The organism is Bartonella sp. DB5-6, from assembly GCF_000278115.1.
GTDB lineage: Bacteria > Pseudomonadota > Alphaproteobacteria > Rhizobiales > Rhizobiaceae > Bartonella > Bartonella refiksaydamii.
In genome coordinates this window covers 1,272-50,808 of record NZ_JH725119.1, presented here as the reverse complement: position 1 = coordinate 50,808, position 49,537 = coordinate 1,272, and the positions used below count along the sequence as shown (strand labels likewise).

Sequence of the window (49,537 nt, the reverse complement as noted above, 5' to 3'; positions counted from 1 at the left end):
ACAACAACGCGCTTTTCTGGTATCTTCATTGCATATATCCTTGCGGTTTTCCCCCATTAAAAAAAGGCAAAAGACTAATGGAATAGCGAATGCGCTGGGATTGACCAGAGCGGGCGATAAAGTCGTGATCTTGACTGATGCTGGTGATCACCACGGGGCCATGGAGAATGGCACTATAGGTCGTATCATTGATCCAACGCAGCATCTGAACCGGCTTTGCGGCACGAATAGTTCTGGTGATGGCATCAATGGCTATACGATCACCAAATTCTTCTGGAAACAACACGCCATGAATGGTTTTGGGGTCATTGCCATAGCCGGTAAATTGCAAACTGGGTGCCTTGCCAAAACGCTCCATAGGAACCCATGAGGCAGAAAACTCTTCTTCAAAGGATTGGAAATTCAGCCAGTCCACATAAAATTGATGCGGACCTAACATCATCAAAGGATCTCTCATAGGCTCCCTCCCCTCATTCTGTTTCTGCCATTATTCACTCCCCGCTCTCATTCTGTTCCCCCATGCAGGGCATTGGCGCGTGCACGTTGCAAAGCGTGACTTACCGCACGACCGGTAGCAACGGGATCACGGGCACCATTGATATGCACTGTGACATTTTGATTGTGGGTGGTGGGAGAGCGGTCTTTCTCTCTTTGCTCTGGACCAGATGGATTTGCATGACCAGCACCCGCAAATTGTGCTATGGGTTGAATGGCTGTTTTGCCCCCAAGCCAACTGGGTAAATGAAACAGGTCGGATAAATCAACGCTGCCAATCCATTCTCTGATGCGGCTTGGCAAAGATTTAAAAAAATCACTCAACTTTGTGATGGGTGCCATAAAGCCATCGACAATCCAATTGGCCAAGTCCTCCCCTGCTTGTTCCATACCGGCTTTGGCATCATCAGAAAGTTTTTCTTGGGCAAAAAAAACTTCCCAACCAGCCCCAAAAGTTAGTGATACTGTGCTTAAAGCCCTCCCATACATTGCCAAACCATTGGGCAACAAACCCGAGACCCTGTTTGAACTTTTGCCAACGTTCAGAAAAGTCAAAAGCAGCAGTAATGGCGTTTTTCCATTTGGTGATGGTTACGGTATCAGCACCCCAAAAAATATACCGATCGTTATACACTCAACAAAAAATTTAACAAATATATTTCATTAAGTTTCAGAAATAGAACAACGTAATAACAACTCCACACTAAAAAAACTAAAAAGGACTACGCTTTCATTGACAACCATGAATAAAATATTCGCCATTTACCTTATGATAACTACTATATAAATAACAATAGAAAGACACTAAATCAAAATCAATGATATAAATTGCACGCATAATGATTTCAAAAATAAAAAAATTTAGAAACTATTTTTGAAAATTTCTAACTGATTTCTCCTTACCTTTTATGAAACTACATTACTGTATCTATTAAAATACGCTCTACACTACACCATCATGCCCAGAGCCAATGATTCAAGGACAACAAACATATTAAACGATCAAAAGACCTTTCCATGTTCTTTTATTGTCCCATAGAATAACATTCTCTCTAGGAAAGGAGGAAAGTGTAAACTTATCGACAAAAACATCCTTCAAGATGATCATTGACAATCCCAACGGACTGCATAAAAGCATAACAAATTGTAGGACCAACAAATGTCCAACCACGTTTCTTCAAGTCCTTCGAAAGACGAAGAGAAGCAGGTGTTATGGGATTAGCCAACAATGTTTGAAAATCTGTTTTTTCATAACGCTCTGATTGTGGTGGTTGAAACGACCAAAAATAGCGGGACAAACTCCCCCACTCTGTTATAATTTCCTGCGCTCTAAATGCATTATTAAGCACCGATTGAATTTTTCCTTGATGACGAACAATACCTTTATTCTGCATCAACATTTGCACCCTTACTTCATCATAATGCATAATTTTTTCAAAATCAAAATGATCAAACGCATTCCGAAAAGAAGAGATTTTTTTTAAAATTGTAAGCCAAGAAAGCCCTGCTTGAAAACCTTCAAGACAAATTTTTTCAAACAAATGGCGATCTTCAAAAACAGGTTTTCCCCATTCATTATCATGATAAGCACAATAAAGTGGATTCGTACCTGCCCATGAACAACGAATTTTTCCATCCGCCCCCATAAGAAGCCCTTCCTCGAGCACCACATTTATTATATTAAAAGAGCGTTCCTTGATCATCCTGCTTCGACTTGATCCGTTTAGATTTTAAAGAGCGATTGAGAACATGATCACGCGTTGAAAGACTAATTTCACCATCAAAAAAACGTAAATTTATTTGCCCCGTTTCAGGAAATTGCACCAACCGTTTAATGGGCTTATGATCCTGCCCCAAAGCCAAAACAAAACCACGTTCTAAAATATTCTGATACGAAGTGCTTTTTAAAAGCCTAAACGCGACCTCTAACTGAGCACGTTGTTTTTCCACATTGTGCACAAACGCACGATGAAGGCGTACAGTATAATCCTTTGTATTACGTTGCGCTTTTTCAGTATCCAGTAAACGCGGTGAAAAACGTATGGCAAGCGCACGAAAAGAAAAATGTTTTTTATCGCAGCTCACATGAAAAGCACGCAGCAATCGACTTGAAACTTCATCAAAACCACGCCGTGGTAGAGCAAAAAGTTGATCGACAGTCGGAAGCCCTCGTATAATAGCACGCAATTTTTGTTGATGAAAATCAAAATAACGCACCAATCCCTTGCGTAAACGAGCACCAAGAGATGCCACATACACTTCGAGATCAAGCTTAACAGGAACAGCCTTCTCTGCCGCTCCTGTGGGAGTTGGAGCGCGCCAATCAGCAACATAATCAATCAAAGTCCAATCCGTTTCATGCCCAACAGCAGAAATAACCGGAAGAGCAGACGCATAAACAGCACGAACAACAGCTTCGTCATTAAATCCCCATAAATCTTCTAAACTTCCCCCTCCCCGCGCAACAATAATAAGATCAGGTTTGGGAACAAGCCCTCCTAAAGGAAGAGCATTAAAACCTTCAACAGCAGCAGCCACTTCCTGACCACTTGTTTCCCCCTGAACACGAACGGGCCAAACCAAAATATGCAATGGAAAACGATCTGATATACGATGAATAATATCACGAATGACAGCGCCTGTTGGTGATGTCACAACGCCTATAATTCGCGGCATATAAGGCAAGGTTTTTTTCTTAGATTCATCAAATAAACCTTCATTTGCAAGCTTTTTCTTGCGCTTTTCTAGAAGTGTCATCAAAGCGCCAACCCCTGTTGGCTCAAGCGCTTCAATGACAATTTGATATTTTGATGACCCCAGATAAGTTGTTAGTTTGCCGACAGCGATCACTTCCATCCCTTCTTCGGGAGGAAATTTGAGCTTTTCCATAATGCCACGCCAAATAACAGCTTCCAATCGCGCCTTATCATCTTTTAAGGCAAAGTAAGCATGCCCAGAAGCATGAGCCCCGCGATAACCTGATATCTCTCCCCGCACCCGAACATAACCAAACTTCTCTTCAACAACGCGCTTTAAAGCCCCTGCTATTTCGGAAACAGTAAATTCTGCTGCATTCGTTGCACTTGCTTTTTCACCAAACAAATTTACCATTTTTCAATTCACAGAAGTTGCGATATCCAATCTTAACATTCACACAAACACATCTTTAAAGAGAATGAAATGCTTCTCTCAAAGAGAAAATCTTGAAATTATACTCTGTACACAACATTTCAATCCAGCACCGATATGCTTCAACGCATTGCAAAGTTTTTAAACCACATACAAAACGTTGAAGACATCATAATCATACTTTTTTGTATTTTATAAACTTAATACTCTCTATACCCTCTTATTTTTCAATTGCACTATAAAAAATATGTGGTGCGCTATTCCAAACCCATTTTTTGACATCCGGTGTCATAGCAACAATATTATATGTCTGATAGATAAAAGCATAGGGTCCTTTCTGCATAAATTCACGCTGCAAATCAGCATACATTTGCGCCCGTCTTTGTGGATCTTTTTCAAACAACGCATCCTGAACCTTTTGATTCATAGTTTTATCAAAATACCCATGGCACCAACTAGCATAACCTGTATTTTTTGCCTCATACCGATTATCAGGATTGTAAATAAGACGTGAAGCCATGGTATGGGGATCACCAGAGCCATTATTCCATCCGAAAAAAATCGTATCAAAACCCCGTGCATAAAATTTTGAAAATAACTGCGTACCTACAAAACGTTCAATTTTAAAACGCACCCCAATCTTTTTTGCATTGTCTTGAAGAGACTGAGCAATAGGCAAAGCAAAAGGATAAGGAGATGCACCTGCAAAAATCTTGGCCTCAAAACCATCCGGATATCCTGCCTCCGTTAAAAGCTGCTTTGCTTTTTGAAGATCAAGTTTAAAGGGTTGTCCTTCTTTTTCATCCAAAGCTCCCAAATTACCAAGAGGAATAAAACTTGCACGTGGAACACCAACATCTTTAAGAAGGGTCTTCCCGAGTCCTTCATAATCAATAAGATAGCGCATCGCCAAACGCACCTTTTCATTAGCAAAAATTGGATTTGTAGCATTAAAGCCCCATATGATCATGGAAGGCGCCAATACTCTTTCAACTTTAATATCTGTTGTTGCTTGGAGATCTGCTACATCCTCTGGCATCAAATTACGTGCAACATCGATATCGTGTTTTTGCAACAATAAACGTTGTGTTCCAGGCTCCGCGACATGGCGAATTAAAATCTTCTTCAATTTAGGCACCTCCCCCCAATAATTGGAGCTTGCATGCAACAAAAGAGCTTCTCCAGGACGCCAGCTACTTATCTGATAAGGACCAACACAAGCAGAATGGCTGGCCAAATACCGGTTTCCCATATCGCCATCTTGTTCGTGTTTTATGAGTGTCTCACGATCCAGCAAAGCAACAGTACGATTAGTAGAAATATTACTAAGAATAAGTTCTGCTGGATAAGGTTTATCAAATTTCATCACCACGGTTTGTTCATCCGGTGCTTGAAAAGCTTCATCAACATTCTGTTCTGTGATACCATATTCATTAAATGTCGCCGCATTGGACATCTTCAATTTAACAACTCGCCTCATGCTCCAAATAAGATCATTAGCGTTAGCAGGTCGACCATCATTAAACTTCAAACCATCGCGCAAATGAAAAGTAATAATCGTGCTTTGGTCGTCACTTAAAACATTCCAACTCTTTGCCAAAGAAGGAACCATTTTAGTTGCATCATCTTTAGCTGATTCAACTAAATTATCACAAACATTGACAACAATTTCAGTTCCATAACGGTCATTAAGTTGTGCAGGATCAAATGTACTTATTGCATCGAGATTCCAACCCATCACGAGAGTATCGGCAGGAGTTTTCGCTGAAACTTGTTGCACAAACATCCCCATGGAAATAAGAGCAGAAGCAAAAGATCTGCCACCTTTTAATATTTTCCTTTTCAAGTTCATAAACTTTTCCTTTTAAAGCTTACTCTATAAATTTCCCATGCAACAACGACAGACAAAAATAATAAGATCAGGTAAAAAACATACCTCTTAGAAATAAAATCCACCCCCCCCTCAAAAGCAGCGGCTACCTTGTAACCACTCTTTCCTCCTGATAAAGGTATAAGCTAAACCAAAAGATGCAACGAAACACGCTCTAATATCCAATGAATGATATCACGGCATGACAACACCTGTTGATGATGTCACAACACCTAAATTCAGGGCATATAAGGCAAAAGCTTCTTCTTTATTTCACCAAACAGAACTTCTGCTTCAAACCTCTTTTTGCGATTTTCTAAAAAGAGTCTTCAGAGCACCAACTTCGGTTGGTTTAAAAACCTTAATCATCCTTTGATATTTTGATGATCCTCATAAGCACAGTTGCTAACCATGGACATCCCTCTCCTTCCTCACAAGGCAATTTGAGCATTTCTATGAACTCACACCAAAGGACAATCCCCAGCATCTCATCATTTTTTAAGGAAAGACGATGTGATTTGAAGCATTAGCTCCACACTAAACCCATATTCCCCAAATTCACCTACATACAACAAAATTTTTTCTCAACAGCACATTTTAAGTCCCCCGCTTTTTCTAAAAAATACTAAATTCTGCTTAAATCTTAATATCTATGTGTACATGCATTTTACAAAAATGCATAGCCCTTCTCTAAAGAAGAATTTCTTGGAGTTACTCTGTAGAGAATATATCAATACATTTTATCAATAATCTTCGATATTTTGCAAAACTTTTAAATCCTATACAAAACACCGAAGATATCATGATAGTATTTTTTATATGTTACAACATTTAAGACATACTTATTTTTCAATGGCATTATAAAAAATACGTGGTGCACTATTCCACACCCATTTTTTTACATCAGGTGTCATAGTGATAATACTATACGTCTGATAGATAAAAGCATAAGGTCCCTTTTGCATAAAATCACGCTGCAAATCAACATACATTTGTGCCCGTTTCTGTGGATCTTTTTGAAACAGGGCATCCCTTACCTTCTTATTCATACCTTCATCAAAATAGCCATGGCACCAACTAGGATAGCCTGTGTTTTTAGCCTCAAATCGATTATCAGGATTATAAACAAGGCGTGAAGCCATTGTATAAGGATCTGCAGAATCGTTATTCCATCCCATAAAAATTGTATCAAAACCCCGTGCATAAAGTTTTGAAAACAACTGCGTACCTACAAAATGTTCAATCTTAAAGCGCACGCCTATTTTTTTTGCATTGTCCTGAATAGACTGAGCAATGGGCAAAGCAAAAGGATAAGGAGATTTTCCTGCAAAAATATTGGCCTCAAAACCATTCGGATAACCTGCTTCTGTCAAAAGCTGCTTAGCTTTTTTTAGATCAAGCTTAAAGGGTTGCCCTTCTTTTTCATCCAAAGCCCCAAGATTACCAATGGGAATAAAGCTTGCCCGTGGAATACCAACATCTTTAAGAAGAGTCTTGCCAAGACCTTCATAATCAATAAGATAACGCATCGCCAAACGCACCTTTTCATTGGCAAAAATTGGATTTGTCGTATTAAATCCCCACATTATCACAGATGGCGCCAACACTCTTTCAACTTTAATATCTGTTGTTGCTTGGAGATCTGCTACATCCTCTGGCATCAAATTACGTGCAACATCGATATCGTGTTTTTGCAACAATAAACGTTGTGTTCCAGGTTCTGCAATATGACGAATTAAAATCTGCTTCAATTTTGCTGCCTCTCCCCAATAATTGGAACTTGCACGCAACAAAATTGCTTCTCCAGAGCGCCAGCTCACTAATTGATAAGGACCAACACAAGCAGCATGACTTGCCAAATAGCGATTTCCCATATCACCATCTTGTTCGTGTTTCATAATTGTTTCACGATCAAGCAAAGAAGCAACACGAGTAGTAAGAATATGTCCAAGGATTATCTCTGCTGGATAAAGTTTGTCAAATTTCATCACCACAGTTTTTTCATCCGGTGCTTGAAGAGTAAAATCAACATTTTGTTCTGTAATTCCATATTCGTTAAATACTGCCGCTGCAGACAACTTCAATTTAACAATCCGTCTCATCCCCCAAACAAGATCATGAGCACCGGCAGACCGACCATCATTAAACTTCAAACCATCACGTAAATGAAAAGTAATTACTGTACCCCCACCCTCATTTGAAACATCCCAATTCTTTGCCAAAGAAGGTGCTATTTTAGCTGGATCATCTGTAGCGGAATCGATTAAGTTATCACAAATATTGGCAACAATTTCATTGCCATAACGTTCATTGATTTGCGCAGGATCAAAAGTCTCGATTGAATCGAGATTCAAGGCCATCACGAGGGTATCGGTAGGTGTTTTTGCTGCAACTTGTTGCACCAGTATTCCCAAAGCAATAACAGCAGAAGCAAAAGATCTGCTACCTTTTAATATTTTCCTTTTCAAGTTCATAGACTTTTCCTTTTAAAGCTTATTCTATAAATTTTCCGTGCAACAACGAAAAGCTTCTTCTTTATTTCATCAAACAGAACTTCTTCTTACGACTTTCTCAGGAGTGTCACCAAACCGCCAATTTCAGTTTGTTCAAAAACCTCCATAACAATTTGATATTTTAATAATCCTAGATAAGTTGTAAGCTGCCTAGAATAACCACATCCATCCTTTCTTCAGACGGAAGTTTGAGCTTTTCCATAACTCCACACCAAGAAACAACTCAAAACCTGTGTTTCACCATTTTTTAAGGAAAATGGTAGCGCGACTTAAAGCATGTGCAGCATAATAACCTGTTATTTTCCCATACACCTGCAGCTAATAATCAAACTTTTCTTCAACGATACATTTTAAAGCCCCCTGCTCTTGCAGAAACACTAAATTCTGCGTCCCTCGTTCCGCCTGCTTTTTCAACAACAAACTTACTATTTTTTCAATTCACGCAGATTAAAACATCCAGTCTTCACTATCTATGTAAACACAATTTTATCCGAATAAATAGTCTTTCTAAAATAGGATGTCTTGAAATTACAGCCTATACACAACATATAAGTCCATTATTAGGATCTTCGACGTACAGAAAATTTTCACCACCATGTAGAGCGTCGAAACATTATCAACATTCTCTCGCAAATTCTTAGAAAATAAAGAATATCCATCAAGTTAATGAAAGGAATGCTATGAAAATACCTCGAAAAATGCCAACAGAACACGAGCGCGTTTCAGAAACAAGTGCAGATGTTACACCAGTATTACAAGGTGGTGAACTCGAAAAAAAAGTAAGGAAAAACAAAAGAACCATTTCTTCTTTATGGCGATGATGCCATTGTGTCCCACAATGAAAGCGTAATATACGCGAAAGTATGTTAAAATGAACAAAAGGAAAAAGTTGTCTAATTCTCTTCACGCATTTCTTGGAGGAATATTAGGGCGTGTTACTTTAAAATTGCTCATCCTTTCATTCCTTGTTGGCATCATGATGAATTTTCTTGGATGGACTCCTCGAAGTCTCATGCAAAGAATAATAGAGTTTTTTAAATCTCTATGGGAAACAGGATTTATAACTCTTGCAAATTTTTTCCATATGTCCATGATGGGAGCTATTGTTGTTGTGCCTGTTTTTCTTTTTCTACGCATTTTTCATAAAAAATAAATGCTTTAATGTTTCCCCTTCTACTAATCTTTTCGAAAAATCAAACGACATACAAATCCTGTACTAACAGCTATAATCACCGCTACAATACCATATATAAAACTATGCTTGTGCGCTGCATGAAAAATTGTATAAGCAATATGCGCTTTAACAATTTCAAGAGTTGTGGTCGCACAATCAATAAATTCCCCATCGCGAAAAAGATAAGCACGAGCCTGATAATGTCCAACAGGAATATTTGCTGGCAAACGAAAATGCGCTGTAAACAGTGCACCGGAACCAAAACGAACACCACCCACTTCCTCGTGATAAAGATTTTTGGCTTTTTGCAATTTTATAAGTTCATCACGAAAAATTTGTATTTTTTCCTGATCTTGTTCATCCGTCTGCAGCAACAAATAGGGTAATCCTAGCCTCAAACGTTTATAATCTTCAACGCCAGTAATATCATCAATCTCACGCGTTGTGACCATAGAATAAAAGAGAGGAACATCTTTAAAAGTGAGGGAATCTGCGTTAACCCAAACTCCAGCATTACGTTTCTTTTCTCGCATAATCATAGGTCGAGCTTGTCCCTCCAAGCTCACAATAACATCATAACGGCTCTGTCGAGCATGTGACGAATTAATATTCTCTAAAACACCAGCAATATAAAGATCACGGCCATCAAAATGTGCATCAACTGTAATCGTATTCGTTGTTACGATAATTTGGATAGTCTCATGATCCACTTGGTCAATGAGTGCAGCTTTCGTGCCAACATGCCCCCACATAGAAGAAGAGACTATACAAAAGCAACCCGCAATGATGCATAAAGAAAATAATCTACCCATTTTTATCTCATCAGAATATCCAAAGAGAAAAGATTATCAGGGCGTACAAATAATTGGAAAGCAAGACGCATACATACAATCAACACCAAAAATGCAAGCGCCATGCGCAATTGTTCAGCCTTTAATTTTCTTCCAGTGCGTGTTCCATATTGTGCACCAATACTTCCGCCAAGCATCAACAAAAAAGCCAAAACAATATCGACTGACTGATTACTTACACTTTGTAAAACTGTAGTAAAAGAAGAGACAAATGTAATTTGAAAAAGTGAAGTTCCAATCACCACGCGGGTCGGGACACGCATAAGATAAATCAATGCTGGTATCATAAAGAACCCACCACCAATCCCCATAATAGAAGACAACAAGCCAACAATAAGACCAATTCCTAAAACTGGAATGATGCTGACATATATCATTGATGTCCGAAAACGCATCTTTAACGGCAAACGATGTATCCAATTATGTCTACCTGCAAGACGAATATTGACTTTTTGCGCTGTACGTTGGCGTATCATATCACGCCAACTTTCAATAATCATCAAACTTCCTACGCTCCCAAGAAGAATCACATAAAGAAGCGAAATCATAAGATCTAATTGCCCTATTTTTTTCAAAACAGAAAAAATCTGAATCCCGATTAAAGAGCCAATTCCCCCTCCAATCACTAAAAAAATACCAAGTTTTATATCAAGAGTACGTCTTCTAAAATGTGTAATCGCCCCAGTTACAGATGATGCAATCATCTGATTAGCCCCTGTTGCAACAGCAATAGCAGGAGGGATATTATAAAAAATCAATAAAGGCGTGATGAGAAAACCACCACCAATTCCAAAAAGTCCTGAAAAAAAACCAGCAACAACCCCCATACCAATCAAGATCAGCATGTTGAGCGACATTTCAGCAATTGGTAAATAAATACTCACTTACAGAACCTTCAAGATAATTTGAAGTTTTTTAGATAATCCGAGAGCCTCTCTCTAATTAATTCCCTTCTTCAATAATCTTTGTTTCATGTTGAAAAGAACAAGTTTAGATGCCATACACGTTTTTATAAAATTACGAATGTGCAATCTGCCTCACATCACTTAACCTAACATCATAAAATTAAAAAAATGAACTCCTTTTAAAAAAACATGAAAGCATAACGTTATCGCTGCCATAAATGCAATGATTAAAAAACAAAGAAGAAGTTTTTTAAAAGGATAACGCAAAAAAAAGGAAATTCCCAGAGACTCTGCTTTCAAGGAAGAATATTGATCATTTTCAATGTAATGACCAGATGTTTGAACAGTAGGATGCCTTTCTTCTATTATAGAATTCCCCACAAGTTCCTCAGCCTCTTTTGAACAAGGCTTCATACCCTCTATTGGTGAAGAGCTTCTATTCTCTTGTTGCAATGTGTTTTCAACATTTGTTTGGATTGAAGTTGTGCGATTTTGTTCCGAAAAATTTTGTGCCTTTTGGGGCGACGAGCATTCTAGGCTTTCTTCACATGCCATATGAGCAAGATGCTGCACAACAGAATCAAACGATTTTGAACGAGACATATGCCGTGTTACTGCTGCTTGTTCTAGGCTTTTCTTCTCTCTATGCAAACTCTGAACAAGCATTTTTATCTGCTCTAAATGCTCAAACAACTTTTTTTCTTTTTGGCGACGTATATAATGCTCTGCCAAAATCGCCCGACTAATATCATCCAAGTAAGATTTTAAACTCTCATCCACGGAACTTTGCAATGTCAAACGACGAGGTGAATGCTTCATCCGCATTTGTGCATGAACAGAGCGCAATTTTTTAGCGATATCCGACATCCTTACTTCAGTAGGCGTGCCCATCTTTTCCTTTTTCTCAACGACAAAAAAAGAAGGTTTTTCATGCTTAACTTGCTCTATAATATGACTCTTCGTATTCAAAAACGCTACCCCTCACTGTATTGCAAACGCTACGCCTCATTAATTCTTTGCAAAGAATCACATAAATGAATGGAAATTGTGCTTTATTTTAGTAAATAGAGCTTTAAGAATTTCCAAAACATTGCCAAAAATCTTTAAAAGAATGAATTTTGATTTTTCCGCTTTCAAGATTTAAATTGAAAAGCCATTCCCTATTTTTGCTTTTTTTACTTTTTTGCCATTACATAAAAGACCTCTATAAAGAAAGAATATCCTCATAACACACACTGATTTTTTACCTTTTTGTTCAAACGAAGAAGGCAATTATTGAAGTGCAAAAAAGCTAAATATAGATTGAACACAACGATAAGAGTACAAATAAATGTAAGAAAGCTTATATAATGAGAAAACCAATTATAAGTGAAGTTCTAAATAATTTGGTTTCTTATGATTATTAGGATAAACTTTTGATCATACAAACAAAGAGGATCATCATGAAAATAATTGTCGCTGTCAAACGTGTTGTTGATTATAATATCAAGATACGTGTCAAACCTGATGGCACGAGCGTTGATCTATCTCACGTAAAAATGTCTATGAACCCTTTTGACGAAATCGCCGTGGAAGAAGCAATTCGTCAGAAAGAATCTGGGAAAGTTTCAGAAGTTGTTCTTGTTTCAATTGGACCTGAAGCCGCACAGGAAACCTTACGAACAGGGCTTGCAATGGGTGCTGATCGCGCTCGCCTTGTAACAACAGAGCAAACACTTGAACCCTTAGCAGTTGCTAAAATTCTCAAGGTCATTGTTCATGATGAAAAACCCAATATGGTCTTTTTAGGGAAACAAGCCATTGATGATGATAGCAACCAAACCGGACAAATGTTAGCAGCGCTCCTTGGTTGGGGACAAGCAACTTTTGCTTCGCATCTAAAAATAGAAAATGGGCACGCAACTATTATCCGCGAAGTAGATAATGGCACACAAACTCTCTGTCTACCCCTCCCCATCGTAATGACTGCTGATCTACGGTTAAACGAACCACGTTATACTTCTCTGCCCAATATTATGAAGGCAAGAAAGAAGCACATTGAACAAAAAGCACTTGCTGACCTTGGCGTAGATACAAAAGCACGCTTAACAGTCCTTAGCGTTGAAGAGCCCAAAGCCCGCCAATCCGGTGTCAAAGTGGCTAATGTAGCAGAACTTGTCAATGCGCTAAAACAAACAAACCGCATTTAATATTCAATAACCTAGATCAAAACAACACTGTATAAAAGGACAAAAATTTATGGCGATTCTTTTATTAGCCGAACAAAATACAGAGGAAACCGCAAAAGCACTCACCGCAGCGCAAGCAATTAGTGATGATATTGATATTTTGGTTTGTGGAACAAAGGTTCAAGCAATTACCGAAAACACTGCCAAGCTCGCTGGTGTAAGACAAATTCTTGTCGCTGAAGCCGATTATTTAGCACATCAACTCGCTGAACCTATGGCAAATACAATTGTCAAATATGCGAATAATTATAATGTGATCATGGCTGCATCTACCAGTACTGGTAAAAATGTAATGCCACGCGTGGCTGCTCTTCTTGATCTTATGCAAATTTCAGACATTATCGCGGTTGTTGCCCCCGATACCTTTAAACGACCAATCTATGCAGGAAACGCACTTGAAACTGTACGCACCAATGATCCTCAAAAAGTTATTACAGTCCGTACAGCCTCTTTCACACCAGCTCCTTTCCAAAATAACATTGCTCCTATTAAAACGATAACGCCAGCTCCCAATCCAAACCTTTCTTCTTTCATAAAAGCAGAAACCAACAAAAGTGATCGCCCTGATCTTACCTCGGCACGTGTTATTATATCAGGCGGACGTGGTCTTGGCTCAAAAGAGCAATTTATGACACTCCTTCTCCCCCTTGCAAACAAACTAGAAGCTGCTTTAGGGGCCAGCCGCGCAGCAGTGGACGCAGGCTATGCCCCTAATGATTGGCAAATTGGACAAACAGGCAAAGTTGTTGCTCCCGAACTCTATATTGCTGTCGGTATTTCCGGTGCAATTCAACATTTAGCCGGCATAATGGATGCACAAGTTATCGTAGCTATTAACAAAGATGCTGAAGCCCCTATCATGCAAATTGCTGATTACGCCCTTGTAGGAGATCTTCATCAAATTATTCCTGAGTTGGAGAAAGCTTTATAAGCCATGAATGCATCTGTGCATCATCAACGTGAAACTATGGAATTTGACATAGTAATTGTTGGAGCTGGACCTGCAGGGCTTTCTGCAGCAATTCGTCTCAAACAGATTAACCCCGAACTTTCTGTCACAATCGTTGAAAAAGGCACTGAAGTTGGTGCACATATTCTGTCTGGAGCAGTTGTTGACCCCATTGGCATTGATACACTCTTGCCAGAATGGAGAAATGAAAACGATCATCCTTTTAAAACACCAGTCACCAGTGATCAGTTTTTTTTTCTAAAGCAAAAACACGCCACAATATTTCCCAATATTTTGCGCCCAAAAATCTTATCCAATGACGGATGCTATATCGTTTCACTCGGGAATGTTTGCCATTGGCTAAGCAAAAAAGCCGAAGCGCTCGGCGTCGAAATCTATCCTGGTTTTGCCATATCGGAAACCATTCAAAACGATAATGGGGCTATCATTGGTGTTCTCACAGGTGATATGGGTCTCGAAAAGAATGGAACCCTTGGGAAAAATTATATGCCGGGTATGGCCTTATTAGCAAAATATGTTCTAGTCGCAGAAGGCGCGCGTGGCTCCATTGCAAAACAACTAATACAGAAATTTGATCTTAGTAAAAACCGTGAACCACAAAAATTTGGTCTCGGTCTCAAAGAGCTTTGGGAAGTTGAACCACAAAAACACAAACTTGGTTTAGTTCAACATTTTACCGGTTGGCCCTTAGACAATCGTACCGGTGGTGGCGGTTTTCTTTATCACCAAGAAAACAACTTAATTTCTGCTGGTTTTGTTGTGCACTTAGATTATAAAAATCCTTATCTTTCTCCCTTCGAGGAATTTCAACGTTTTAAAACACATCCTCAACTTTATGAAATTTTCAAAGGTGCAAAGCGCCTTTCTTATGGTGCTCGCGTCATCAGTGAAGGTGGTTGGCAATCCGTACCAAAGCTTACCTTTCCCGGTGGAGCGCTTATTGGCTGTTCTGCTGGTTTTGTCAATGTCCCTCGTATCAAAGGCTCTCACAATGCCATTCTATCTGGTATATTAGCAGCCGATAAAATTGCTACAGCTCTTGCTCAAGGACGCGCCCATGACGAAGTCAAAGAAATCGAAGAACAATGGCGACAAGGTCCCATTGGCAAAGATCTTTATAAAGTACGCAACGCGAAACCACTATGGGCAAAATTCGGCACAAAATACGGGATTAAGCTTGCCGGCTTTGATCTGTGGTGGCAACAATTATTTGGATTTTCTTTATTTAGAACACTCTCTCACACAAAAGAAGATTATGAATGTCTCGAACCAGCAGAAAAATTTCAACCCATCGCTTATCCAAAACCAGATGGTATTGTAACCTTTGATCGTCTCTCCAGTGTCGCACTTTCTCATACGCATCATGAAGAAAACCAACCTTGCCATTTAAAAATAGCTTCATTAGAAAAACAAAAAGACTCCGAATATGCAATCTATGGAGGCCCCTCCACACGCTATTGCCCAGCAGCCGTCTACGAATGGCTAAACCATAATGATCAGAAAACTTATGTTATTAATGCTTCAAACTGCATACATTGTAAAACCTGCGATATCAAAGACCCCAACCAAAATATCAATTGGACTTGTCCGCAAGGCAGTGAGGGACCACTTTATCTCAATATGTAATCATTGTTCATTTTACTAAAATGAAAATCTGTAAAAACGTAACCAATAAGAGTGCTCCCTCTCAAAAATTAAAATCCCATCCACTACTTTTAAGGCACAAGTTCTTACACAATGTAGAATGTGTTCTATCACTACTCCCACAATAAAAGACTCTCTCACTACCGCATCACTTTTTTCATCAGAAATCTATAACATAGCTGCTATTAAAAACTTTTTATCTATCAATGACAAAACAATGACTAAGATATTGTGATCATTCTGCTCATAAAGGCGCAACTCATCACGCATCTTCATCATCTTTTTAATTCAACTCTCCGACCTTCAAAAACAGTCACAGCAATATCTTTTAAAGAATGAAGATTGCACAACACCACCCACCTTTGCTTTTCTCTGTTCTTTACTGGAGTCACGTCCCTCACAATGAACAACGCACCATTCCGCTACGCATTCGCACAACTGTTTCAAAGAAATATCTCTCATAACTCCCAAAACCCCATTTTTTCCCCTCCATGAACAGTATAATGTAAGGTCCATAGAGCACTATCATCTTCACATTTATGAAAACACAAACAGGCATCATCATTCTATTGACCAGATTAAAATGTTGCCTCTCTCCTGTATAAAATTTGTTTACAAAGGAGCATATTCACTCCCTTCTTAAATGATTTTTATCCATATATTGCTTCTTCCTATGACATATAAGCAAACGTTTTTTGATTCATGATAAGAAGAATTAAAAGAAGGAAAGCATGGCGTATTCAATTTTCTCATTCAAGTTGCATACTAATGTGAATATCTTTATAAATTAACTTGTTACTATAACAAAAGTTATGAATATTAATCTACCTTAGTTTTAAAATATGTATAGCAAACAATTTTGTAAATCTTTGTTCACGTAAGTCTAAACGAACACACCAATACCACTCTCATTAAGATCAGAAAAAATATTAATCCAGCATTTTTAATGTGTAAACGGAGCGTTTATTTTTTGCAAAGTGGTCTCAAGAGCCTTCATTAAAGCACTCTTTCCCCCTTGACGAGAAAAACAGTCTGACAACAGCTCATTTGTCCCCCCCTTCGTTGAAAACTCTTTCTCAAGCAGAGAAAAATCAAGAGGTTTTGAACAATCAGTTGCTATAGTTTTGCGCATTTCATCCGTAAGATTTCCAAACATCATAGAAAGAAAATCTGCTGATGGTTGTTTTTTCAACCCCTGTGTCACAAACCATTGGTGTGCTGTTTCTATAAAATTAAAATAAACCCCCATAAGTGAACCTGCCGTCATAAAAAGATTAAACTGCTCTTCTGCATCCAAGACCAATGTTCCCCCCAACGCATCAAACAAAGTGCGCAAAAATGGATGATCAGGATAAATGGGTGTCAAATTCTTACATTCTGCCACAAAAGGAAGTGGAACAGCACGATAAACCTTATGGTTTATCCACTCTTCAATTTCTGCTGCTTTTGCCATGGCAAGCACGGAAATAACAAGTTGTTCTGGATGAAAACGAAGAGAACGCAAAACTTCTTTTGCAATTTGGTTGGGCAAACAAAGAAAAACACAATCACTAACATCCAGCAATGCTTGATTATTTTCGGCAATAATAACCTTATCGTAATTGTGTGAAAGGCGCTCTGCACTTCGTGCATTGCGGGGAGAAACAATAATGGAAGAAACGTCAAAAGCGCTCATCATTAAGCCTTCGACCATTGAAGTACTGATTTTACCCGTTCCCAAAAAGCCAATTTTCATTTCTTCTTCTTATCCTCATAATTTCTAAAGAGAACGCAACCAGCGCTTCATGCATTTTAACTAACATAAACACTAATTGAGGAAGCAACACATAACATAGCAAGAATAATCAATCCCAAATAAACTTTGGGCTTATCAAAAATAACTGCAAAAGCAGAAAACCAACCAACGACAGCAGCCGCTAATGCGAATAAAAAACCTGGCTTATTCATGAGTACAATATGCATTGCCATCAAACCACCAATAATTAATACTCCAAAAACAATCAACAAACCCGTTGCAAACTTTTCATAATCATCCATATTTCACTCCTCATAGTGCTCAAACTGTTAAGCACTTTTTTACCCCATGTGTTCATAAAAACGAAATGTTTTCCATCTACCATGGTTAAAATGATATAGAAACTCTTATTTATCAGACGTAAAAAATGCTGGAATATGCTGCGGCCAACACCACGGTAAAATTGCAATCAAGTCAAAACGTACACATAAAAGCGCACGATCTTTTTGTCGTGCTAACCAAATATCTGCTGCGGCCTCAATGCGCCTCTCATTCACCCGAGAAACCGCTGCCATTGCTTCAGCTAATGTTGAGCGAGCTTTTACCTCAACAACTAATACAAGATTTCCACGCCGCGCAATTAAATCAATTTCACCGCATTTTGTTTTAAAACGAATTTCAGCAATGTGGAACCCTTTAAAACGTAACCACCAAGCAGCCCATTTTTCTGCACGAACACCTCGATAAAAAGATTTTTGCCTACGTTCTTTTTGTATGGTCTTCCCTATCATTTTATGCATCTTTTAAAAAATTCAACCGCTGAAAAAGTTCTTGCTTTTTTAAGCCTGTTTTCTTTGCTGCCAAAGCAGCCGCTTGAGCTGCAGAATGCGTACACGCCAATTCTAATAACATCTCATCAATTTCTTGATCACTCATTACGTCCAAAGAGGAAAGTGCTTCCCCAACAAGCACAACAATTTCTCCACGAATATGCGCTTGCTTACCGTATCTTTCAAATAAATGGCCTAAATTAGAAACATCTACTGTTTCAAACTTTTTTGTTAATTCACGACAAATTGCAGCTGGACGATCAGCCGAAAAAAAAGAGACCATATCCTGTAAAGTCTCGACGAGACGATGGGGTGATTCATAAAAAACTAACGTCGCAGGAATAGCTTTTAATTGTTCTAACCGCTTTTGACGCTGTACCTTTCGCGCACTCAAAAAACCAGCAAAGAAAAAACTATCTGTAGGGAGCCCTGTCGCAACAAGAGCAGCTAAAAGTGCTGATGCCCCAGGAATTGGAACGATTTTGTGACCAGCTTTGCGTGCCTCTTCTACCAATCGAAATCCAGGATCAGAAATAAGCGGTGTTCCAGCATCTGAGACGAGCGCTACAGTTTTATTTTCTGCTAAAGCTACTAATAATTTCGCCCCTGCTTTCTGTGCATTATGTTCATGATAAACAAATGATTTTTTCTGAATACCGTAGCGTTCCAACAAAATACGCGTCACCCGCGTATCCTCACACGCTAAAATATCAACACCTGCAAGTATTTGCAAAGCACGAAGAGTGATATCAGCAAGATTTCCAATAGGCGTTGCCACGAGATAAAGCCCTGGTTCTATGACGGGTGCAGAATAAGCATGAGAACCTATAAAATATGTTTTTTCACACATACCTTTCTTCCATAATCAAATATCCCCTCTCTAAAAGCTCTAAGCGAAAACCTTTATCCATGATCATCAACAAGTTCTGCACAATTTTCTTTGTCTCCGCCAAAAGATCAACTACTCGAATAATTGCTAGTAGCACAACAAGATAGCTTGCGCTAGCATCAACACTTTTCTTGGTATTATAACCCATTTTTGATCATTATTATTGCTTCCAATAGAATGAACTTCCAGCATTACTAATAACCACATCAGTCCCAATAATTTTCTACAAAACCTTTGCTCAAAAACCAAAACAAAATTCTATCCATTCCCACATTTCAAACGTCTTCAGTCTTTTAAAAGTTAAATTCTCTAGGTAACCTGCATTTTTAAAATCTATCCCATTTACTGATATTTAAATCCTCACCCCAAGCAAATATGAATCACTTGCGAGCAACAGCAACAACTACCTGTATCATTTTAAATAACATGGACCGTCAGCACTACAACATCTCATTTTGCAATATTTTCTACAACTTTTACAACGCTATGATCAATATTCAGCAACTTCATATAAAAGAACCGTGTTTTTTTCACACCCGAATGAGATCTTTAACCAATTCCATCCCACCAACAAAAAACAACTGAAAGCTTTTATACAAAAACAAAATTACCGCCCACTGCATGATTAGTTTTTTTACTCATTTCACTTCTAAAATATCTAACCCCAAAATGAGACACTCATGGACTACAATTCCCATAAAAACAGCTATTTATGTTTTTTTATATTGTATCCTAGCAAACCCTCTAAGAAAAACGTAAATTTAACAAAATTTGTCTTTCACTTGATCAACAATCGCACGATAAAGTTTGGCATGGTCCTCATCAGGATTAGAGACAAAGATAGGTATACCGCCATCCGAGGAAGATCGCAAAGCCGCATCAAGTGGTACTTCTGCCAAGAAAGGTACCCCTCGGCGTTCTGCTTCTGCACGCGCACCACCATGACCAAAAATATCGTAGCGTTTTTGCGTATCAGGAGCAATAAAATAACTCATATTTTCAATGAGTCCTAAAATAGGAACATCGACTTTCATAAACATTTCTATCGCTTTACGCGCATCAATTAAGGCAAGATCCTGCGGAGTAGAAACAATCAACGCACCCGTTAATTGCACTTGTTGAGCAAGTGTCAATTGTGCATCCCCTGTACCTGGTGGCATATCCACCACCAAAACATCAAGAGGTTCCCATAAAACATCTCTGAGCAATTGCGTCACAGCCGCCATTACCATGGGACCACGCCACACCACTGGCTTTTCCTCCTCAACCAAAAAACCCATTGACATCAATTTAAGTCCGAATTTTTCAAGAGGTTGGAGTTTTTTCTCGTCAATAAGCTGTGATTTTTGGTTAACAAGTCCTGTCAAACGTGGCAAAGATGGACCATAAATATCCGCATCCATCAAGCCCGTTTTGAAACCAGAATCCTGTAAAGCTAAAGCAATATTTATCGCCATTGTAGATTTGCCAACCCCTCCCTTTCCAGAAGCAACTGCAATCACATGCCGCACACCTTCTATCGGTGTTTTCACAGGTAATCCCTTTGCTTTATGTTTTGACGCAGGAAAATGAGAAGATACCTTCAATTTTTTTTCTGCTGTAAGTGTAACAACAACAGCTTTAACCCCATCCAAAGCACAAACCACTTCTTCAGCACCACGGCGCAACGATTCCCACTCTTGCACACGTCCATCCGGAACTGTAATGGAAAAGAAAACCTTGCCATGAGCAATCAATATTTCTGAAACAAGCCCCAATGATACAATATCACTTTCAAAATCCGGTCCTTTGACTTTATGTAATGCGTTGCGGATAACCTCACTTGTGATAAGATTCACTGTCTTTCCTCTCTATAAAAATACCCAAAAATATAGCAATTAAGGACTCAAAATACTTCAACTTCACCACCTAAAATTTCTTACTTTACTGAGAATTACAAAATGTAAATACATTACATTTTATCTCTTTAAAAACACGAAACCAATCTCAAATAAAAACCTCGAACGTAAAATCTGATATGAAATTCCATTAAACACGTTTGCCGTACAAACACTTTATGAATGTTTCTATAAAGGTCTTTAAAAGGCAAAACCAAGTACACTTTTTACGTTAAAAAATACACTTTACTACAATCATATACTAACGAGCGACGACTCTTTCTTTACCCCCCCCTCTGCCCCTTTACGTCTTGAGTATTCACTTGTCTTATAAAAAAGATAACTGTAAACTGCACCGTTACCAATTCGTGTTTTTCTTAACTTTTAAAGTGTTACGAATAAAATGTACCTCTATCGTAGAGTTTTTTGTTTTTTTAAGAGAGAGACAAATAATCTAAGATTGACTTTTTTTATATTTTTCCTTATGGATAAACGGCCGTATGATAGGGTAAGATTGTCCATCTAGCGCATAATTGCCTGTAAAATATAAGAAGGGCCGCACTCCGCGGTATTTAAATAAATGAAACGTACTTACCAACCCTCTAAACTTGTCCGTAAACGCCGCCATGGTTTTCGTGCACGTATGGCAACAGCTGGTGGCCGTAAAGTTATCGCCGCAAGGCGTGCTCGCGGACGTAAGCGGTTATCTGCTTAATCATTTAAATTTTCACAACAATTGAATATTATTTATCATTTCTGTTGTGAAGTTTTCGTTAGAAATTTTTTATGCCTGCTTTTGCGGGCATTTAGTGAAATTGCAAAACGCTCTTTATGAAGAAAAAACACCCCTGCCGTATTCGCAAAAGATCGGATTTTTTGGCTGTACGCACAGGAGAAAAACGACGTGGTCCTTTATTTTTGCTTGAAGTCAAATCCCATGAACAAACAGCAGAAATAAAATCTCCTCGTGTTGCGCGTGTAGGTTTCACGGTTACACGTAGAAACGGCAATGCTGTCAAACGCAACCGTATCAAAAGACGTTTGCGCGAAGCAGTAAGGGTTGGTTTAACAGATAACATGGAGGCAGGAACAGATTATGTCATTGTAGCACGTCCTGATGTGCTTCATGCACCTTTTTCATCTTTGATCAATGAATTAAACCGACGAATAAAATCAAAAACAAAGCATCAAAAACGGCAGCAGGGGTGTACGAATGGAATATAATCGCAATTTCTTTATCGCCATTGGATTGTCTTTTGGTGTACTTATAGCATGGCAGTTTCTTCATGTTATTCCCAAACAAGATGAATTACAGAAACAACAAATCATCGCACAGCAATTGTCAAAACAACAGTCTACACTTTCCACTCCTACTACAAGTTTTTCTGACACAGCACCAACGTACGGATCAGCATCCATAATTGATCACAAAATGACTCCTGAAATCCGGAATGCTATATTAGCCAAAACAAACCGTATTGCTATAAAAACCAATGAACTTGAAGGTTCCATTAATCTTGTTGGCGCACAGTTTGATGATCTTCTCCTCAAAAAATATCGCCTGACAGTAGAGAAAAAATCACCGGAAATTGCTTTACTAAACCCCAAAGGATTCACAACGACCTACCTTGCTGAATTTGGTTTTACTAGTCCTTCTTTGTCAAAAGAATCCTTGCCACAATCTGATACACAATGGCAAATAGAAGGAAACAACACGACACTGACTCCTTCAACACCAGTCACTTTAATTTATAATAACGGACAAGGACAAATCTTTCGTCGTGTTCTTTCTGTTGATGATCACTACATGTTTACCATTGAAGATTCTATCAGCAATGAAGGGAATAAGCCTATATATCTCTCATCCTATGCTCGCGTTGCACGCGCAGCTCCACCAGAACATACAAATGCGACCTACTTGCTTCATGAAGGCATGATAGGTATTGCAGGTGATTCACTTAAAACCGAGAAATACAAAAATTTAGCGGAGCTTGATCCAAATCCTGATAATGGGCAAAAAAGCATAGCGTTCTCTAAAGTGATAGGAGGCTGGATTGGTATTACCGATAAATATTGGGCTGTAGCGGTTATTCCCCCTCAAGATAAAGAATATACAAGCCGCTTTATTTATTTTGATCGCTTACAAACACATTATCAGTCTGATTTGCTCGGGTCACTTCTAACTATCGCTCCAAACGAAACAAAAACCGTTACAAATCGTCTTTTTGCTGGAGCAAAACAAGTTGAAATCATTAATCACTATCAAAATAACTTAAAAATTAAGAAATTTGCTCTTTTAATCGATTGGGGCTGGTTTGATTTCATCACCAAACCAATGTTTTCTCTTATTGACATTCTTTATAAGCAAACAGGCAATTTTGGTATCGCCATTCTTCTTGTCACAGTGCTCTTGAAAACACTGCTCTTCCCGCTAGCGAATAAGTCCTATAAATCTATGGCGCGTATGAAGCTTATACAACCGATGTTGTTGGAAATAAAAGAAAAATATCCAGATGATAGAACCAAACAACAACAAGCAATTATAGAACTGTATAAAACCCAAAAAATCAATCCTCTTGCGGGCTGTTGGCCAATGTTGGTTCAATTTCCAATATTTTTTGCTCTTTATAAAGTTCTGTATATTACCATCGAAATGCGGCATGCACCTTTCTTTGGTTGGATTCAAGATCTAGCAGCACCCGATCCAACTTCCCTTTTTAACCTGTTTGGCCTTTTACCGTACACGACCCCAACGTTTCTTATGCTTGGTGCATGGCCTTTGATCATGGGAATAACGATGTTTTTACAAATGCGTATGAACCCAGCTCCTCAAGATCAGACACAAGCTATGATCTTTGCGTGGATGCCGGTCATCTTTACTTTTATGCTCGCTTCCTTCCCTGTTGGTCTTGTCATCTACTGGGCATGGAACAATATACTGTCGATTATTCAGCAAGGTATCATGATGAAACGTCAAGGGGCTAAAATTGAGCTTTTTGATAATCTTAAAGCCTTGTGGCGAAGATCACCCAAAAAAGAAGTGCATGAATGACAAAATGTTCGTCTCTTTTGGGAATTTTTTTTCGCAAGTGGGTTTTTATTCGTGGTGTACCAGCAATACGCTTTCTCCCACCAGAAGGACCACCGGAAATCGCATTTGCGGGACGTTCGAATGTTGGAAAATCATCTTTGATCAACGCACTCGTCCAACAAAAAGGCTTGGCGCGTACCTCAAATACACCAGGGCGCACTCAAGAACTTAATTACTTTGTACCCGATGGTTTTAGTGGACAACTAGGAGATCTCCCTCCTATAGCGCTCGTAGATATGCCAGGTTATGGTTTTGCCGAAGCCCCTAAAAATCTGGTTGATGCGTGGACAGAGTTGATTTTTAACTATTTGCGGGGGCGTACAACATTAAAACGTGTTTATGTCTTGATTGATTCACGTCATGGAATCAAAAAAAATGATTCAGATGTTTTAGATCTTCTTGATAAAGCAGCTGTTTCTTATCAAATTGTTTTAACGAAAAGTGATAAAATAAAATCGAATGTCCTTGAAAAATTAATAATAACCACAAAAACACATCTGCTCAAACATCCAGCAGCTTATCCTGAACTTCTTGTGACATCTTCAGAAAAAGCATTAGGTTTGGAAGAATTGCGTACCGCCATTTTACAAGCAATCGCAGCATAGAACACATTCCTTTTATTAAAAGTTTATTAAACATAATTATGAGCTTTTACTAATAATCTTGTACTTCTAGTAAAGCACCTTTATAAAAATTCCTAATACTTGAAAAAATTCTCATCAACTCTATTTGATAGCGTAGATTATGCTGACACTTTTTCATTCTCCTCTATCTTCTGCCTCTCGATTTGTACGCCTCATTCTTGGAGAATATGGTGTAAGCACTCAATTGATTGAAGAACATGAATGGGCAAGAAGACACGAATTTCTTGCATTGAATCCAGCTGGTCATGTCCCTGTTCTTCTTGATGAATACGAAGTTCCATTATCAGGAGCTTTTGTTATCTACGAATATTTAGATGAAACACATGGAAATTTACGACAAGAGAATAAATTCTTTCCAGAAAATCCTTTAGACCGTGCCGAGGTGCGCCGCCTCAATGACTGGTTTTTAAATAAATTTGAAAATGAAGCTGCACGCCATATTGTACGAGAGCGAGTCTATAAACGTGAAATGCCGTTAGCCATTGGTGGTGGTGCTCCAAATTCACAAATTTTACGCAATGCGCGTGCAAACATTTTACCACATATGAACTATCTCAATTGGCTCTGCGCATCTCGTGACTGGTTAGTCGGCTCTGCATTATCTTATGCGGATCTAGCAGCCGCAGCTTCTGTTTCTGTGCTTGATTTTCTAGGGGAAATTGATTGGGATCAATCCCCTGCCGCCAAAGACTGGTATATGCGGATGAAATCACGACCTTCTTTTCGTTCACTTTTAACAGATCGTATCCGAGGAATCGTAGCGAGTCCTCATTATGCGGATCTTGACTTCTAAGCATCTCCCTTGACAAGTAGAAAGAGGTATTAACATTACCTCCGCACCAATAAAATTCCATGCATTTTTATGCACGGTGTAATAAAGCATCGACCTATAAAGCTAGTTCATTATTTTACAACTGGAATGCCACCCCAAATACAAGAATGTTTTCTTATTTTTGCCTCCATTTTATGATGAATTAACGAACGTTTTCTTGCACATTACAAGCAGAATTGGTGTGCAAATAAAAATCATTTCAGAAAGAATTTGAAATATCTTATGGATTGTTTAAATGCAAAAACTATAACAGTGTTGAGAACTAAACAATAAAATGGTGATACCATCTTGCAAGACCTCACGGCATATTACGTAACATTTATATTGTTTACTCTATAACGAAGACAAAAGCATTTTTTACATGGGCTTCTATAAACTGAGAATTCTTTCACATAACTAAAAAATGAAATTTGTCCCCACAGAGAAAAAGAACCGTTGGAAAGAGAGAGAATTTTCCTATACTTAAAAAGCAAAGTCATAAGGAGAAAGATATGCGCCTTACAGTTGTTGGTGCTAATGGAAAAATGGGGCGTGAGCTCATCACAGCTATCCAAAGCAGGAAAGACGTAGAGCTTTGTGCTGTGCTTGTGCGCAAAGGATCACCTTTTGTAAACAAAGATGCCAGCACATTGATTGATTCAAGCCCTCTTGGCATTCAGATCACGGATGATCCTGAAAATGCCTTTTCGCATACTGAAGGTATTTTAGATTTTTCACAGCCACAAGCCAGTATTCTCTATGCCAACTATGCTGCTCAAAAAAGCCTTGTCCATATTATCGGCACAACAGGATTTAGCAAAACAGAAGAAGAAAAGATTGCAGATTTTGCAAAATATACAACTATTGTCAAATCTGGAAATATGAGCCTTGGGATAAATTTGTTAGCAAACTTTGTAAAAAAAGCCGCCAAAGCATTAGAACCTGATGATTTTGATATTGAAATTTACGAAATGCATCACGCTGGCAAAGTTGATGCCCCTTCTGGAACAGCTCTTCTTCTTGGGCAAGCAGCAGCAGAAGGTCGTGATATTATGCTTAAAAACATGAGTATTAGTGAACGCAGTGGTCATATAGGTAAACGCAAAAAAGGCACAATAGGCTTTGCCTGTTCACGGGGTGGAACGGTTGTTGGCGACCATAGTGTCACTTTTGCCGGCCCAAATGAGCGTATCGTTTTTTCACACTCAGCGCAAGAACGCTCTGTTTTTGCCAACGGTGCATTAAAAGCAGCTTTATGGGCAAAGAACCACGAAAATGGCCTTTATTCAATGCTTGATGTTTTGGGATTGAACGATGAACTTTAAACAATCAATTGAATGTGGGAAATTCATAATGGGACGCACACTTGTACTAATCCGTCATGGACAAAGTGAATGGAATCTCAAAAACCTTTTTACTGGTTGGAAAGATCCAGATTTGACAGAAAAAGGTCATACTGAAGCAATAACAGCAGGAAAGAAACTTAAAGAAGCTGGTTTAAAATTTGATATTGCTTTTACATCTAACTTACAGCGCGCACAAAAAACAGCGCAACACATTTTAGAGCAGATGGAACAATCCAATTTGCAATTGATAAAAAATCCAGCATTGAATGAGAGAAATTATGGTGATCTTGCTGGTTTAAATAAAGATGAAGTCCGTCACCAATGGGGAGATGAGCAAGTGCAAATATGGCGCCGCTCCTATACGATTGCTCCTCCTAATGGAGAAAGCTTACGTGATACTGGCGCTCGCGTTTGGCCTTACTATCTTTACCATATCCAACCACATATTCTGCGCTCTAAAACTGTTTTGGTTGCAGCACACGGCAACACTCTTCGTGCTCTTATTATGGCACTTGAAGGTCTAAACGGTGAAGAAATTATCTCCAAAGAATTAGCAACCGGTATTCCTATTATTTATACATTTAATTCTGACTCAACGATTTTATCAAAGACGATCATTACACCTTAAATTTCTAAAATCGTAGTGGACATAAAGAGTTTAACTCAACAGTTTTGAACTGAAGAACAAATTTTATAATTTTATTGACAGAGCTGTTTCACAAGCTTAGATGAATTTTAAGCCCAGATGGCGGAATTGGTAGACGCGCAGGTTTCAGGTACCTGTGCCGCAAGGCGTGGAGGTTCGAGTCCATTCATGGTCGGCGCCGTGAAATGGGATTGGGTGCCTTGAGAGATGTCTCTTTAAAACAAGCCCGTGAATTGGCAACTGGGTGGCGTGCTATTTTACGTGAAGGGCGTGACCCCATTAAAGAACGCAATAAACAAAAGCGTGAGGCGATAAGCAATCTCCATTATTTAAAAGACATTGCTTTAGATGCTTTTGAAAGTCGTAAAGCTGAATTAAAAGATGATGGTAAAGATGGAACTTGGTTTTTACCATTACGCCTTCATATTTTGCCCAAATTAGGCTGTCTGCAGGTTTCAGAGATTACTCAAACAGAGATACGCAATACTCTTGCCCCTATTTGGCATACAGCATTGATGCGTCTTAATCTTTGTCTTAAACATGCTGCTGACTTAGGATTGGATGTTGATTTACAGGCAACAGAAAAAGCACAAGCTCTCTCAGGCAAACAACGCCATAAGATCACGAACAGACCAGCTATGGATTGGAGAGATGTTCCTGCCTTTTATCAGTTCCTCTGTAAAACACAAAACATAACACATCTGGCTTTGCGTTTGCTTATTCTTACAGCTGTTCGTTCTAACCCTTTACGTCATATTCGTGAAGATCAGATTGATAAGAATATCTGGACAATTCCTGCTGAAAATATGAAAGGAAGGCGTGTTGCTACAACAGAGTTTCACGTGCCTCTATCATCAGAGGCATTAGAAATTTTAAAATAAGCGCGCTCGCTTTCTCGCAATGATTTCTTTTTTTCTGCAACTGGTCGCGGTCCCCTTGCTGAACGCTGTATGTCACAATATATGCAACGTACTGGTCTTGAAGCTTTCCCCCATGGTTTTCGCTCTAGTTTACGCAATTTGGCTCGCTGAAACAACCGATGCCCCTTATGAGGTTGCTGAAACCATTCTAAGTCATACGGTCGAGGGGCAAGTAGAACGTGCCTATCGTCGTACTGATTATCTAGAACAGCGCCGTATCTATATGGATAAATGGGCGGCTTATGTCACGGGGCAATCTTAACAGATGGGGTGCATAACCCCATCATCTGTGGATAACTTTCTCTCTCTGTTCTCTCATATCATCTCAATAAGATTCATCACTTATCACATCAGAAAAACTATGATAAAATATTGTTTTTTATAGATTAAATACCTTTCAAATTCTTCCAAAATATGGTTAATAAATGCTTATGATTTGTTTTCATTTTTTGAGACTGAAAGGATTTTAGTATGACAGAAAATGATATTCTTTTGACAGACCGTGAAAGTGCAAAATTGCTTCATATGAGTGTTTCGACATTCCGCCGTCATGTAACCAATGGATCTTTGCCAAAACCTTTAAAGTTTGGTTTTTTATCGCGTTGGTTACAATGGGATCTTATCAATGTCATCGAGCAAGCGAAAGAGAAACGTTATAACGACGCGGCATAAAAAGAAAACCTTGTCACGTAAAGACGGACAAGGCTTTCTCAAGCTCATCACCCTAGAGATAGCAAAATCTGTCCTGTGATGCAACATCATAGAATAAAAATGTGCAATTATAGAAATGCACAAGGCATGACCGCTGTCTTGCCTTGTGAAGGTTTAGCTCATTTTCTGCTGTTATATTACTTCACAGATATTAGTGAGGTGGTAGATTGAGGAAAGAACCCCGCCATTCCAAGCTAACACAAAGATGGAAGATTGTTTCCATCACAAACAGCAAGATTTAAGGCTGGCATTCCGGTTGATCTTTATTCTCCTTACAATAAGGGCTATTTAAGCGTATCTCAACACTTCGCTGAGGAATAACAGCATCAGGTTGACAAATGGAAAGATTATAAGCTTTATACTTCTCACTCTCACACCAGCTCGACTCTCCAAATTTATTACGAAATCCTGCTTGAGCCATGCAAGCATCAACGGATGCCTGCTCATTGAGTTTTTCACGAACATGTGCATGCACATTGAGTTTCTCACGATTGACTTTTTTACGGATGCTCAGAGCTTCTTCTTCAGAAAAAGTCTGTATTCCGCATTCTAACAACGCTTTTTTTATCTCAAGCTTATCTGCACCAGACTTTTCCCATACATCTACAACCGTTAAAGGAGTTTGATCTGAGTAACATCCAGATATAATGCACAACGCTATTCCACTCAATGATTTTAAGATTTTCTTCATTTCATTCCCTATAATAAATTTTCATACTATAAAACAATCCATATATTTTTGTATTCTAGTTTCTCACTTCAAGAACAATTATGAATATTGTCGGTATTCATATAGAAAAAAACTCCTGTGACGCAACATCATAGGATAGAAAATGTACGATTATAAAAATGCTCATGGCATAACAAATGCCTTGCGTGATGTTTGGCATGGGCGTTATGGAAGTGCCCATTGCCCTGCTCATGATGATAGGCTGCCCAGCTTATCCCTTGCTAATGGACATGATTGACGTCTCTTACTCTATTGTTATGCCGTATGTTCTTTTAAAGAAATCATACAATCGCTTACAAGAATTGGATGCTTGGGAAACAAGCCTTTTTTGATAAAGCTTATGATCATACGCTCTCTTTCTCAAAACAGGTTTGTGCTGATCTCAAACGAGCGAAACAGAAAGGAGAAAAAGCACAAAAGATTTGTCAACAAAGCCAACCGATCAAAAATACTTTAGCTGATTTTACCTTAGCTGCGCATGCCTATAGCCAAGGCTTTGAGGTCTTTATCATGCAAGCTCCAAAAGGAGCCGATTTTAATAATGTATTACTTTCTCAAAAGAGGGAACTATGAAAGAAAGTCATTTACAAAACAACAATGATAATCCCTCCGTCAATGATAACGATAATGCTTGTTTAAAAGCCATTCCTTATGAACAAGCCTTGCAACAAAATGGTTGGGGCAATTAAAACCAATTGCTATGGCTCTCTTACCCGTCGAGCCTTTTAAAATATTCCTACTTCCAACATCATTAATAAACTATGTTTATGACGTTGCTGATATGCAACAATCTTCTATCGACTTTGTTGCTATCTCTGCTTTATGTGGCTTGGCTGCTGTCATTGGAAATGGCGTGCATATCACTCCAAAATAACATGCCAATTGGACAATTGTTCCTAATCTCTGGAGGGTTATTGTGGGGTAACCTTCAACTATGAAAACAGATACCATGGAAGCTGCTTTAGCACCTCTCGATGTTTTTCAAGAGGAATGGCATCAAGAATGGTTAAAGAAGAAAAAACAGCAAGAAACAAAAGATATTCTTATTGAATTAGACAAAAGAGAAAAGAAAAAACAAGCCTACAAAGCACTCAAAGATCAAGACGAGGAACAAGCCCTTGCTCTTCTTTCTCAATCTCTTGAATATAAAGAAAGTGAGGAAGATGACACGCTTAATAAACGACGTCTTATTGTCAACGATGTGACCGTCGAAAAGCTTGGGGAATTGTTAAAAGAAACCCCCCGTGGTTTATTGTTGGTTCGTGATGAATTACCTGGTTTTTTATCCGATTTGGAACGTAAGGAATATCAATCAGACCGTTCTTTTTATCTAACAGCTTTTAATGGCAAAAAATCATACATCTATGACCGTATAGGACGTGGAACCATTTTTATTCCCAATGAAACCATTTCCATCATTGGGGGCATTCAACCTTCACGAATTATTCCCATTGTTCAAGCAATGCACCATGGAACAAATAATGACGGCTTATTGCAACGCTTTCAAATGCTGGTGTGGACCGATGAACGAAAAGAGCGGTTACGGGTTGATAGACCTCCCAATCAAAAGGCATGGGAAAGTTATCAAGGAGTCTTTCGTTCTCTTTATGATAAACCTTTAGGATCAGCAAAACACCCCATTACCATACGCTTTTCTACTGATGCGCAAGAGATGTTTCGTGAATGGTGAAAAAAATTTCAAAGAACAATCAAAGGAGGTCATTTCTCTGCAAGTTTACAAGCGCATCTTTTGAAAATGAATAAAACCATACTAATGTATAGGTTTTCATGAATCCTCCCCTACGTGCTTTTTAATTCTTTGCAAAGGAATTCATAAAAATTACTGGCGTAATATTCGCAATCGCCCAATGCAAGCATGACATAGAGTGGGCATTCACCATCCCGAAACTGCGTATAATCAAAGTAAAAGGTTTCATCAAAATCAGCATCACAAACGATAAGCTGTTCTGGTGTCGCAAAACCATCTTTTCTATCGAGTAAGTTTCGGTAAACAATATCACCAGCAGGAATACCTTCCCCGCAATCTCCATAAATGCTAAAAATTTCTTCGCCACCAATTTCTCCTCCTTTATAATTTTTTAAAAAACTCTTATAAGACGATGTAAATTGTAAACCGAGAGTTTTCTCTGCCTTTTCAATCAGTAGATCATCAACCGCATTTTCTGCAGTACCAAAATTGATAATATCATCATCATATTTATTAACCTTATCAATTAATATTGCAACATCATCTAAGGTATAGGTTTTCATCAATTATTCTCCATAAATTATTTTATAAGTCTCTGTTTTTTCTCTTTTCAATTAACCGTAGAGCATTACTGCCGATGCTCCTGTCCCCATCCGTTAAAATCTATCCCTATGATACCCCATTTCATATCGATTATTCCTCCTAAGTTACTGTTTGCCTCTTCTCTATACCCCTGAGCACGTTCCTTCCAATATTCCTCTCTCTGCTTCTCAAACTTTTTTCTATCTATAAGCGATTGATGTGTTTTTGGATTAGCATGAATCACGGACGTATATTTGTTATGATCTTTACTACCAATTTCTGCTATGGGCCCCTCATGCGTTTGCTTTAGGTGATGCAACTCAACAGGCTCACCATCAAAACCTATAGGCGCTCTTCCTGTTTCCATTCTCTCAATATTGGTGCCCCACACGTCTTTCTTGTTTACTCACCATTTAACCCTTTGGTTAGGATCAAACAGGTCGTTTCTCTGGTAGACTTTGTTTGTCTGACCAAATTTGCTATCGGTAAATTTAGTGGGTTTCTCTTTTAACCAAAGCTTTTTTTCTTTAGCAGCAAGTTTGGTCAGTTCTTCCCTAGCCGCAAGTTTGGCAAGATCTCCTTGAGCTGCAAGTTCTAGAAGATTTTTCTTAGAAGCGAATTGGGCAAAATCTCTCCTCGCAATGAACTGAATCAGAGCCTTTTCACCAAGCTTTACACCTTCCTTGGCTAATCCAGCGCCTCCAACAAACAGCGATGCTACTTCAGTCAATAATTTTCCAAATTCAACACCAGCATTGAAAGATCCACTAGCACCTGCTCGCTCATATTCCGCCATCAAGTGATTAATACGGTCCACATAGGATTGCCCAAGGGTCGCGAATACTTTACCACTGGTGACAAAATCTTTGAGCGCTTTCAAAGTATCTATGGGATGGCGTGCTATTTGCACAAAGCCATCAACCGTATCGTATAATTCAGCAGGAACACCAGCAACCAAACCTGCCGCCAAGCTTATATTTTGCCCTGTACCAATCGCAGTCCACTTCGCAGACACTTCTGCTTCACATAAAAGGTCAGGACACTCCTTTAACTCTTTCTCCATCTGGGCTATTTGCGCACTGCTGAGGTAGTTACTCTCCGCGGCATTACCTGCAACATCGGCACCGGCATTAACATCACCACCAACAAACGCGGAAAAAAACTACCCAAAGAAAGCTTTGGTCTCATGTTTTACAAAGCATGCAACCAAGCGGGCATTAAAAAATCAGCATATGGTTTGAGAAAATTAGCAGCAACACGTGCTGCGAACTCAGGAGCAACAATCTCACAGCTCAAAGCAATTTTTGGATGGACAGACGACAACATGGCATCTCTTTATATAAAGAGTGCAGATCGTAAAAGATTAGCACTAGAAGCGATAAAAGCTCCAAAAAAGTTAGGGATTGAGGCAAAAAAAACATAATAAAATCAATAACCACTAAATCCCTTACTTTCAAAATAAGACATTGATTTAATTCTTCCTCATACCCCTCTTCCAAAATTATAAAAAAACATGTAAAAGATTTTTTAGTAGTAAGGTAAAGACCGTAGAGGCGTTACCTCAAATGAAATCTCATTAAAGAAAAGAAGAAAATTTATGCAATTGCGTAATATCGCCATCATTGCCCACGTTGATCATGGCAAAACAACACTCGTAGACGAGCTTCTTAAGCAATCAGGGAACTTTCGCGATAACCAGCGTACCAGTGAGCGTATGATGGATTCAAACGACATTGAAAAAGAACGCGGAATTACAATTCTAGCAAAAGTAACGTCCGTTGTTTGGCAAGATACCCGAATTAACATTGTTGATACACCGGGTCACGCCGATTTTGGTGGAGAAGTTGAACGTATTTTGCATATGGTCGATGGAGCAATTGTGCTTGTTGATGCAGCTGAAGGGCCTATGCCGCAAACAAAATTTGTCGTTGGTAAAGCTTTAAAAGTAGGATTACGCCCAATTGTTGCTATCAATAAGATTGACCGAGCTGATGCGCGTGCTGATGAAGTTATCAATGAAGTTTTTGACCTTTTTGCAGCTCTTGATGCAACCGATGAACAGCTTGATTTTCCCATTCTTTATGGATCAGGCCGTAATGGATGGATGGCTGAATCCCCTGAGGGGCCAAAAGATAAAGGACTAAGTCCTCTATTTGATCTTGTAATTCGCCATGTCCCTTCTCCTAGTGTAGCAGAGGGACCATTTCGTATGATCGGAACTATTCTTGAAGCAGATCCATTTTTGGGACGAATTATTACTGGACGTATTCATTCGGGCTCTATAAAATCTAATCAAAGTATCAAAGTTCTTGGACAAGATGGAAAACTTTTAGAAACTGGACGTATTTCAAAAATTTTGGCATTTCGTGGACTAGAACGGCAACCCATTGAAGAAAGTATTGCTGGTGATATTATAGCAATTGCAGGTCTACAGAAAGGTACTGTTGCTGATACTTTCTGTGATCCTGCTGTCAATGAACCTCTCACCGCTCAACCAATTGACCCTCCCACTGTTACCATGAGTTTTCTTGTCAATGATAGCCCCCTTGCAGGAACTGAAGGCGATAAAGTAACAAGTCGTGTAATTCGTGATCGTTTGGTAAAAGAAGCAGAAGGTAATGTAGCCCTTAAAATTGAAGAATCAGCCGATAAAGATTCTTTCTACGTTTCAGGACGAGGGGAATTGCAACTTGCAGTTCTCATTGAAAATATGCGCCGTGAAGGATTTGAACTTAGTGTTTCACGTCCACGTGTAGTTATGCAAAAGGATGAAAATGGAACAACTCTTGAACCAATCGAAGAAGTTGTTATAGATGTTGATGAGGAATATTCTGGAACTGTCGTGCAAAAAATGTCTGAACGTAAAGGTGAAATGGTTGAGCTGCGTCCTTCTGGAGGTAATCGTGTCCGCCTTGTCTTTTACGCACCAACGCGAGGTCTTATTGGCTACCAATCAGAGCTTTTGACGGATACACGTGGCACAGCAATTATGAATCGTCTCTTCCACGCCTATGAACCTTATAAAGGAGATATTAGTGGACGTGTGAATGGTGTTATGATCTCAAATGATAGCGGTGAATCTGTCGCTTATGCTCTTTTTAATCTCGAAGACCGTGGCCCCATGATCATTGATGCTGGCGTTAAAGTCTATCAAGGTATGATTATTGGTATACATTCACGTGATAATGACTTAGAAGTGAATGTTTTAAAAGGAAAAAAACTAACCAATATGCGTGCTTCTGGAAAAGATGAAGCCGTAAAACTAACCCCTCCACTTAAAATGACATTAGAACGCGCCCTATCGTGGATACAAGATGATGAACTAGTAGAAGTGACTCCTAAAAATATTCGTCTACGCAAACTCTATCTAGACCCCAATGAACGCAAACGTTTTGAAAAAACGCGTGTATCAACTTCAAGCTAATTTTGTGGCGCCCTCAATCGAGTATTTTATTGTACCTAACTTCATCACACTCCAGAAAGGATATTTACATGAATATTAAAGAAATCCCCGTTGGTAAAAATCCACCAGAAGATATCAATGTCATTGTAGAAGTCTCTCTTGGTGGTCAACCAATAAAATATGAAATGGACAAAAAATCGGAAGCGTTGTTTGTTGATCGTTTTCTTCATACATCAATGGTTTATCCTGGAAATTATGGTTTTATTCCACATACTCTTTCAGATGATGGTGATCCCATTGATGTTCTTATCTGTAATACCCGTCCACTTATTCCGGGTTGTGTTATTAACGTTCGCCCTATCGGTGCTCTAATTATGGAAGATGACGGTGGTAAAGACGAAAAAATTATTGCTGTCCCTACTCCAACATTAACAAAACGCTATATTAATATTCATGACTATACAGATCTTCCTGAAATTACACTAAAGCAAGTTGAGCATTTCTTCGAACATTACAAAGACCTTGAACCTGGAAAATGGGTCAAAATTGAAGGATGGCGTGATAAAAGTTTTGCACATGAACTAATTATGCAAGCTATTGAGCGCAATAAGGAAATATAATTCTTTCAAAAAATAAAGCCTATTTTAAATGGGCTTTTACTTTGAGGTATGTTCTTCTAAAGATTGCCATATTTGCTTTAGCTCTTCCAAGTATGTTGAAAAGTGAAGCTGTTTGTAGCGAGATGTTGTGCCACTTTTCAGAGAAATACAAGAAGATGGAATTTTCCATTGCTTCGCTAAAAACTTAATGAGGGCTTTATTTGCCTTTCCATCTTCAGGAACAGCACGAAGGCGTACAACCAAATATTGCTTTCCATTATTCCTGCTTTCAATCCCCATAATTCGATCAACAGAAGCTTTGGGAATGAGATATACAAATAAACTCAAACCATTCGTATCAAATTTATGAAACATTTTCATACGTCTCATACGAGATTTCTATAGATACATATTTGCATAAACGCGCCACATAAATGTACGAATAAAATAAATAATGATGAAAACTACAACAGGCGAAATATCAATTGCTCCGAGATTTGGCAAAATTTGCCGAATACGACTGAGAACTGGCTCCGTAAGGTGATATAGAAAGCTTCTTATCAAAACAACAAAGCGATTGCGCGCATTTATGATATTAAATACATAAAGCCAAGAAAAAATGACACTTGCGATTAAAATATCAATATAAATATTGAAAACGAAATCAATCACTTTAAACAATATATAAACCACGCTTTATCCCTTTTTCAATTAAAGAAACAAAAGATCGTATAATCGGAATAAAATAGCCATCCAAAACAGAAGCGACAACGAATAATCTGAGAATCTAAAAAACTCTGAATGTCCCTTATATAATAATCTTGTCATTTTAACTGTAAATATGCGACAAAAAAACGCTTAAATTAAAAACGGCCTTTAAAGGCCGCCTTTATTGTATTGTTAGATTATTTTTGCAAAGCGGTTAAACGGTTAAGAGCATTGCTAAAACCATTCAACTGAACGAACAAATCATTCAAAGGTGGTTCTCCTGGAGCAGCAATTGTCATAGCCAACTTCAAATGCTTTCCAGCACGTAAAGCCGCTACATGATTTTTGTCAAAAACTATTGGCACAATGCAACCAGCTGGTACACAAGTCCGAATACCGGTTTCAATAACAGCCTTCCCCTCATCAACTTGTAAACGAACAGGTTTAGAGACCAAAATGCCAAAAGGAACCGTTAAATTACCAGATACAACACCATCAGTATTGAGAATAACATTCATAGCCACAACGACACGGCCTTGATCATTCACCTCTTGACGGTGCATAAAACAGACTTTTTTTCCCTCTTGTATACCACAGTTAATGGTCCACAAGCCGTATGTTTCAGTTAAAGAAGAAGCACCATTTGGCAATGTAGCTGCTGCACCTTTTGTTTCAGCAGACTTTGAACTTGAAGCAAATGCTACAGAAGAAATACTCAAGAGAGTAAAAACTATAAGTAAATTAAATAACTTTTTCATCTTATATTCCAGTTTTTTACATAAAAGAAAAACACGTTTATTATCTTTTAGTGACTATACATAATATAAAGCATCTTAATAAAAAAAGAGCTTTCTATAGCTATATAGCTTTTATAATCGTTTAAGGCTACCTCGAAATTCATTGACCACTTTCATATAAACACGCTTTTTGAAAGAAATAACAATTGAAGGAAGGGTTTCCAGATCAACCCATTTCCACTGATCGAATTCCGCCTTATTACCATCTGGCGGGGGATTAATGACGATTTCAGAAAAATCTCCTGTAAACTGAAAAGCAAACCATTTTTGTATTTGTCCACGATATTTATTACTTAATGTACACCCAACAAGTTCCTGTGGAAAATCATAATGCAGCCAACTTTGTGCTTCTTTAATCAATTTTACAGATCGAATACCTGTTTCTTCATAAAGTTCACGGCATGCTGCTTCTAATGGCTCCTCGTTTTCATCGATTCCTCCTTGAGGGAGCTGCCAACGATGAGACATTTCAGTATCAGCACGAACGGACGTCATTAAACGGCGCCCAACCCAAACTTTACCAGCATGATTAAATACAACAATTCCAACACATTTCCGATAAGGAAGAGTTTTCAAATTAACCACCGCATCCATTCAATTGTCCACCAAAAACATAAGCTGCACACATCCTTTCTCACTTTAAAATATCCTTATTGGGATCCGGTGGAAATGCTGCATGTGCCATTTCACCGCGTAACAGCTTATAAGCCTCGCGTAATTGAACATCATCCTTAGGGTCTTGCGGAACAAAAGCAGCCGAGCCAGACCCTTTATTGTTTTCTCGCTTCCCTTTGATATGCCCTTTTAATGCAGATTCACCAATTTTTACATCATAGCCTTTATATTTTTCAGGTAGAGGCTGCTCTACAATAATATCAGGTGTAATCCCAGTTCCTTGAATTGAAGTACCAGACGGCGTGTAATAGAGTGCTGTTGTTAAGCGTAAAGCACCATTTTCACCCAAAGGAATGATCGTTTGAACAGATCCCTTACCAAAAGATTGCGTACCTAAAATTGTAGCACGACGATGATCTTGTAATGCACCTGCAACAATTTCAGAAGCACTTGCAGAACCACCATTAATGAGTACAATAAGGGGCTTTTCATTAATGATATCCCCTGGCTTGGCATCAAATCTTGTCACATCACTTTTTTTACGTCCGCGGGTCGATACAATCTCACCTTTATTGAGAAAAGCGCTCGAAACACTAACCGCTTGGTCTAAAAGACCACCAGGATTAAGTCGCAAATCAAGAACATACCCCTTCAACTTATCTTGAGGAATTTGAGACTGAATATCTTTAATTGCAGCCTGAAGATTGCCAAAAGTCTGCTCAGAAAATTGAATGAGTCTTAAATACCCAATATCACTCTCAACGCGATATTTCACTGCTTTTACTTTAATGATATCACGAACAACCTTAATTTCGAGCGGTTTATCAACACCAGAACGAATAATTGTCAATATAATTGGTGTTCCAGGAGCACCTCGCATCTTATTAACAGCTTCATTCAATGTTTGACCATTCGTCTGTATACCATCAATTTTTGAAATAAGATCCCCTGCTAAAATACCTGCCTTTGAAGCAGGTGTATCATCCATTGGAGAAACAACTTTAATCAAATTTTTCTCCATAGTCACTTCAATACCAAGCCCTCCGAATTCTCCTTTTGTAGAGTCCCGCATTTCCTTGGCTTCTTGCGCATTCATATAAGATGAGTGAGGATCAAGCGATGTGAGCATCCCATTGATAGCATTTTCAATAAGCTTTTTATCATCTGGAACCGTCACGTATTGCATACGTACTCGTTCAAAGATATCGCCAAATATGGCTAGCTCTTTATACGTATCACCTTCATTATTGGCAGCCACGGACTGCACCATAATCATTGAACTGGCGCCGAGCAATACCCCAGCGACTAAAAGAATAATTTTACGAATCATTTTGGTTCCTTCTTATTTTTCAGTCTGCCACCAAGGAGTTGGATTTACAGGCTTCCCCTGCTTTCTAAACTCAATGTAAAGCATTGGAGTCGTTTTGCCTATATCCAATGCAATACTGTTCGCAATAAATTGCATCCCCATCGTTCCAAGAGGTTCACCTGCAAGAACAAACTGTCCCTGAGTGACGTTGATTCTCGACATCCCGATAAGAACGATATGATAACCATTTCCAACATTAAGAATGATTAACTGTCCATAAGAACGAAATGGTCCAGCAAAAGCAACAAGAGCATCAGCAGGTGATATAACAACAGCCGCTGCTTCTGTTTCAATCATTTCACCAAAGCGTGTAATTTGCGAACTATTATTCATGTGTTGAATTCTTTTTCCCGAAACAGGAACAAGTAAAGAACCTTTTCGGCTTTCAAAATTGGCTTGCTCTAACAATTGTAAATTTTTCTGTACCTGTACTGAAACATCAGAACTAAGTTTTGATTGACGATCAAGCTCTAAAATCAATTCCTCCAAAGACTGAGCTTTTTTAGCGAGAATAATGTTTTTTTGTTGCTGCTCTGTAAGTTCTTCTTCTGATTTTTTTTGTAATTTGGCTTTTTCATCTAATAAAAGCTCTAAACGCTTTTGCTGCTCTGCTTGATTTTGCATTTTAGCCTTTAGTGCAGTATATTCCGTAGCAATTGAATGGCGCAAATGAGTCAATTCCTTGAGGATTTTTGTTAAAGCCTGTGTTTTTTCTTGCATTTGAGATACAGCAGCCCCTAATAAAACAGAACTACGAACAGAAGCTAACACGTCCTCAGTCCGCACCATAAGAGCAGGAGGAGGGTTCAACCCCATACGTTCTAAGAGTGCAAGAACTTCTGCAAATTCAGCGCGATGTCTTTTTAAACTTTGATAAACTTGTGCCTGTTTCCTTATCATTTTTTTAAGCTTTTGCTCCCTTTCAGCAATATCATTTGCTGCTACACGTTCTGCTTTAGCAGCTTTTATGAGTGCTTCACTTAAAGCACGTTGATCTTTTTTTAAACGCTCAACTTGACGTGTAAGAGAAGCAACACGCTCACGTGAGAGCGAAATATTTTGGCGAATTTCTGCCAACGCTTTACGTGCTGCTTCTACACTGCTTACTGTATCTTCAGCATGCAATACAGAAAAGCAAAAAAATATACTCAAGAACAGCACCACAAATATAACGCATTCCTCATATAAACATTGTCTTTTTTTATGAAGAAGCTTCTTCATTTGCCTAACCATTAAGCATCATCACATAAATTAGTGATGTTTTAAATGATGCCCGCTAAAACAATATTAACAAATACACAAATAAGTGCTAAAAATTGCACAAAAATGTTAAAAACGATGATACGGGTGATTGTTCGCAATTGTTACAACACGATAAAGCTGTTCTGTAAGAAGTATGCGCGCAATTTGATGCGGCCATGTCATAAAACCAAAAGACAAAAGAAAATCAGCACGATTTCTTATCTGTTCATTATGCCCATCAGGTCCTCCCAAAGCAATTATAAGATCACGAATACCTTCGTCACGATAAAACCTCAATTTTTTAGCAAAAGCAGATGATGAAATCGACTCTCCACGCTCATCCAACACAATTAATCGACACTTTTCAGGCAAAAACTCGATAAGCTTTCTTCCCTCTTCTTCCATGCGCTGACGTGCTGTTTGTGCACGGCTTTCTGATATCTCCTGTAGTTTTTTAAAATGAAATCCTACAGCTCCAGAACTTTTAGAAAAACGATCCAAATAATGATCAACCAATTTGTACTCTGCTCCTTTCTTCATGCGACCAACAGCAAAAATAGAAATTTGCATGCTAATGATCTCCCAAAAGAACCGATTTTATATTTTTTAACTCTGGTAAAAGCCACATTTTTTCTAAATTGTAAAAAAGACGAATTTCCGGACGAAAAAGATGAACAATAATATCACCTGTATCAATCAATACCCAATCACCTCCCGCTAGCCCTTCTACACTTGCAAAACCGTACCCATTTTCTTTCCAAGCGCATAACAAATGGTCAGCAACAGCAGATACATGACGTTGTGAATGTGCTGAAGCTATGACCATGTAATCAGCTAAGAACGATCTGTCATGAATATCAATGGAGATGATGTCTTCTGCCTTTGTATCCTCTAAACTTTTGAGAATAATTTTAAGAGCATCAGCAACAGAAAAGATTTTTTTGTCTGCCGAAGATGTCATACTGTAAGAGTGTTTTTGTGAAATGTTTTCCAGACCAATATCCTTTCTTATCATTTGGAACATAGAAAAAGGGAACCTCCTCCTAAAAAGGAGCAGAATCTTATAAAGTGTTCAAGAAAAATCATTCTCCTTTAAACGAAGACTCGTTGAAGACTGAAAAGATAAAGGTCCATGTAAATAAGTCCAAGCTGGTGGTTTCATAAAAGGTAACCGTATACTTTCTCTCTCGTCTAAACGAAAAGAACGGTAAACATGAGCCATAGGCGAAGTGAGTGCTGACATATGCACAAAAGGACGATCAATAATCGCAATAGGAAGCATAGATACAACATCATGCCATCGATACCAGCGATGAATTGATGCAAAACTATCCGCACCCATAACCCACACAAAACGCACCCCTCGGCAACGCGCAAGAATATGAGAAACCGTATCTACTGATGCTTTACTCCCTATAGTCTTTTCAAAACCCGTTACGCGAATATTCGGATGATCAATGAGTTCAACACTTAATCGCATTCTCTCTTCTAAAGATGGTAAATTTGTACAATCTTTTAAGGGATTTCTCGGTGTTACCATCCACCATAATTGGTCAAGACATAAACGTCGAATTGCAATTTTCGCCACAAGAAGATGCCCCGCATGCGGTGGATTAAAAGACCCACCAAAAAGACCCACAATATTGGATCTTTCAACATGTGGCATGCGATCTTTCCAAGGAAAAATTTGATTTTTCAATACCTAACCTGTCCGCTTCCTTTAACATGATACTGAAATGATGTCAACTGTTCAACACCTATGGGACCACGCGCATGCATTTTTCCTGTTGCAATACCAATTTCCGCCCCAAAACCAAACTCACCTCCATCAGCAAATTGTGTAGATGCGTTATGAAGCAAAATGGCCGAATCTAAACGATTAAAAAAGTCCTTTACCACCCTCATATCCTCAGCAATAATTGATTCCGTATGTCCCGATGAATAACGCTGAATGTGCGCAATAGCTCCCTCAATACCTTCTACTGTTTTAACAGAAAGAATTGCATCAAGATATTCGTATGACCAATCCTCTTCGGAGGCTAATTTGGCATCTGGCATAAGAAAAACAATATCCTCTGTTGCGCGAATTTCACATCCCTTCTCCTGTAAAGCAGTCAGAACAGGAAGAAACTTTCTTAATGCGTGGCGGTCAATGAGAACTGTCTCAACAGCACCACATATACCTGTCCGCCGCAATTTTGCATTTAAAACAATGTTACGAGCCATATCTAAATCTGCCGACTGATCAATATAAATATGACAGAGCCCCTCTAAATGCGCAAAAGTCGGAACACGTGCATCGGACTGAACGCGTGCAACAAGGCTTTTCCCACCACGGGGGATAATAACATCAATCATACCGTCCAGTCCCTTGAGCATTTCTCCAACAGCACCACGATCTGTCGTCTCAACCATTTGAATGGCATCTTTAGGGAAACCAGCTTCCTCCAATCCTCTTACTAATGCCGAATGAAGTGCATGGGAAGAATGAAAACTATCTGAACCACCACGCAAAATTGCAGCATTTCCTGCTTTCAAACATAAAACGCTTGCATCAATTGTAACATTTGGCCGACTCTCATAAATAATGCCAATCACACCAAGAGGTGTACGGACACGACTAATATGGAGCCCATTTGGACGTATCCACTCACTCATAACTTGTCCAACAGGATCAGGTAAATAAGCAATTTGGCGAACACTGTCTATGATTGCACGCAAACGCAACTCATCTAACTTGAGCCTATCAACCATTGATGCCTTCAAATTATTCCGAGCAGCATTCGTTAAATCTTGACGATTAGCCCGTAAGATTTCAGCTGACTGAACCTCTAGATTTAAAGCTATCATTTCTAATGCTCTGTTCTTTTGTTCAGAAGACATAACCGCCAATGTAGTGGCAGCATGGCGTGCTTTTTGCCCCATGCTCTTCATTTGTTCTTCTAAAGCCATAGTATTGTCCACTCTACTAAAACAATAAATAAGTAAAAGATAACTTTTTTAAGCAGAATCGGTCAAGCAGCGTAAAACCATATCATTACGATGCACCATAGCAGAGCGTGCCTCATATCCAAGGATAGTTTCAATTTCTTCGCTTTTACACCCCATAATGCGTACAGCTTCATCCTTGCCATAATTCACAAGTCCACGAGCGATTTCAATTCCATTTGCATCAACAATTGCAACCGTATCTCCACGATGAAATCTCCCTTCAACCGCAACAACTCCTGCAGCTAATAATGATTTTCCAGCTTCAAGTGCTTTAACCGCTCCCTGATCAATTGTCAAAATGCCTGACGGATCTAAATGACCAGAAATCCATGTTTTCCAAGCATTAACGGGCTTTTCACTGGCAACAAAAAAACTTCTACGCTCTCCTCTATCAATTGCTGCAAGAGGATTCATACGTTTACCTGAAGTAATAACCATCGCCGTTCCAGCAGAATTTGCTATTTTCCCAGCATCAAGCTTGGTTTTCATTCCTCCACGAGAAAACTCTGAAGCAGCAACATCAGCCATTTTTTCTATATCACTCGTGATTGATGCAATAAAGGGTATAAATTCAGCTGTCGGATCATGACGAGGAGATTTCGTATACAGACCATCAATATCTGATAAAAGTATTAAAAGATCTGAACTCATCATCGTCGCTACACGTGCCGCTAAACGATCATTATCACCATAGCGAATTTCGCTTGTTGCAACAGTATCATTTTCATTGATAACAGGCACCGCTCCAAAACGTAAAAGCACATTAATCGTAGCACGTACATTAAGATAACGTCGTCGCTCTTCTGTATCGAAGAGAGTGAGCAAAATTTGCCCTGTTTTTAATCCATATTGAGCAAGCGCATCTCTATATGTTTTTGCTAATTCAATTTGCCCTAAAGCAGCACATGCTTGACTTTCTTCTAATTTCAAAGCTCTCTTAGGAGAGAGCAGCAATGTCCTTCCCAAAGCAATAGCACCTGAAGATACTAATAAAACCTCCACACCTTTTTGGCGCAACTTAGCAACATCACTTATCAAACTTTTAAGCCATTCAGCGCGTAAACCTGTCTGAGGATCAACCAAGAGTGCAGATCCAACTTTAACTACAATACGTTTATAATGTGCAAGCTTTTGCAATCTAACTGTCATCTTAATCAACCTTGATATCGTTGCCAGCATCCTCTTTACGTGCCATTTCAATAATATGTGCCCCAGCACGTAGCACATTTTCTAAACCTTCACGACTGACCGCAGAAAACATCATTACAGATTTATCCGTTACTCTTTGCAAAAGTTCTTGTTTGGCTTTACGCTCTTCAATAGTAAGAGTATCTATCTGACTCAAAGCTACAATTTCAGTTTTATCACTCAAATTGTTTCCGTATGCTTCTAATTCATTACGCACAACTTGGTATGCTTTTGCCACATCTTCTTCTCGAGCAGAGATCAAATGAAACAAAACACGACAACGTTCTACATGTCCTAAAAAACGGTCCCCAATCCCCACACCTTCATGTGCTCCTTCAATTAAACCAGGAATATCAGCCAAAACAAATTCACGGGCATCAATGCGTGCAACACCAAGATGAGGATGAAGAGTAGTAAAAGGATAATCTGCAACTTTTGGTTTTGCAGCCGTTACTGACGCTAAAAAAGTTGACTTTCCAGCATTTGGCAAACCAATAAGCCCCGCATCAGCAATTAACTTCAAACGAAGCCACAATGTTCGCTCTTCTCCAGCTAAACCGGGATTTGCACGGCGAGGTGCCCGATTCGTAGACGTTGTAAAATGAAGATTTCCAAAACCGCCATTTCCTCCTTTTGCAAGACGATAACGCTGTCCAACCTTCGTTAAATCACAGATTAACGTCGCATTATCTTCTTCAAAAATTTGCGTCCCAACCGGTACTTTAAGGATGACATCATCACCCTTTTCACCCGTCATATTACGCCCCTTACCATGCCCCCCTGTTTTTGCTCTAAAATGCTGCTGATAACGATAATCGATCAGCGTATTGAGTCCATCAATAACAAGCACCCAAACATCACCACCACGCCCTCCATTTCCCCCATCAGGTCCTCCAAATTCAACGAATTTTTCACGACGAAATGATACTGCCCCTGCACCTCCATTACCAGAACGAATGTAAACTTTAGCTTGATCAAGAAATTTCATTAGAAACGCTCACTGAGGAATCAATCCTTACCTCTACAGGCAATGCAATAATTTTACCAGTTTTTCATTATTTACAAAAGAAAAACTACAAATAATATCACTGACAACTGTTTGAGAATATCCTTACATTTAAATATGTCAGTAAGCTTAAGCCTTCGGAAAAAAGAAACTATCGTTATCCTTTTGTTTTTCCCTTAAATTCCAGTGCCAAAAGATACAGCTCTACTGATTCTGCTCGACTTGAGGGAGGTTTAACGTGATAAACTGTTTTGAAATTCTGTTTCAATGTCGTGAGCAGGGTGTTTTCTGTCCCACCTTGAAAAGCTTTTGCTAAAAAATGCCCTCTAGGTTTGAGGACTGAAAGAGCAAAATCAGCAGCAACTTCACATAAATGAACCGTCCTTAAATGATCTGTCCGGCGATGTCCTGTTGTTGGGGCAGCCATATCAGACAGTACTACATCCGGCTTCACCCCTAAAGCATCAATTAATTTCTGTGGCGCATCTGCATGCAAAAAATCTATTTCCAGCGTCACAACCCCAGGCAACGGATCAACAGGCAAATAATCAATGCCAACCACGCTAGGCTTTTCATTACTTGATCCTACTAGACGCCCAGCCACCTGACACCATCCCCCAGGCGCCGCTCCCAAATCAATAACCTTTTGACCTTTTTTGAGAAATTTATAGCGCTCATTAATTTCGATCAGTTTATAGGCAGCACGCGAACGATAACCATCTATTTTCGACTGATGGACATATGGATCATTCAAATGCCTCTCTAACCATCGCCGTGATGATGCCTTAATAGTTCCTGCCTTTTTCTTCACGCGTTGGTATAATTCATGCGATCCTGAACCACCATATCCACCCGTCGATGTTTTTGTCGTTTTTTTCATAGTTGTTCATTATCTCCATATTCCGATAACTGCTAACGCTTGATATCTCTTTCTTTCCTATGACGATACCATACACCATCGCGCAACATCAGCTCTATCAAAATTTCTTCTCTCAATCCATGATCAGCAACTTTTAATCGTTTACTTGGCCAAACTTCTCGAATAACATCTAGAATTACACATCCTGCTAACACTAAATCTGCTCTTCATCGCCCAATACAAGGATTGCTTACTCGTTTTTTTATGTCCCATGACAATAAACGTTTCATCATAAGAGTAATATTTGCATCATTCATCCAAATGCCATCAATGCCTCTTCGATCATAACGCTCTAAATTAAGGTACATTCCTGCTAAAGTCGTAATCGTGCCAGAGGTTCCCAAAAGATGGAATTTTGAACTTTACGCTAAAGCTCCTAATTTATATCGGTCTGAAAAGTTATTTAAAAAACCTCGCACGTAATTTTTATTTTTTCAAAATCGTCTAAACTAACATTATTTCTTCCAAAACGTTCAGCAAGCGTAACAACACCAATAGTGAAGAGAAGTCTAAGCCATAATCTGTTCAGTTAAACGAAAAGAACACTTTTGTGAAACATCAAGAAGAACAATTTCCGATGCCCCTCCTCCAATATCAAAAAACACAATTGCATCAGTATACGGCTCAACAAGCGTGCAATAGATTGATTTATAATGATAATTCACTGTTTTGTATGTTGAATGAGAGTCTCGAATATCGTAAGATTCTCTCATTTCAAATCTCTTTATCTTGAATCAATCAAAATCACTTGCTTGCACGTCACAAGCGGGGCTGGCGTGTGGGTAAAAACTATAGCAGAAAGGAGTAAAAATGGTTCTTATGAATCGGCTGAATGCAAGGGCTGTCGCAACATTGGGAGCTGGCAAATATAATGATGGTGCCAGCTTGCTCCTTCATAAACGAAAGATAGAGGTGCTCAATGACTTTATCGTTATACCATTCATGGTCGGCGTCGCGAAATGGGCTTGGGTGCGTTGCGAAACGTTTCTTTAAAAAAAGCTCGTGAATTGGCAAACCAATGGCGTTCTATTTTGCACGAGGGTCGTGACCCCATTAAAGAACGCAATAAACAAAAGTGTGAGGCAATGCGTAATCTCCATTATTTAAAAGACATTGCTTTAGATGCTTTTGAAAGTCGTAAAGCTGAATTAAAAGATGATGGTAAAGATGGACATTGGTTTTTACCATTACGCCTTCATATTTTGCCCAAATTAGGTTGTCTGCCCGTTTCAGAGATTACCCAAACAAAGATACACAACACACTTGCTCCCATTTGGCATACAAAAGCTGGAACAGCTCGAACAGCGTTGATGCGTCTTAATCTTTGTCTTAAACATGCTGCTGACTTAGGATTGGATGTTGATTTACAGGCAACAGAAAAAGCACAAGCTCTCTCAGGCAAACAACGCCATAAGATCACGAACAGACCAGCTATGGATTGGAGAGATGTTCCTGCCTTTTATCAGTTCCTCTGTAAAACACAAAACATAACACATCTGGCTTTGCGTTTGCTTATTCTTACAGCTGTTCGTTCTAACCCTTTACGTCATATTCGTGAAGATCAGATTGATAAGAATATCTGGACAATTCCTGCTGAAAATATGAAAGGAAGGCGTGTTGCTACAACAGAGTTTCACGTGCCTCTATCATCAGAGGCATTAGAAATTTTAAAATAAGCGCGCTCGCTTTCTCGCAATGATTTCTTTTTTTCTGCAACTGGTCGCGGTCCCCTTGCTGAACGCTGTATGTCACAATATATGCAACGTACTGGTCTTGAAGCTTTCCCCCATGGTTTTCGCTCTAGTTTACGCAATTTGGCTCGCTGAAACAACCGATGCCCCTTATGAGGTTGCTGAAACCATTCTAAGTCATACGGTCGAGGGGCAAGTAGAACGTGCCTATCGTCGTACTGATTATCTAGAACAGCGCCGTATCTATATGGATAAATGGGCGGCTTATGTCACGGGGCAATCTTAACAGATGGGGTGCATAACCCCATCATCTGTGGATAACTTTCTCTCTCTGTTCTCTCATATCATCTCAATAAGATTCATCACGCATCACATCAGAAAAACTATGATAAAATATTGTTTTATATAAATAAAATACCTTCAAAAATCATCCAAAATATGGTTAATAAATGCTTATGATTTGTTTTCATTTTTTGAGACTGAAAGGATTTTAGTATGACAGAAAATGATATTCTTTTAACAGACCGTGAAAGTGCAAAATTGCTTCATATGAGTGTTTCGACATTCCGCCGTCATGTGACCAATGGATCTTTGCCAAAACCTTTAAAGTTTGGTTTTTTATCGCGTTGGTTACAATGGGATCTTATCAATGTCATCGAGCAAGCGAAAGAGAAACGTTATAACGACGCGGCATAAAAAGAAAACCTTGT

47 protein-coding genes, 1 tRNA gene and 8 pseudogenes are annotated in these 49,537 nt (G+C 38.9%); 23 read left to right on the top strand and 33 right to left on the bottom strand.

The window, feature by feature from the left end; all coding sequences use genetic code 11:
- Positions 1-25: 25 nt before the first annotated feature.
- The 5 genes from MCO_RS06110 to MCO_RS06090 all read right to left on the bottom strand — a co-directional run bounded on the left by MCO_RS06110 (position 26) and on the right by MCO_RS06090 (position 5,476).
- On the bottom strand, positions 26-457 hold the full coding sequence (locus MCO_RS06110) for a phage tail protein (protein WP_007552667.1): 432 nt from the start codon (positions 455-457) through the stop codon (positions 26-28).
- A 47-nt stretch (positions 458-504) separates the two neighbouring features.
- Complete coding sequence (locus MCO_RS06105) at positions 505-1,005, bottom strand: hypothetical protein (protein WP_007553272.1); 501 nt, start codon at positions 1,003-1,005, stop codon at positions 505-507.
- A gap of 566 nt (positions 1,006-1,571) precedes the next feature.
- Positions 1,572-2,198, bottom strand: coding sequence for a DNA-3-methyladenine glycosylase I (locus tag MCO_RS06100; RefSeq protein ID WP_040298973.1), 627 nt, complete (start codon positions 2,196-2,198; stop codon positions 1,572-1,574).
- Positions 2,176-3,606 carry an exodeoxyribonuclease VII large subunit gene (gene xseA, locus MCO_RS06095; RefSeq protein ID WP_007553270.1) on the bottom strand — a complete coding sequence of 477 codons (1,431 nt, stop codon included), beginning with the start codon at positions 3,604-3,606 and terminating at the stop codon, positions 2,176-2,178. The genes MCO_RS06100 and xseA overlap by 23 nt, the downstream gene beginning before the upstream one ends.
- Before the next feature lie 238 nt (positions 3,607-3,844).
- Positions 3,845-5,476, bottom strand: a complete 1,632-nt coding sequence (locus MCO_RS06090) for an ABC transporter substrate-binding protein (RefSeq protein ID WP_007553269.1) — start codon at positions 5,474-5,476, stop codon at positions 3,845-3,847.
- A 220-nt stretch (positions 5,477-5,696) separates the two neighbouring features.
- Between MCO_RS06090 and MCO_RS10615 the strand changes: the two genes are divergently transcribed.
- Positions 5,697-5,870, top strand: coding sequence for a hypothetical protein (locus tag MCO_RS10615; protein WP_155799351.1), 174 nt, complete (start codon positions 5,697-5,699; stop codon positions 5,868-5,870).
- Positions 5,871-6,336: 466 nt separating this feature from the next.
- Here MCO_RS10615 and MCO_RS06085 read toward each other — a convergent pair whose 3' ends face one another.
- A complete protein-coding gene (locus MCO_RS06085) occupies positions 6,337-7,968 on the bottom strand; it encodes an ABC transporter substrate-binding protein (RefSeq protein ID WP_007553268.1) in 1,632 nt (543 codons plus the stop codon).
- 719 nt (positions 7,969-8,687) lie between these two features.
- Here MCO_RS06085 and MCO_RS10870 point away from each other — a divergent pair.
- Positions 8,688-8,828: a hypothetical protein gene (locus MCO_RS10870; RefSeq protein ID WP_007553267.1), complete on the top strand. Its 141-nt coding sequence runs from the start codon at positions 8,688-8,690 to the stop codon at positions 8,826-8,828.
- Positions 8,829-8,878: 50 nt separating this feature from the next.
- Positions 8,879-9,160 carry a DUF6460 domain-containing protein gene (locus tag MCO_RS06080; protein ID WP_196794030.1) on the top strand — a complete coding sequence of 94 codons (282 nt, stop codon included), beginning with the start codon at positions 8,879-8,881 and terminating at the stop codon, positions 9,158-9,160.
- Positions 9,161-9,183: 23 nt separating this feature from the next.
- Here the strand turns inward: MCO_RS06080 and MCO_RS06075 are convergent, their stop codons facing one another.
- The 3 genes from MCO_RS06075 to MCO_RS06065 form a co-directional block, all read right to left on the bottom strand.
- Positions 9,184-9,993, bottom strand: coding sequence for a TIGR02186 family protein (locus MCO_RS06075; protein ID WP_007553265.1), 810 nt, complete (start codon positions 9,991-9,993; stop codon positions 9,184-9,186).
- A gap of 2 nt (positions 9,994-9,995) precedes the next feature.
- Positions 9,996-10,916, bottom strand: a complete 921-nt coding sequence (locus tag MCO_RS06070; RefSeq protein WP_007553264.1) for a sulfite exporter TauE/SafE family protein — start codon at positions 10,914-10,916, stop codon at positions 9,996-9,998.
- Between the two features lie 162 nt (positions 10,917-11,078).
- A complete protein-coding gene (locus MCO_RS06065; protein ID WP_007553263.1) occupies positions 11,079-11,906 on the bottom strand; it encodes a hypothetical protein in 828 nt (275 codons plus the stop codon).
- Between the two features lie 473 nt (positions 11,907-12,379).
- On the opposite strand from MCO_RS06065, the gene MCO_RS06060 reads away from it, so the two are divergent.
- Genes MCO_RS06060 through MCO_RS06050 form a run of 3 tightly spaced genes read left to right on the top strand, consistent with a single transcriptional unit; the run spans position 12,380 to position 15,761 of the window.
- On the top strand, positions 12,380-13,126 hold the full coding sequence (locus MCO_RS06060; protein ID WP_007553262.1) for an electron transfer flavoprotein subunit beta/FixA family protein: 747 nt from the start codon (positions 12,380-12,382) through the stop codon (positions 13,124-13,126).
- Between the two features lie 49 nt (positions 13,127-13,175).
- Positions 13,176-14,096, top strand: a complete 921-nt coding sequence (locus MCO_RS06055; RefSeq protein ID WP_007553261.1) for an electron transfer flavoprotein subunit alpha/FixB family protein — start codon at positions 13,176-13,178, stop codon at positions 14,094-14,096.
- Between the two features lie 3 nt (positions 14,097-14,099).
- Positions 14,100-15,761, top strand: a complete 1,662-nt coding sequence (locus tag MCO_RS06050) for an electron transfer flavoprotein-ubiquinone oxidoreductase (protein ID WP_007553260.1) — start codon at positions 14,100-14,102, stop codon at positions 15,759-15,761.
- 961 nt (positions 15,762-16,722) lie between these two features.
- Here MCO_RS06050 and MCO_RS06045 read toward each other — a convergent pair.
- The 6 genes from MCO_RS06045 to MCO_RS06020 form a co-directional block, all read right to left on the bottom strand.
- Positions 16,723-17,514 carry a pyrroline-5-carboxylate reductase gene (locus tag MCO_RS06045; RefSeq protein WP_007553259.1) on the bottom strand — a complete coding sequence of 264 codons (792 nt, stop codon included), beginning with the start codon at positions 17,512-17,514 and terminating at the stop codon, positions 16,723-16,725.
- Positions 17,515-17,570: 56 nt separating this feature from the next.
- Complete coding sequence (locus MCO_RS06040; RefSeq protein WP_007553258.1) at positions 17,571-17,816, bottom strand: hypothetical protein; 246 nt, start codon at positions 17,814-17,816, stop codon at positions 17,571-17,573.
- A gap of 105 nt (positions 17,817-17,921) precedes the next feature.
- Positions 17,922-18,290: a YraN family protein gene (locus MCO_RS06035; RefSeq protein WP_196794032.1), complete on the bottom strand. Its 369-nt coding sequence runs from the start codon at positions 18,288-18,290 to the stop codon at positions 17,922-17,924.
- A gap of 16 nt (positions 18,291-18,306) precedes the next feature.
- A complete protein-coding gene (gene rsmI / locus MCO_RS06030) occupies positions 18,307-19,194 on the bottom strand; it encodes a 16S rRNA (cytidine(1402)-2'-O)-methyltransferase (protein ID WP_007553256.1) in 888 nt (295 codons plus the stop codon).
- Positions 19,187-19,381 carry a hypothetical protein gene (locus MCO_RS06025; protein WP_007553255.1) on the bottom strand — a complete coding sequence of 65 codons (195 nt, stop codon included), beginning with the start codon at positions 19,379-19,381 and terminating at the stop codon, positions 19,187-19,189. Before MCO_RS06025 ends, rsmI begins: the two co-directional genes overlap by 8 nt.
- 613 nt (positions 19,382-19,994) lie before the next feature.
- Complete coding sequence (locus MCO_RS06020; RefSeq protein WP_007553254.1) at positions 19,995-21,071, bottom strand: Mrp/NBP35 family ATP-binding protein; 1,077 nt, start codon at positions 21,069-21,071, stop codon at positions 19,995-19,997.
- A 619-nt stretch (positions 21,072-21,690) separates the two neighbouring features.
- Here MCO_RS06020 and rpmH point away from each other — a divergent pair.
- From rpmH to MCO_RS05965, 10 genes and pseudogenes are all read left to right on the top strand, one after another.
- A complete protein-coding gene (gene rpmH / locus MCO_RS06015; protein ID WP_005864709.1) occupies positions 21,691-21,825 on the top strand; it encodes a 50S ribosomal protein L34 in 135 nt (44 codons plus the stop codon).
- 116 nt (positions 21,826-21,941) lie between these two features.
- On the top strand, positions 21,942-22,334 hold the full coding sequence (gene rnpA, locus MCO_RS06010; protein ID WP_007553253.1) for a ribonuclease P protein component: 393 nt from the start codon (positions 21,942-21,944) through the stop codon (positions 22,332-22,334).
- Positions 22,324-24,162 carry a membrane protein insertase YidC gene (gene yidC / locus MCO_RS06005; RefSeq protein ID WP_007553252.1) on the top strand — a complete coding sequence of 613 codons (1,839 nt, stop codon included), beginning with the start codon at positions 22,324-22,326 and terminating at the stop codon, positions 24,160-24,162. Before rnpA ends, yidC begins: the two co-directional genes overlap by 11 nt.
- Complete coding sequence (gene yihA, locus MCO_RS06000) at positions 24,159-24,806, top strand: ribosome biogenesis GTP-binding protein YihA/YsxC (protein WP_007553251.1); 648 nt, start codon at positions 24,159-24,161, stop codon at positions 24,804-24,806. Before yidC ends, yihA begins: the two co-directional genes overlap by 4 nt.
- 139 nt (positions 24,807-24,945) lie before the next feature.
- Positions 24,946-25,638 (top strand): glutathione S-transferase family protein, encoded by a 693-nt coding sequence (locus MCO_RS05995; RefSeq protein ID WP_007553250.1) that lies wholly within the window; start codon positions 24,946-24,948, stop codon positions 25,636-25,638.
- Positions 25,639-26,168: 530 nt separating this feature from the next.
- Entirely contained in the window at positions 26,169-26,981 is an 813-nt protein-coding gene (gene dapB, locus MCO_RS05990) for a 4-hydroxy-tetrahydrodipicolinate reductase (protein WP_007553249.1), read from the top strand.
- Between the two features lie 28 nt (positions 26,982-27,009).
- Positions 27,010-27,630 (top strand): 2,3-bisphosphoglycerate-dependent phosphoglycerate mutase, encoded by a 621-nt coding sequence (locus tag MCO_RS05985; protein ID WP_007553248.1) that lies wholly within the window; start codon positions 27,010-27,012, stop codon positions 27,628-27,630.
- A gap of 111 nt (positions 27,631-27,741) precedes the next feature.
- A tRNA-Leu gene (locus MCO_RS05980) sits at positions 27,742-27,826 on the top strand.
- Positions 27,810-28,830: pseudogene (locus MCO_RS05975) on the top strand (tyrosine-type recombinase/integrase); the annotation flags it as partial. The gene MCO_RS05980 and the pseudogene MCO_RS05975, both read left to right, overlap by 17 nt.
- Before the next feature lie 209 nt (positions 28,831-29,039).
- Positions 29,040-29,240: an AlpA family transcriptional regulator gene (locus tag MCO_RS05965; protein WP_007553217.1), complete on the top strand. Its 201-nt coding sequence runs from the start codon at positions 29,040-29,042 to the stop codon at positions 29,238-29,240.
- A gap of 277 nt (positions 29,241-29,517) precedes the next feature.
- On the opposite strand, the gene MCO_RS05960 is transcribed toward MCO_RS05965, so the two are convergent.
- Positions 29,518-29,970, bottom strand: a complete 453-nt coding sequence (locus MCO_RS05960; protein WP_007553246.1) for a hypothetical protein — start codon at positions 29,968-29,970, stop codon at positions 29,518-29,520.
- A gap of 142 nt (positions 29,971-30,112) precedes the next feature.
- Between MCO_RS05960 and MCO_RS11570 the strand changes: the two are divergent.
- Positions 30,113-30,471: pseudogene (locus MCO_RS11570) on the top strand (hypothetical protein); the annotation flags it as partial.
- Positions 30,472-30,578: 107 nt separating this feature from the next.
- Positions 30,579-31,780 (top strand): annotated as a pseudogene (locus tag MCO_RS05950) (DUF3987 domain-containing protein); the annotation flags it as partial.
- 32 nt (positions 31,781-31,812) lie between these two features.
- Here the strand turns inward: MCO_RS05950 and MCO_RS05945 are convergent.
- The 3 genes and pseudogenes from MCO_RS05945 to MCO_RS11230 form a co-directional block, all read right to left on the bottom strand.
- Positions 31,813-32,280 (bottom strand): annotated as a pseudogene (locus MCO_RS05945) (SMI1/KNR4 family protein); the annotation flags it as partial.
- A 65-nt stretch (positions 32,281-32,345) separates the two neighbouring features.
- Positions 32,346-32,690 carry an HNH/ENDO VII family nuclease gene (locus MCO_RS11235; protein ID WP_256364624.1) on the bottom strand — a complete coding sequence of 115 codons (345 nt, stop codon included), beginning with the start codon at positions 32,688-32,690 and terminating at the stop codon, positions 32,346-32,348.
- A 15-nt stretch (positions 32,691-32,705) separates the two neighbouring features.
- Positions 32,706-33,362 carry a hypothetical protein gene (locus tag MCO_RS11230; protein WP_007553239.1) on the bottom strand — a complete coding sequence of 219 codons (657 nt, stop codon included), beginning with the start codon at positions 33,360-33,362 and terminating at the stop codon, positions 32,706-32,708.
- An 84-nt stretch (positions 33,363-33,446) separates the two neighbouring features.
- Here MCO_RS11230 and MCO_RS05930 point away from each other — a divergent pair.
- The 3 genes and pseudogenes from MCO_RS05930 to ppa form a co-directional block, all read left to right on the top strand.
- A pseudogene (locus MCO_RS05930) lies at positions 33,447-33,722 on the top strand (tyrosine-type recombinase/integrase); the annotation flags it as partial.
- Positions 33,723-33,896: 174 nt separating this feature from the next.
- On the top strand, positions 33,897-35,723 hold the full coding sequence (gene typA, locus MCO_RS05925) for a translational GTPase TypA (protein WP_007553237.1): 1,827 nt from the start codon (positions 33,897-33,899) through the stop codon (positions 35,721-35,723).
- Between the two features lie 68 nt (positions 35,724-35,791).
- On the top strand, positions 35,792-36,322 hold the full coding sequence (gene ppa / locus MCO_RS05920; RefSeq protein ID WP_007553236.1) for an inorganic diphosphatase: 531 nt from the start codon (positions 35,792-35,794) through the stop codon (positions 36,320-36,322).
- Between the two features lie 36 nt (positions 36,323-36,358).
- Here ppa and MCO_RS05915 read toward each other — a convergent pair whose 3' ends face one another.
- The 14 genes and pseudogenes from MCO_RS05915 to MCO_RS10185 all read right to left on the bottom strand — a co-directional run.
- On the bottom strand, positions 36,359-36,676 hold the full coding sequence (locus MCO_RS05915) for a DUF167 domain-containing protein (protein WP_007553235.1): 318 nt from the start codon (positions 36,674-36,676) through the stop codon (positions 36,359-36,361).
- A 24-nt stretch (positions 36,677-36,700) separates the two neighbouring features.
- On the bottom strand, positions 36,701-36,994 hold the full coding sequence (locus tag MCO_RS05910; RefSeq protein ID WP_007553234.1) for a YggT family protein: 294 nt from the start codon (positions 36,992-36,994) through the stop codon (positions 36,701-36,703).
- Positions 36,995-37,206: 212 nt separating this feature from the next.
- Positions 37,207-37,767: an invasion associated locus B family protein gene (locus MCO_RS05905; protein ID WP_007553233.1), complete on the bottom strand. Its 561-nt coding sequence runs from the start codon at positions 37,765-37,767 to the stop codon at positions 37,207-37,209.
- Between the two features lie 111 nt (positions 37,768-37,878).
- A complete protein-coding gene (locus tag MCO_RS05900) occupies positions 37,879-38,400 on the bottom strand; it encodes an RNA pyrophosphohydrolase (RefSeq protein WP_007553232.1) in 522 nt (173 codons plus the stop codon).
- A 40-nt stretch (positions 38,401-38,440) separates the two neighbouring features.
- Positions 38,441-39,751, bottom strand: a complete 1,311-nt coding sequence (locus MCO_RS05895) for a S41 family peptidase (RefSeq protein ID WP_007553231.1) — start codon at positions 39,749-39,751, stop codon at positions 38,441-38,443.
- Positions 39,741-41,023 (bottom strand): annotated as a pseudogene (locus MCO_RS05890) (murein hydrolase activator EnvC). Before MCO_RS05890 ends, MCO_RS05895 begins: the two are co-directional and overlap by 11 nt.
- A 96-nt stretch (positions 41,024-41,119) precedes the next feature.
- Positions 41,120-41,602, bottom strand: coding sequence for a 23S rRNA (pseudouridine(1915)-N(3))-methyltransferase RlmH (gene rlmH, locus MCO_RS05885; RefSeq protein ID WP_007553229.1), 483 nt, complete (start codon positions 41,600-41,602; stop codon positions 41,120-41,122).
- A 1-nt stretch (position 41,603) separates the two neighbouring features.
- Entirely contained in the window at positions 41,604-42,047 is a 444-nt protein-coding gene (rsfS, locus tag MCO_RS05880; RefSeq protein ID WP_040298996.1) for a ribosome silencing factor, read from the bottom strand.
- A gap of 57 nt (positions 42,048-42,104) precedes the next feature.
- Complete coding sequence (locus MCO_RS05875; protein WP_007553227.1) at positions 42,105-42,698, bottom strand: nicotinate-nucleotide adenylyltransferase; 594 nt, start codon at positions 42,696-42,698, stop codon at positions 42,105-42,107.
- Positions 42,699-42,727: 29 nt separating this feature from the next.
- A complete protein-coding gene (locus MCO_RS05870) occupies positions 42,728-43,984 on the bottom strand; it encodes a glutamate-5-semialdehyde dehydrogenase (protein ID WP_007553226.1) in 1,257 nt (418 codons plus the stop codon).
- Between the two features lie 48 nt (positions 43,985-44,032).
- Positions 44,033-45,172, bottom strand: coding sequence for a glutamate 5-kinase (proB, locus tag MCO_RS05865; RefSeq protein ID WP_007553225.1), 1,140 nt, complete (start codon positions 45,170-45,172; stop codon positions 44,033-44,035).
- 1 nt (position 45,173) lies between these two features.
- Positions 45,174-46,199, bottom strand: coding sequence for a GTPase ObgE (gene obgE / locus MCO_RS05860; protein WP_007553224.1), 1,026 nt, complete (start codon positions 46,197-46,199; stop codon positions 45,174-45,176).
- 175 nt (positions 46,200-46,374) lie between these two features.
- Entirely contained in the window at positions 46,375-47,097 is a 723-nt protein-coding gene (locus MCO_RS05855) for an RlmE family RNA methyltransferase (RefSeq protein ID WP_007553223.1), read from the bottom strand.
- Between the two features lie 32 nt (positions 47,098-47,129).
- Positions 47,130-47,771, bottom strand: a pseudogene (locus MCO_RS10185) (Ppx/GppA phosphatase family protein); the annotation flags it as partial.
- Between the two features lie 175 nt (positions 47,772-47,946).
- On the opposite strand from MCO_RS10185, the pseudogene MCO_RS11225 reads away from it, so the two are divergent.
- A pseudogene (locus tag MCO_RS11225) lies at positions 47,947-49,113 on the top strand (tyrosine-type recombinase/integrase).
- Between the two features lie 209 nt (positions 49,114-49,322).
- Positions 49,323-49,523: an AlpA family transcriptional regulator gene (locus MCO_RS05830; protein WP_007553217.1), complete on the top strand. Its 201-nt coding sequence runs from the start codon at positions 49,323-49,325 to the stop codon at positions 49,521-49,523.
- Positions 49,524-49,537 lie beyond the last annotated feature (14 nt).

Bases quoted from the DNA above. Each gene is read 5' to 3' on its own strand.
- yihA (WP_007553251.1), top strand. From the start codon at position 24,159: ATGACAAAATGTTCGTCTCTTTTGGGAATTTTTTTTCGCAAGTGGGTT.
- MCO_RS05855 (WP_007553223.1), bottom strand. From the start codon at position 47,097: ATGAAAAAAACGACAAAAACATCGACGGGTGGATATGGTGGTTCAGGA.
- typA (WP_007553237.1), top strand. From the start codon at position 33,897: ATGCAATTGCGTAATATCGCCATCATTGCCCACGTTGATCATGGCAAA.
- MCO_RS10870 (WP_007553267.1), top strand. From the start codon at position 8,688: ATGAAAATACCTCGAAAAATGCCAACAGAACACGAGCGCGTTTCAGAA.
- rlmH (WP_007553229.1), bottom strand. From the start codon at position 41,602: ATGCAAATTTCTATTTTTGCTGTTGGTCGCATGAAGAAAGGAGCAGAG.
- proB (WP_007553225.1), bottom strand. From the start codon at position 45,172: ATGACAGTTAGATTGCAAAAGCTTGCACATTATAAACGTATTGTAGTT.
- dapB (WP_007553249.1), top strand. From the start codon at position 26,169: ATGCGCCTTACAGTTGTTGGTGCTAATGGAAAAATGGGGCGTGAGCTC.
- MCO_RS05895 (WP_007553231.1), bottom strand. From the start codon at position 39,751: ATGATTCGTAAAATTATTCTTTTAGTCGCTGGGGTATTGCTCGGCGCC.
- rsfS (WP_040298996.1), bottom strand. From the start codon at position 42,047: ATGATAAGAAAGGATATTGGTCTGGAAAACATTTCACAAAAACACTCT.
- MCO_RS05995 (WP_007553250.1), top strand. From the start codon at position 24,946: ATGCTGACACTTTTTCATTCTCCTCTATCTTCTGCCTCTCGATTTGTA.
- yidC (WP_007553252.1), top strand. From the start codon at position 22,324: ATGGAATATAATCGCAATTTCTTTATCGCCATTGGATTGTCTTTTGGT.
- MCO_RS06110 (WP_007552667.1), bottom strand. From the start codon at position 457: ATGAGAGATCCTTTGATGATGTTAGGTCCGCATCAATTTTATGTGGAC.
- MCO_RS05965 (WP_007553217.1), top strand. From the start codon at position 29,040: ATGACAGAAAATGATATTCTTTTGACAGACCGTGAAAGTGCAAAATTG.
- MCO_RS11230 (WP_007553239.1), bottom strand. From the start codon at position 33,362: ATGGAGAAAGAGTTAAAGGAGTGTCCTGACCTTTTATGTGAAGCAGAA.
- xseA (WP_007553270.1), bottom strand. From the start codon at position 3,606: ATGGTAAATTTGTTTGGTGAAAAAGCAAGTGCAACGAATGCAGCAGAA.
- MCO_RS06090 (WP_007553269.1), bottom strand. From the start codon at position 5,476: ATGAACTTGAAAAGGAAAATATTAAAAGGTGGCAGATCTTTTGCTTCT.
- MCO_RS06045 (WP_007553259.1), bottom strand. From the start codon at position 17,514: ATGAAAATTGGCTTTTTGGGAACGGGTAAAATCAGTACTTCAATGGTC.
- MCO_RS06085 (WP_007553268.1), bottom strand. From the start codon at position 7,968: ATGAACTTGAAAAGGAAAATATTAAAAGGTAGCAGATCTTTTGCTTCT.
- MCO_RS05870 (WP_007553226.1), bottom strand. From the start codon at position 43,984: ATGGCTTTAGAAGAACAAATGAAGAGCATGGGGCAAAAAGCACGCCAT.
- MCO_RS06055 (WP_007553261.1), top strand. From the start codon at position 13,176: ATGGCGATTCTTTTATTAGCCGAACAAAATACAGAGGAAACCGCAAAA.
- MCO_RS06075 (WP_007553265.1), bottom strand. From the start codon at position 9,993: ATGGGTAGATTATTTTCTTTATGCATCATTGCGGGTTGCTTTTGTATA.
- MCO_RS05830 (WP_007553217.1), top strand. From the start codon at position 49,323: ATGACAGAAAATGATATTCTTTTAACAGACCGTGAAAGTGCAAAATTG.
- MCO_RS05915 (WP_007553235.1), bottom strand. From the start codon at position 36,676: ATGTTTCATAAATTTGATACGAATGGTTTGAGTTTATTTGTATATCTC.
- ppa (WP_007553236.1), top strand. From the start codon at position 35,792: ATGAATATTAAAGAAATCCCCGTTGGTAAAAATCCACCAGAAGATATC.
- obgE (WP_007553224.1), bottom strand. From the start codon at position 46,199: ATGAAATTTCTTGATCAAGCTAAAGTTTACATTCGTTCTGGTAATGGA.
- MCO_RS05875 (WP_007553227.1), bottom strand. From the start codon at position 42,698: ATGCCACATGTTGAAAGATCCAATATTGTGGGTCTTTTTGGTGGGTCT.
- MCO_RS06040 (WP_007553258.1), bottom strand. From the start codon at position 17,816: ATGGATGATTATGAAAAGTTTGCAACGGGTTTGTTGATTGTTTTTGGA.
- MCO_RS06025 (WP_007553255.1), bottom strand. From the start codon at position 19,381: ATGGGTTATAATACCAAGAAAAGTGTTGATGCTAGCGCAAGCTATCTT.
- MCO_RS06060 (WP_007553262.1), top strand. From the start codon at position 12,380: ATGAAAATAATTGTCGCTGTCAAACGTGTTGTTGATTATAATATCAAG.
- MCO_RS10615 (WP_155799351.1), top strand. From the start codon at position 5,697: ATGACAACACCTGTTGATGATGTCACAACACCTAAATTCAGGGCATAT.
- rnpA (WP_007553253.1), top strand. From the start codon at position 21,942: ATGAAGAAAAAACACCCCTGCCGTATTCGCAAAAGATCGGATTTTTTG.
- rsmI (WP_007553256.1), bottom strand. From the start codon at position 19,194: ATGTGTGAAAAAACATATTTTATAGGTTCTCATGCTTATTCTGCACCC.
- MCO_RS06050 (WP_007553260.1), top strand. From the start codon at position 14,100: ATGAATGCATCTGTGCATCATCAACGTGAAACTATGGAATTTGACATA.
- MCO_RS06080 (WP_196794030.1), top strand. From the start codon at position 8,879: ATGAACAAAAGGAAAAAGTTGTCTAATTCTCTTCACGCATTTCTTGGA.
- MCO_RS05960 (WP_007553246.1), bottom strand. From the start codon at position 29,970: ATGAAGAAAATCTTAAAATCATTGAGTGGAATAGCGTTGTGCATTATA.
- rpmH (WP_005864709.1), top strand. From the start codon at position 21,691: ATGAAACGTACTTACCAACCCTCTAAACTTGTCCGTAAACGCCGCCAT.
- MCO_RS05900 (WP_007553232.1), bottom strand. From the start codon at position 38,400: ATGGATGCGGTGGTTAATTTGAAAACTCTTCCTTATCGGAAATGTGTT.
- MCO_RS06100 (WP_040298973.1), bottom strand. From the start codon at position 2,198: ATGATCAAGGAACGCTCTTTTAATATAATAAATGTGGTGCTCGAGGAA.
- MCO_RS05905 (WP_007553233.1), bottom strand. From the start codon at position 37,767: ATGAAAAAGTTATTTAATTTACTTATAGTTTTTACTCTCTTGAGTATT.
- MCO_RS05985 (WP_007553248.1), top strand. From the start codon at position 27,010: ATGGGACGCACACTTGTACTAATCCGTCATGGACAAAGTGAATGGAAT.